The 57,671-nt window shown below is 42.5% G+C and carries 52 protein-coding genes (2 of these 52 cut by a window edge); 34 read left to right on the forward strand and 18 right to left on the reverse strand.

The window, feature by feature from the left end:
- The 5 genes from accC to K6V21_RS16245 form a co-directional block, all read left to right on the forward strand.
- Positions 1–451 carry the end of an acetyl-CoA carboxylase biotin carboxylase subunit gene (accC, locus tag K6V21_RS16225; RefSeq protein WP_007216216.1) on the forward strand. It extends 1,061 nt beyond the left edge of the window, so only the last 451 of its 1,512 coding nucleotides appear in the window; its start codon lies off the left edge, out of view; its stop codon occupies positions 449–451.
- An 18-nt stretch (positions 452–469) separates the two neighbouring features.
- A complete protein-coding gene (locus tag K6V21_RS16230) occupies positions 470–985 on the forward strand; it encodes a biotin/lipoyl-containing protein (RefSeq protein WP_007216217.1) in 516 nt (171 codons plus the stop codon).
- 2 nt (positions 986–987) lie between these two features.
- Positions 988–2,520: an acyl-CoA carboxylase subunit beta gene (locus tag K6V21_RS16235; RefSeq protein ID WP_007216218.1), complete on the forward strand. Its 1,533-nt coding sequence runs from the start codon at positions 988–990 to the stop codon at positions 2,518–2,520.
- 100 nt (positions 2,521–2,620) lie between these two features.
- Positions 2,621–4,306 carry a putative transporter gene (locus K6V21_RS16240; RefSeq protein ID WP_007216219.1) on the forward strand — a complete coding sequence of 562 codons (1,686 nt, stop codon included), beginning with the start codon at positions 2,621–2,623 and terminating at the stop codon, positions 4,304–4,306.
- Positions 4,307–4,416: 110 nt separating this feature from the next.
- Positions 4,417–5,289 carry a pyridoxamine kinase gene (locus K6V21_RS16245; RefSeq protein ID WP_060407723.1) on the forward strand — a complete coding sequence of 291 codons (873 nt, stop codon included), beginning with the start codon at positions 4,417–4,419 and terminating at the stop codon, positions 5,287–5,289.
- Positions 5,290–5,342: 53 nt separating this feature from the next.
- Here K6V21_RS16245 and sucD read toward each other — a convergent pair whose 3' ends face one another.
- Together sucD and sucC are read right to left on the reverse strand one after the other, a co-directional pair.
- Positions 5,343–6,218: a succinate--CoA ligase subunit alpha gene (gene sucD / locus K6V21_RS16250; RefSeq protein ID WP_060407724.1), complete on the reverse strand. Its 876-nt coding sequence runs from the start codon at positions 6,216–6,218 to the stop codon at positions 5,343–5,345.
- Positions 6,215–7,363: an ADP-forming succinate--CoA ligase subunit beta gene (gene sucC / locus K6V21_RS16255; protein WP_224319272.1), complete on the reverse strand. Its 1,149-nt coding sequence runs from the start codon at positions 7,361–7,363 to the stop codon at positions 6,215–6,217. The genes sucD and sucC overlap by 4 nt, the downstream gene beginning before the upstream one ends.
- 306 nt (positions 7,364–7,669) lie before the next feature.
- On the opposite strand from sucC, the gene K6V21_RS16260 reads away from it, so the two are divergent.
- Positions 7,670–11,656: a two-component regulator propeller domain-containing protein gene (locus K6V21_RS16260; RefSeq protein ID WP_224319273.1), complete on the forward strand. Its 3,987-nt coding sequence runs from the start codon at positions 7,670–7,672 to the stop codon at positions 11,654–11,656.
- Positions 11,657–11,697: 41 nt separating this feature from the next.
- On the opposite strand, the gene K6V21_RS16265 is transcribed toward K6V21_RS16260, so the two are convergent.
- Positions 11,698–11,793: a smalltalk protein gene (locus K6V21_RS16265; RefSeq protein WP_224319274.1), complete on the reverse strand. Its 96-nt coding sequence runs from the start codon at positions 11,791–11,793 to the stop codon at positions 11,698–11,700.
- A gap of 28 nt (positions 11,794–11,821) precedes the next feature.
- On the reverse strand, positions 11,822–12,307 hold the full coding sequence (locus K6V21_RS16270) for an HU family DNA-binding protein (RefSeq protein WP_224319275.1): 486 nt from the start codon (positions 12,305–12,307) through the stop codon (positions 11,822–11,824).
- Positions 12,308–12,618: 311 nt separating this feature from the next.
- Here K6V21_RS16270 and K6V21_RS16275 point away from each other — a divergent pair, with 311 nt between their 5' ends.
- Positions 12,619–12,855, forward strand: a complete 237-nt coding sequence (locus tag K6V21_RS16275) for a DUF4248 domain-containing protein (protein WP_224319276.1) — start codon at positions 12,619–12,621, stop codon at positions 12,853–12,855.
- Between the two features lie 161 nt (positions 12,856–13,016).
- Here K6V21_RS16275 and K6V21_RS16280 read toward each other — a convergent pair whose 3' ends face one another.
- Positions 13,017–15,287, reverse strand: a complete 2,271-nt coding sequence (locus K6V21_RS16280) for a VapE domain-containing protein (RefSeq protein ID WP_224319277.1) — start codon at positions 15,285–15,287, stop codon at positions 13,017–13,019.
- Positions 15,288–15,401: 114 nt separating this feature from the next.
- Entirely contained in the window at positions 15,402–15,761 is a 360-nt protein-coding gene (locus K6V21_RS16285) for a hypothetical protein (protein WP_224319278.1), read from the reverse strand.
- Positions 15,762–16,596: 835 nt separating this feature from the next.
- Between K6V21_RS16285 and K6V21_RS16290 the strand changes: the two genes are divergently transcribed.
- The 19 genes from K6V21_RS16290 to K6V21_RS16380 all read left to right on the forward strand — a co-directional run bounded on the left by K6V21_RS16290 (position 16,597) and on the right by K6V21_RS16380 (position 35,025).
- Complete coding sequence (locus K6V21_RS16290) at positions 16,597–17,133, forward strand: UpxY family transcription antiterminator (RefSeq protein ID WP_224322060.1); 537 nt, start codon at positions 16,597–16,599, stop codon at positions 17,131–17,133.
- Between the two features lie 68 nt (positions 17,134–17,201).
- Complete coding sequence (locus K6V21_RS16295; protein WP_224319279.1) at positions 17,202–17,690, forward strand: UpxZ family transcription anti-terminator antagonist; 489 nt, start codon at positions 17,202–17,204, stop codon at positions 17,688–17,690.
- A gap of 79 nt (positions 17,691–17,769) precedes the next feature.
- Complete coding sequence (wecB, locus tag K6V21_RS16300) at positions 17,770–18,945, forward strand: non-hydrolyzing UDP-N-acetylglucosamine 2-epimerase (protein WP_224319280.1); 1,176 nt, start codon at positions 17,770–17,772, stop codon at positions 18,943–18,945.
- 90 nt (positions 18,946–19,035) lie between these two features.
- The gene (gene rfbC / locus K6V21_RS16305; RefSeq protein ID WP_224319281.1) at positions 19,036–19,617 is read left to right on the forward strand and encodes a dTDP-4-dehydrorhamnose 3,5-epimerase; all 582 of its coding nucleotides are present in this window, start codon (positions 19,036–19,038) and stop codon (positions 19,615–19,617) included.
- A 636-nt stretch (positions 19,618–20,253) separates the two neighbouring features.
- Positions 20,254–21,693, forward strand: coding sequence for an oligosaccharide flippase family protein (locus K6V21_RS16310; protein WP_224319282.1), 1,440 nt, complete (start codon positions 20,254–20,256; stop codon positions 21,691–21,693).
- 8 nt (positions 21,694–21,701) lie between these two features.
- A complete protein-coding gene (locus tag K6V21_RS16315; RefSeq protein ID WP_224319283.1) occupies positions 21,702–22,565 on the forward strand; it encodes a glycosyltransferase family 2 protein in 864 nt (287 codons plus the stop codon).
- Positions 22,566–22,567: 2 nt separating this feature from the next.
- Complete coding sequence (locus K6V21_RS16320) at positions 22,568–23,653, forward strand: polysaccharide pyruvyl transferase family protein (RefSeq protein WP_224319284.1); 1,086 nt, start codon at positions 22,568–22,570, stop codon at positions 23,651–23,653.
- Positions 23,650–24,861, forward strand: a complete 1,212-nt coding sequence (locus K6V21_RS16325) for a Coenzyme F420 hydrogenase/dehydrogenase, beta subunit C-terminal domain (RefSeq protein ID WP_224319285.1) — start codon at positions 23,650–23,652, stop codon at positions 24,859–24,861. Before K6V21_RS16320 ends, K6V21_RS16325 begins: the two co-directional genes overlap by 4 nt.
- Positions 24,851–26,149, forward strand: coding sequence for a hypothetical protein (locus K6V21_RS16330; protein WP_224319286.1), 1,299 nt, complete (start codon positions 24,851–24,853; stop codon positions 26,147–26,149). The genes K6V21_RS16325 and K6V21_RS16330 overlap by 11 nt, the downstream gene beginning before the upstream one ends.
- Before the next feature lie 13 nt (positions 26,150–26,162).
- The gene (locus K6V21_RS16335; protein WP_224319287.1) at positions 26,163–27,284 is read left to right on the forward strand and encodes a hypothetical protein; all 1,122 of its coding nucleotides are present in this window, start codon (positions 26,163–26,165) and stop codon (positions 27,282–27,284) included.
- A gap of 9 nt (positions 27,285–27,293) precedes the next feature.
- Positions 27,294–28,454 carry a glycosyltransferase gene (locus K6V21_RS16340; protein WP_224319288.1) on the forward strand — a complete coding sequence of 387 codons (1,161 nt, stop codon included), beginning with the start codon at positions 27,294–27,296 and terminating at the stop codon, positions 28,452–28,454.
- Positions 28,451–29,530: a polysaccharide pyruvyl transferase family protein gene (locus K6V21_RS16345; protein WP_224319289.1), complete on the forward strand. Its 1,080-nt coding sequence runs from the start codon at positions 28,451–28,453 to the stop codon at positions 29,528–29,530. Before K6V21_RS16340 ends, K6V21_RS16345 begins: the two co-directional genes overlap by 4 nt.
- Positions 29,517–30,671: a Coenzyme F420 hydrogenase/dehydrogenase, beta subunit C-terminal domain gene (locus K6V21_RS16350; RefSeq protein ID WP_224319290.1), complete on the forward strand. Its 1,155-nt coding sequence runs from the start codon at positions 29,517–29,519 to the stop codon at positions 30,669–30,671. The genes K6V21_RS16345 and K6V21_RS16350 overlap by 14 nt, the downstream gene beginning before the upstream one ends.
- Positions 30,672–31,769: a glycosyltransferase family 1 protein gene (locus K6V21_RS16355; RefSeq protein WP_224319291.1), complete on the forward strand. Its 1,098-nt coding sequence runs from the start codon at positions 30,672–30,674 to the stop codon at positions 31,767–31,769.
- A gap of 93 nt (positions 31,770–31,862) precedes the next feature.
- Positions 31,863–32,453 (forward strand): sugar transferase, encoded by a 591-nt coding sequence (locus K6V21_RS16360; protein WP_224319292.1) that lies wholly within the window; start codon positions 31,863–31,865, stop codon positions 32,451–32,453.
- A 104-nt stretch (positions 32,454–32,557) separates the two neighbouring features.
- Entirely contained in the window at positions 32,558–33,724 is a 1,167-nt protein-coding gene (locus K6V21_RS16365; RefSeq protein WP_224319293.1) for a DegT/DnrJ/EryC1/StrS family aminotransferase, read from the forward strand.
- A gap of 194 nt (positions 33,725–33,918) precedes the next feature.
- Entirely contained in the window at positions 33,919–34,224 is a 306-nt protein-coding gene (locus tag K6V21_RS16370) for a hypothetical protein (RefSeq protein WP_007216256.1), read from the forward strand.
- 229 nt (positions 34,225–34,453) lie between these two features.
- On the forward strand, positions 34,454–34,624 hold the full coding sequence (locus K6V21_RS16375) for a hypothetical protein (RefSeq protein ID WP_224319294.1): 171 nt from the start codon (positions 34,454–34,456) through the stop codon (positions 34,622–34,624).
- A 218-nt stretch (positions 34,625–34,842) separates the two neighbouring features.
- The gene (locus K6V21_RS16380; RefSeq protein WP_224319295.1) at positions 34,843–35,025 is read left to right on the forward strand and encodes a hypothetical protein; all 183 of its coding nucleotides are present in this window, start codon (positions 34,843–34,845) and stop codon (positions 35,023–35,025) included.
- Positions 35,026–35,139: 114 nt separating this feature from the next.
- Here K6V21_RS16380 and eno read toward each other — a convergent pair whose 3' ends face one another.
- Positions 35,140–36,420, reverse strand: coding sequence for a phosphopyruvate hydratase (gene eno, locus K6V21_RS16385; protein ID WP_224319296.1), 1,281 nt, complete (start codon positions 36,418–36,420; stop codon positions 35,140–35,142).
- Positions 36,421–36,792: 372 nt separating this feature from the next.
- On the opposite strand from eno, the gene nuoF reads away from it, so the two are divergent.
- From nuoF to nuoE, 3 genes are read left to right on the forward strand one after another with little or no spacing between them, the layout of a single operon-like run.
- Complete coding sequence (nuoF, locus tag K6V21_RS16390; protein WP_224319297.1) at positions 36,793–38,700, forward strand: NADH-quinone oxidoreductase subunit NuoF; 1,908 nt, start codon at positions 36,793–36,795, stop codon at positions 38,698–38,700.
- A 20-nt stretch (positions 38,701–38,720) separates the two neighbouring features.
- A complete protein-coding gene (locus tag K6V21_RS16395; RefSeq protein WP_224319298.1) occupies positions 38,721–40,487 on the forward strand; it encodes an NADH-dependent [FeFe] hydrogenase, group A6 in 1,767 nt (588 codons plus the stop codon).
- Between the two features lie 20 nt (positions 40,488–40,507).
- Entirely contained in the window at positions 40,508–40,984 is a 477-nt protein-coding gene (gene nuoE / locus K6V21_RS16400; protein WP_007665079.1) for an NADH-quinone oxidoreductase subunit NuoE, read from the forward strand.
- Positions 40,985–41,283: 299 nt separating this feature from the next.
- Here the strand turns inward: nuoE and hydF are convergent, their stop codons facing one another.
- The 4 genes from hydF to K6V21_RS16420 all read right to left on the reverse strand — a co-directional run bounded on the left by hydF (position 41,284) and on the right by K6V21_RS16420 (position 46,481).
- A complete protein-coding gene (hydF, locus tag K6V21_RS16405) occupies positions 41,284–42,465 on the reverse strand; it encodes a [FeFe] hydrogenase H-cluster maturation GTPase HydF (RefSeq protein WP_224319299.1) in 1,182 nt (393 codons plus the stop codon).
- Positions 42,462–43,880, reverse strand: a complete 1,419-nt coding sequence (hydG, locus tag K6V21_RS16410) for a [FeFe] hydrogenase H-cluster radical SAM maturase HydG (RefSeq protein WP_224319300.1) — start codon at positions 43,878–43,880, stop codon at positions 42,462–42,464. Before hydG ends, hydF begins: the two co-directional genes overlap by 4 nt.
- A gap of 12 nt (positions 43,881–43,892) precedes the next feature.
- Entirely contained in the window at positions 43,893–44,945 is a 1,053-nt protein-coding gene (gene hydE / locus K6V21_RS16415; protein ID WP_217715595.1) for a [FeFe] hydrogenase H-cluster radical SAM maturase HydE, read from the reverse strand.
- Between the two features lie 75 nt (positions 44,946–45,020).
- Positions 45,021–46,481: a monomeric [FeFe] hydrogenase gene (locus K6V21_RS16420; protein ID WP_217715594.1), complete on the reverse strand. Its 1,461-nt coding sequence runs from the start codon at positions 46,479–46,481 to the stop codon at positions 45,021–45,023.
- A gap of 128 nt (positions 46,482–46,609) precedes the next feature.
- Between K6V21_RS16420 and K6V21_RS16425 the strand changes: the two genes are divergently transcribed.
- The 4 genes from K6V21_RS16425 (at position 46,610) to K6V21_RS16440 (ending at position 50,329) form a co-directional block, all read left to right on the forward strand.
- Entirely contained in the window at positions 46,610–47,794 is a 1,185-nt protein-coding gene (locus tag K6V21_RS16425; protein WP_217715593.1) for an iron-containing alcohol dehydrogenase, read from the forward strand.
- Positions 47,795–47,892: 98 nt separating this feature from the next.
- On the forward strand, positions 47,893–48,411 hold the full coding sequence (locus tag K6V21_RS16430) for a hypothetical protein (RefSeq protein WP_007209901.1): 519 nt from the start codon (positions 47,893–47,895) through the stop codon (positions 48,409–48,411).
- Between the two features lie 12 nt (positions 48,412–48,423).
- Positions 48,424–49,362: a DUF1848 domain-containing protein gene (locus K6V21_RS16435; RefSeq protein WP_224319301.1), complete on the forward strand. Its 939-nt coding sequence runs from the start codon at positions 48,424–48,426 to the stop codon at positions 49,360–49,362.
- 88 nt (positions 49,363–49,450) lie between these two features.
- The gene (locus tag K6V21_RS16440; RefSeq protein ID WP_217715590.1) at positions 49,451–50,329 is read left to right on the forward strand and encodes a VIT1/CCC1 transporter family protein; all 879 of its coding nucleotides are present in this window, start codon (positions 49,451–49,453) and stop codon (positions 50,327–50,329) included.
- A gap of 257 nt (positions 50,330–50,586) precedes the next feature.
- Here the strand turns inward: K6V21_RS16440 and K6V21_RS16445 are convergent, their stop codons facing one another.
- The 5 genes from K6V21_RS16445 to K6V21_RS16465 all read right to left on the reverse strand — a co-directional run bounded on the left by K6V21_RS16445 (position 50,587) and on the right by K6V21_RS16465 (position 54,086).
- Positions 50,587–50,787 carry a hypothetical protein gene (locus tag K6V21_RS16445; RefSeq protein WP_224319302.1) on the reverse strand — a complete coding sequence of 67 codons (201 nt, stop codon included), beginning with the start codon at positions 50,785–50,787 and terminating at the stop codon, positions 50,587–50,589.
- A gap of 12 nt (positions 50,788–50,799) precedes the next feature.
- Positions 50,800–51,891: an NAD(P)H-dependent flavin oxidoreductase gene (locus K6V21_RS16450; protein ID WP_224319303.1), complete on the reverse strand. Its 1,092-nt coding sequence runs from the start codon at positions 51,889–51,891 to the stop codon at positions 50,800–50,802.
- Positions 51,892–52,041: 150 nt separating this feature from the next.
- A complete protein-coding gene (locus K6V21_RS16455; protein ID WP_224319304.1) occupies positions 52,042–52,326 on the reverse strand; it encodes an RNA recognition motif domain-containing protein in 285 nt (94 codons plus the stop codon).
- A 209-nt stretch (positions 52,327–52,535) separates the two neighbouring features.
- The gene (locus K6V21_RS16460) at positions 52,536–53,066 is read right to left on the reverse strand and encodes a GNAT family N-acetyltransferase (protein WP_224319305.1); all 531 of its coding nucleotides are present in this window, start codon (positions 53,064–53,066) and stop codon (positions 52,536–52,538) included.
- Between the two features lie 12 nt (positions 53,067–53,078).
- The gene (locus K6V21_RS16465; RefSeq protein ID WP_224319306.1) at positions 53,079–54,086 is read right to left on the reverse strand and encodes an HPP family protein; all 1,008 of its coding nucleotides are present in this window, start codon (positions 54,084–54,086) and stop codon (positions 53,079–53,081) included.
- Positions 54,087–54,202: 116 nt separating this feature from the next.
- On the opposite strand from K6V21_RS16465, the gene K6V21_RS16470 reads away from it, so the two are divergent.
- Positions 54,203–55,396 carry a sugar MFS transporter gene (locus K6V21_RS16470; RefSeq protein WP_217715585.1) on the forward strand — a complete coding sequence of 398 codons (1,194 nt, stop codon included), beginning with the start codon at positions 54,203–54,205 and terminating at the stop codon, positions 55,394–55,396.
- Here the strand turns inward: K6V21_RS16470 and K6V21_RS16475 are convergent.
- Entirely contained in the window at positions 55,393–56,541 is a 1,149-nt protein-coding gene (locus tag K6V21_RS16475) for an aldo/keto reductase (protein WP_224319307.1), read from the reverse strand. The genes K6V21_RS16470 and K6V21_RS16475 overlap by 4 nt on opposite strands.
- 389 nt (positions 56,542–56,930) lie before the next feature.
- Positions 56,931–57,671 carry the 3' portion of an EamA family transporter gene (locus K6V21_RS16480; RefSeq protein WP_224319308.1) on the reverse strand. 204 nt of this gene lie beyond the right edge of the window, so 741 of the gene's 945 nt are visible here — the last part of the coding sequence; its start codon lies beyond the right edge, outside the window — the gene reads right to left on this strand; its stop codon occupies positions 56,931–56,933.

Below are 57,671 nucleotides of genomic sequence, written 5' to 3' on the forward strand. Positions count from 1 at the left end.
CATTAAGTTATTGGCTGAACCGAACGGTATCGGTGTCCGAATCGATAGCTATGTTTACGAAGGGTATGAGATTCCTATCTATTATGATCCCATGATCGGAAAACTGATCGTATGGGCCACCAATCGGCAGTATGCCATTGAGCGTATGCGCCGTGTGCTGTATGAGTATAAAATTACCGGATTGAAGACCAATCTTACTTATCTGAAGCGCATCATGCACAACCCCGATTTCGTAAAGGGAGAATACAACACGCTGTTTATCGAGAAAAACTCGCGTATGTTGCAGCGTCCTAACAGTAATAATGAAGAAATTGAGAATATTGCCATGATTGCCGCTTATATAGATTACCTGATGAACCTGGAAGAGAATTCTTCCACGCAATCGTCTGATGGTCGTCCTATCAGTCGCTGGCGTGAGTTCGGTTTGCAAAAAGGAGTTTTACGTATTTAAAGAGGGAGGAAGTAGTTAATGGAAATACATATTGGAAACCGCGTTGCCGATGTGACGTTGGTCAGTAAAGAAGATAATAAAGTCCGGTTGAATGTTGATGGAAGAATCTACGATGTGGATATTGCCATGGCAGAAAACGGTAGCTGCTCCATCTTACACGACGGAAATTCTTACAATACGGAAGTCATCCGCGGTGAAGGAGGAAAAAGCTATGATGTGAATTTGTTCTATCGCTCTTATCATGTGGATATAGCAGATACCCAGGTGAAATACTTGCGTATGCGAAAAGGAGGAGAAGAGAGACAGGACGATAAGATTATTGCTCCGATGCCGGGTAAAGTTATGAAGATTCCTGTACAGAAAGGTGACCGTTTGTCGGCGGGAAATATTGTAGTGGTGCTTGAAGCTATGAAAATGCAAAGCAACTATAAGGTCAATTCGGACTGTGTAGTGAGAGAAATCTTGGTGGCGGAAGGTGATTCAGTGAGCAGTAACCAGATTTTAATGACATTGGATATTATAAATGAAGAATAAGTATGGAAAGGACAGAAATATATAATCAGTTTGAAGAACTTAATAAGCGTGCCTCGCAGGGTGGAGGCATTGATAAGATAGAAAAACAACATGCTGCCGGGCGGATGACCGCACGCGAACGCATAGAAGCCTTGCTGGATAAAGGGACATTCAATGAGTTGGACAAGTTTGTAAATCACCGTTGCACCAATTTCGGAATGGAGAAAAAACAGATTCCGGGTGATGGCATGGTGACCGGTTATGGCAAGATTGACGGTCGTCCGGTATTTGTGTACGCCTATGACTTTACGGTGCATGGCGGTTCTTTGAGTGAAACTAATGCAGCGAAAATAGTGAAAGTACAGCAACTGGCACTCAAAAATGGCGCTCCGGTTATTGCTCTGAATGATTCGGGAGGTGCCCGTATTCAGGAAGGTGTCGGCAGTTTGTCAGGATATGCTTCTATTTTCTATCAGAATACGATTGCTTCCGGGGTGATTCCTCAAATCTCAGCTATTCTGGGCCCATGTGCCGGCGGTGCCTGTTATTCACCTGCATTGACGGATTTTATTTTTATGGTGAAAGAGAAAAGCCATATGTTCATCACAGGGCCGGATGTAGTGAAAACGGTTACGCATGAAGAAGTGGACAAGGAAGAGTTGGGTGGAGCCTATGCACATAGCAGTAAGAGTGGCGTTACTCACTTCATGTGTAACACTGAAGAAGAAACCATGCTGGCCATACGCGAATTGCTCAGCTTCCTGCCTTCCAATAATATGGAGGATGCTCCGCTTATTCCTTGTACGGATGATGCCAGACGTCAGGCAGAAGAGCTTCAAACTGTGATTCCGGAAGACCCGAACATTCCTTATGACATTAAGGATATTATAGAGCCGGTTATGGATAACCAATATTTCTTTGAAGTGATGCCCCATTTTGCAAAGAATATTGTGGTTGGCTTTGCCCGTCTGAATGGTCGTTCGGTAGGAGTTGTAGCCAACCAGCCGGCTTATCTGGCTGGTGTGCTGGATATAGACGCTTCCGATAAGGCTGCACGTTTCATCCGTTTTTGCGACTGCTTCAACATTCCGTTGATTACCTTCGAAGATGTACCGGGCTTCCTGCCTGGCGTGACGCAGGAGCATAATGGCATCATTCGTCACGGGGCAAAAATCGTCTATGCTTATGCAGAAGCTACTGTCCCTAAAATTACCCTGATAACCCGTAAGGCTTATGGCGGTGCGTACATTGTGATGTCCAGCAAACAGACAGGGGCAGACATCAATCTGGCCTATCCGCAGGCTGAAATAGCTGTGATGGGAGCCGAAGGTGCTGTGAATATATTATATAGAAATGTTACACCGGAAGAAAAATCCGGTCTGATCCAGGAATATGAATTTAAGTTTTCTAATCCGTATCGGGCTGCCGAGCGTGGTTTTATTGATGAGATTATCATGCCTCGTGATACCCGGTATAAGCTGATTCAGGCGTTAGAAATGACGCATAACAAGAGTCAGAGCAACCCACCTAAAAAGCACGGCAATATGCCACTATGATTTAGTTATGTTTCAATGTGTGCGTCTCCCCGTAGAAGTGATTTCTCCGGGGAGACTTTAAACGGATTATATGAAGATAAAATTATATATGCTTTAAATTATGGAACTATTGAAGAACCTTTTTGAAGGATACCCTGATCTTTGGGGTGGAGGAGTGGCTCATTCCGTACTGATCCTTTCACTTGTGATAGCATTTGGCATCATGCTGGCTAAAATCAAAGTGGCGGGAGTTTCATTAGGTATCACATGGATACTTTTTGTGGGTATTGTATTCGGGCATTTTGATATGACTCTGAATGAACACTTGCTTCATTTTATGAAAGAGTTCGGTCTGATCTTGTTTGTTTACTCCATAGGGTTGCAAGTGGGACCCGGTTTCTTTTCTGCTTTCAAAAAAGGCGGACTTACCTTGAATCTGTTGGCTATGCTGGTCGTTTTTCTGGGAGTAGTCATCACGATTATATTACATTTTGTCACGGGTACGCCTATCACTACTATGGTCGGTATCCTTTCCGGTGCGGTAACAAATACTCCGGGACTTGGAGCTGCCCAGCAGGCAAACAGTGATTTGAACGGAATAGATGCCCCTGAGATAGCATTGGGATATGCGGTTGCTTATCCGCTGGGTGTAGTCGGTATTATCTTGTCATTGATAGCCTTGAAATATATTTTGCGTATCAATACCAAGACAGAAGAGGCGGAAGCTGAACGTGGACTCGGACACATACAGGAACTCACTGTGCGTCCTATTTCGTTTGAAATCCGTAATGAAGCTATCGACGGGAAAAAGATAAAAGATATACGTCCGCTGATGAACCGTGATTTTGTGATTTCGCGTGTACGGTATCATGACGGGCAAGAAACGGAATTGGCTAATTCAGATACGGTATTGCATCTGAATGATAAAATTTTGGTTATCTCTACCCCTAAAGATATTGAAGCTATTAGCGTCTTCTTCGGTAAGCAGATTGATATGCAATGGGAGCAATTGGATAAGAAACTGATTTCCCGTCGTATCTTGATAACGAAACCTGAACTGAATGGAAAGATGCTTTCCCAATTGAAGATACGTAATAATTTCGGAGCCAGTATTACCCGTGTGAATCGTTCGGGAGTGGACTTGGTTGCTGCTCCGCAATTACAATTACAGATGGGCGACCGTGTTACTATTGTTGGTAGCGAGCTGGCGGTCAGTCATGCGGAAAAAGTATTGGGAAATTCAATGAAACGCTTGGATCATCCTAATCTGATACCTATATTCCTGGGGATAGCGTTAGGATGTATCCTGGGTAGTACGCCTTTCGTATTTCCGGGTATTCCCCAGCCGGTAAAGTTAGGATTGGCGGGTGGACCTCTTATTGTTTCCATTCTGATCAGTCGCTTCGGCCCTCAGTACAAAATGATTACTTATACTACCATGAGTGCCAATCTGATGCTGCGTGAGATAGGAATTTCCCTTTTCCTGGCTTGTGTGGGATTGGGTGCCGGTAAAGGATTTGTGGAAACGGTGATTTATGACGGTGGCTATGTCTGGGTAGGTTATGGTGTTATCATAACTATTGTTCCTTTGCTGATAGCCGGGCTTGTCGGACGATATGTCTTTAAATTGAACTATTATACGTTGATCGGAGTATTGGGTGGCTCAACCACGAATCCGCCCGCGTTGGCGTATTCCAATGATCTGACTTCGTGTGATGCTCCTGCGGTGGGATATGCCACTGTTTATCCGCTTACCATGTTTTTACGTGTGCTTACTGCACAAATGCTGATACTTGCATTAGCTTAATTCCTAAACTTTAATTGAATCAAACATTTTCTCTTTTGGCTTGTTGTTTACTCCCCGTAAGATTATCTTTGCGGGGAGTTTTTATGTGTAAGAAAAATGTAGTAACCAAAATGTATACAAATAAAGTAAAGAGAATAGCTGCCGTTCATGACCTGTCTGGTTTTGGGCGTGTATCCCTTACGGTTGTAATTCCGATTTTGTCTTCCATGGGCTTTCAGGTTTGCCCTTTACCTACGGCTGTGCTCTCCAGTCATACGCAATATCCGGAGTTCTCTATTCTTGACCTGACGGATGAAATGCCTAGAATTATTGCCGAATGGAAAAAGCTGGATGTACAGTTTGATGCTTTCTATACAGGATATCTCGGAGCTCCGCGTCAGGTACAGATTGTTTCGGATTTTATTGATGACTTCCGCCAGCCGGACAGCTTGGTGGTAGTTGACCCCGTATTGGGAGATAACGGACGGCTATACACAAACTTTGATGAATCAATGATTCGCGAAATGCGCCACCTGGCAACGAAGGCGGATGTGATCACCCCAAATCTCACTGAACTTTTTTATCTGATGGACAAGCCTTATAAAGCAGATAATACGGATGAAGAATTGAAATCTTACCTTCGTTTTTTATCTGATGCAGGTCCTCAGGTGGTTATTATAACAAGCGTCCCTGTTCATGAGGAGAGTCACAAGACCTCGGTATATGCTTATAATCGGGTAGGGGATCGATACTGGAAAATTACTTGCCCGTATTTGCCGGCTCATTATCCGGGAACCGGGGATACTTTTACAAGTGTCATAACCGGTGCTTTATTGCAAGGGGACAGTCTTCCTATTGCTTTGGACCGTGCCACGCAATTCATTCTTCAGGGCATTCGCGCTACTTTTGGGTATGAGTACGACAATCGGGAGGGTATTTTATTGGAAAAAGTACTGCACAATCTGGATATGCCTATCCAAAGTGCCAGCTACGAATTGATTTGAATAAAATAAGGGGGTGAACCATTCAAAAGGGACACCCCCTTATGGAAGTTATGTTATTTGTTTGGAAGTGACGCTTTTAATAAGATAGGTACTTCTGCCGGTTCATTTGCCACTTGTATTCCTGCTGCTGTCAGTGCTGCAATCTTTTCCTCGGCAGAACCGGAATTACCGGAAATAATGGCACCTGCATGTCCCATTTGCTTTCCCGGAGGTGCAGATTGTCCGGCAATAAAAGCTACGACAGGTTTTGTTACGTATTTCTTTATATATTCAGCCGCCAGTTCTTCTGCATTTCCACCAATCTCACCGATCATGACGATGGATTCCGTATCCTTATCATTTTGGAACATTTCCAATAGTTCACGGAAGTAAAGTCCTACTACGGGATCACCTCCCATGCCGATAGCGGTAGATTGGCCCATGCCGTTGGCTGTAAGATGGTAAACAATCTCGTAAGTCAATGTTCCGCTACGGCTGATCACTCCGACATTTCCCTTTTTAAAAACGTTGCCGGGTAAGATTCCGGCCAGGCTCTTTTCCGGAGAAATTAAACCGGGGCAGTTCGGTCCGATCAGCATGGCTCCTTTCAGTTGAGTGAAGCGATACGCTTTGATTACATCGAGGGTAGGGATACCTTCGGAGATACAGATAATCAGTTTGATTCCGGCATCTGCGGCTTCCATGATAGCATCTGCCGCATAGCTGGCGGGAACAAAAAGAATGGAGGCATTGGCCTGCGTCTTTTCCACTGCCTCGTACATGGTGTTGAAAACGGGAAGCCCGTCTACGGTGCTGCCTCCTTTTCCGGGAGACGTACCGCCTACTACATTCGTACCGTATTCTTTCATTTTTACGGCATGAAAATGTCCGTCTCTGCCCGTAATACCTTGTACCAACAGGCGGGTCGATTTATCAATAAGTATGCTCATAATGTTTCTCCTTTCACAGATTTTACTACCATCAGGGTGGCTTCATTCATGGTTTCCGCTACCTGAAAGCGGTTACTGTCTTTTAATAGTTTCCTGCCGATATTTTCATTGGTTCCCGTCAGTCTTACAATGACAGGAATTTCCGTTTGCAATTGGTCGAAAGCCTGTATCAATCCTATAGCTACATCGTCGCAACGAGTGATGCCGCCAAATATATTGATGAAGACCGCTTTTACTTTCGAATCATTCAGCAGTATCTTCATGGCTTCAATCACCTTCACGGGGTTTGAACTCCCACCGATATCCAGGAAATTGGCAGGTGAACCGCCATATAACTTAATCATGTCCATGGTAGTCATTGCCAGTCCGGCACCGTTTACCATGCAACCGATGTCTCCGTCCATACGTACATAACTGAACCCTCTTTCTTTGGCTGTAGCTTCGAGTTGTTCCTCCGGTGTAGGTTCGAAAAGGGCATGGATATCGGGGTGGCGGTAGAGAGCGTTATCGTCGAACACCATTTTAGCATCGATAGCCAGAAGTGTGCCTTTAGCCGTCAATACCAGCGGGTTGATTTCAGCAAGCGATGCATCGTTTTCCATGAAGGCTTTATAAAGATCCTGAAGGATGGAAGTCATACGCCTGGCTTGTTCCGCCTGGTCAAAAAGCATGAATGCAAAACGCTGTGCCAGATATTGGGGCAATCCTATCAACGGGTCGATATTATAGCGAATGATTTTCTCCGGAGTGTTGCGGGCTACTTCTTCAATATCCATTCCTCCTGCCGCACTCATGATAAGCACTACTGAACGCGTGTTGCGGTCAATGGTAAAACTGACATAATATTCAGCTGCGATATCTACAGCTTCGCTGATTAAAATTCGGGTTACAGGAAAACCTTTGATGGTCATTTGCAGAATTTCCCGGGCGTGCTGTCTTACCAGTTCTTCACTGTCAGCCAGTTTTACGCCTCCTGCCTTTCCTCGTCCACCGGTCAACACTTGTGCTTTCACAACTACTTTGTCCACTTCTAACTGCCGGAAAGCTTTTACGGCTTCATCGGGCGTATTGCATAACACATGTCGTTCTACCGGAATTCCATACTGGGAGAAGATTTCCTTTGCTTGATATTCATGTACTTTCATGGATCATGGATTATAGATTAGTATATGTCTCTAACAAATAAGATGGCTAAAAAGTTGTCAAATAAGTGATTAAGAACGAAAATAAGAAAAAGGATCGTTTCTTGTGCAATGTTATTTGTTATAAGAAAAATATGGTAATAGCGATAAAAAATGAAGTGTATTATGAAAAAAACTTGTCTTAGACTGTGAACTTTTCTGCATTTTTGGTTAATTTTGCATATTAATCTCATATTTTAATATTAAACCGTTGGGATTCCTGGTCAGATTCGGAGTCAGGAACCCTCGGATGATAACACACGAACTGTGATGAACAGGAGAAGATTTTATCAACAGAGAAAAACCTCCATGCTGTTTGCCATACTCGTATTTTTTACTCAGGTATGTGTAGCCCAGGCATATAAATATATAAGTATGGAGGATGGTCTGGGCAGTCAGAAAGTTTATCGTATCCTACAAGATTCTTTAGGATATATGTGGTTCCTTACTCAGGAAGGTCCGGACCGTTACAATGGCAAGGAAATCAGACACTATGAATTGACGGATAAGGGACAGAAGCTCAATATGCAGTTTAGCCTGAATTGGCTTTACATGGCTGACGACGGTGTGTTGTGGGGAATAGGACGGAAAGGCCGCATTTTCCGCTATGAGCAGGGGCGTGATCGGTTCGAACAGGTGTATATGCCTCCTTTGCCGGAAAAGGGAATCTCTTCGCCGAATATTACATATAGCTATATGGATCATTCCAGACGTATCTGGCTTTGCAGTAAGGAACAAATGGCATTGTTCGATACCCGTACAGGAAAGATATCGCAATTATCATCCAGTATAATCAGTAATGTCACTTCTATTGCCCAGATAGATAGGGAAAACTTCTTCATAGGTACGGAGTCCGGGTTGTATCGGGCGGTATTGGACGAATCTCGTACGTTACTTTCGTGTACGCCGGCATATAATCTTCATGCACCGGTGAGCGAGTTATTCTTTTCAGCTGCTTTGAAGAAACTGTTTGTCGGTACTTTTAAGCAGGGAGTGTGGATTTGTGATCTCAATACTTCTCAGGAAAATCGGTCGGATGAAACCCTTAGTGACGTGAATATCAAACGTATTATACCCTTTGGGGAAAGGGAAATTCTGATAGCTACTGACGGGAAAGGAATCTATCGTATGAATATTGATACATGTTATGCAGTTCCTTATATTGTAGCAGATTATAATATCCATAATGGAATGAATGGCAACAACATAAACGATGTGCATGTAGACCATGATGGTCGCATCTGGATTGCTAATTATCCCAGTGGAATAACCATCCGCGACAATCGTTACAGCGGCTACCGATGGACTCGTCATTCGGTTGGAAACCGCCAGTCACTTGTCAATAACCAGGTGCATGATGTCATTGAAGATAGTGACGGTGACCTTTGGTTCGGTACCAGCAATGGCATAAGTCTATATAGTTCCGCTACGGGGGAATGGCATTCCTTTTTCAGCACTTTTGATCATGAACTGGAAGATAAGAATCATATATTCCTGACGCTTTGTGAAATCTCGCCCGGAATTATTCTGGCAGGTGGTTTTACCTCCGGTCTTTACCAGATAGATAAACGTGCCCTTACGGTTGACTATATTGCTTCTTCTCTTTTCTTTCATTTAGACCTGCGTCCCGATCAGTACATTCGTGACATAAGGAAAGATTCGGAAGGTAATATCTGGTCAGGCGGTTTTTACAATCTGAAATGTTTTGATCTTAAAAGTGGCAAATCTCGCCTGTATTCCGGCTTGAATTCTATTACCTGCATTCGCGAAAAAGACGATTCTTCGATGTGGATTGGCACTTCGGCAGGGCTATATTTGCTAGACAAGTTTTCCGGAAAATACCGCAGCATCGATATGCCTGTGGAATCTATGCATATCCATGCCTTGTATCAGGGAGATGATGGTGTGTTGTATATAGGTACCAGTGGTTCCGGACTGGTGCTTTATAATCCCGAAGAAGAGGCCTTCGCTCAGTATTATACAGATAATAGTGCCCTTATATCCAACAATATCTATACAATTCTTCCTAAACCGGACGGGGATTTATTGCTTAGTACGGAAAATGGAATTGTTCATTTTTCACCTCGTAGAATGTCATTTAATAACTGGACGCGTGAACAGGGGCTTATGAGTGTCTGTTTCAATCCCGGTGCCGGTATTTTGCATAGCAGCGGTCGTTTTATCTTGGGAAGTAATGATGGGGTCATTGGCTTTCCTTCGGATATGCACATACCGGTCCCAACTTTTTCTCCGATGTTGCTTAGTGATTTGAATATATCCTATCAGCCTGTATATCCCGGTGATGAAGGATCGCCCTTGGAAACGGATATTAACGATACGAAAGTTTTGAAACTTAAATATGAACAGAATACTTTCTCACTGAGGGCTTCCTCCATTAATTATGACTATCCTTCTAATATTTTATACTCCTGGAGATTGGAAGGCTTTTATGATGAATGGACTACACCTTCTTCCAACGGCCTGATGCATTTCACTAATATTCCTTCGGGTAAATATATGCTTCATGTACGTTCCGTGTCTAACGAAGAAAAGTACAAGAGTTATGAACAGCGCAGTATGTTGATTACCATATCTCCTCCGTTGTGGGCTACTCCGTGGGCTATAGCCGGTTATATTATATTGGCTGTTCTGGTGTGCGTGATTCTGTTCCGTATCATTACGCTGAGGAAACAGAAGAGGATTTCGGAGGAAAAGACACGTTTTTTTATAAATACAGCTCACGACATCCGTACACCTCTGACCCTGATAAAGGCCCCGCTGGAAGAATTACGGAACAAAGATATGGTGAATGAGGAAGGTAAGGGACATGTGAGCATGGCTCTGAGAAATGTGGATGTTCTTTTACGGCTTATAACAAATCTTATTAATTTTGAACGTATCAACACCTATTCGTCACATATGTATATTGCTGAATATGAATTAGGTGCGTATATGTCAGGCATTTGTGACACATTTCATGCGTATGCAAACATCAAGCATATCAGGTTGACTTACGAAAGTAATTTCCAATACCTGAACGTGTGGTTTGACAGGGATAAGATGGATTCTATCATGAAAAATATCCTATCGAACGCCATGAAATATACACCGGAAAATGGGAACATATATGTCAGTGCATCAGAATATGAGGATGGGTGGGGCATTGAGGTGAAAGATACCGGAATCGGTATTCCCCGCAATGAACAGAAAGGACTTTTTCATACCTATTTTCGAGGTAGCAATGCCATCAACTTGAGGGTTAGCGGTAGTGGAATCGGCCTGGCATTGGTGCATAGGCTGGTGCGTTTACATGGTGGAAAAATAACTATAGAAAGTACGGCGGAACAAGGTACACTGGTAAGAATCATTTTTCCTAAGGGGAACAAACATTTTCGTAAAGCCAGTATCATATCTGCAACTCCGGAGCGATCTATCAGCATGCCGGAAGTTGTTACTCCGGCACTTTCTGCCGTTGAGCCCAAGCAGGGTGATGCTTCTTCCCGGCGTATCCTCATCGTGGAGGATAATGACGATTTGCGTATTTATCTGGTGAATACGCTTGGTGAGGATTATCTGGTGCAGTCCTGTCACAACGGAAAGGAGGCTCTTGAAATCCTATCCGAGTTTAAGCCGGATCTTGTGTTGTCAGATATTATGATGCCGGAAATGTCGGGAGATGAATTGTGTGCCGCCATTAAGGGTAATATTGAAACATCTCATATTCCGGTGCTTCTGTTGACTGCATTGGGTGATGAGAAAAACATGCTGGAAGGACTGAAGATAGGTGCGGATGATTACATGGCGAAACCTTTCAGCATCAGCATACTGAAGGCGAGTGTCAACCGTTTGATTACCAATCGGATCTTATTGCATAAGAAGTATGGCAGTTCGGACTTCGAAACTGAAAAATGGCCGAAAGGGTGTCGGGATACACTTGACTGGAAATTCATAGCTTCCGTCAGGGAAAATGTGGAGAAGAACATGGCCGATCCGGATTTTACGGTAGATATGCTTTGTTCGCTTCACCACATGAGCCGCAGCAGTTTCTATAATAAAGTGAAAGCATTGACTGATTGTTCTCCGGCAGATTATGTACGTCTCATCCGTATGCAGTATGCTGCCCGAATGTTGAAAGAAGGCGAACACTCTATTACGGAAATAGCGGATATGACCGGGTTCTGCGATGCAAAATATTTCAGAGAGGTATTCCGGAAGCATTTCGGGGTCAGTCCGAGCGAGTATAGGGGAAAAGTCTGAAATACGTGCCGGATGATTTTATTTTCCGGCACGTATTCTTTTTACACATTCATGGCATTGGCACTCAGTGCCCCTACTATAGCCGAAGCTACCGCAATCACAATTTTGAAAATTTTATCCCAGATAGACTTTTTCATATTCTTTGATTAAATGATTAGTGATATTTTAACCCAGTGGATTTTCATCCAGTCCTCCACCGCCGGAACCTCCCTGCCCATCTGACGAACTTCCGTCCTTGTTTACCAATGCTTCCAGATCGTAGAAGTCAATTTTCTGTCCGGCGCGTGTTGCCGTTACGTCCGGTCTGATGGTGGTCGAGGGTCGGAAATTGATTTTCACGGCCTTGATGTTCTTAGCCGTGCAATCCTCCTTTTTCTCCACTCCGAGGGTCCGTGCCGACAGGCTGAAAACCCCGAAGTCCTTTATGTTCACCGATTGTCCGCCATACAGCTTGTCAATCAGTGCTTCTACAAAGTTGGTAATTACACTTTTAATGTCTCCCAAGGTAAGTGAACTTTTCTCCTTCATCACGTACGCCACGTCTTCCAGGTCGGCATTGTCCCCTAACGTTACTAGTTGTGGATAAAACTTTGCCACCGCATCCTCCTTTCGCGGATCTTTCCGCGGAATCTTCTTGAATGGTACTCCCATAATCAATAATTTTTTAAAAGTTAAAAAACAAGGTTATTTAATGATCCTCGGGGGAAAGCTGTCCGTATCCTCTTCTCATGCTTTTCTTAATTTACTCTGCCATCATGGGCTTGCCGGAAGATTTTCGCTCTTTTCTCCTTTGGACACTGCAAATATACCCTGTTCTTTTTCCTTCCACTTTCCGCTTGACGTTATTTGAGTTTGTATGAAAAAAAGAGACTTTCAATGAGAGGTAATACCTCCTTTATTCCTTTCGGATATCGTTGCAAATGAGTACCTTTATACCATATAAATCACTAAAAAACAAACTTATGAAAGAAGAAAACTTAGATGAGAAAGTCCCTGTCCGTGCTTATACCAAAGCCGACCTTGCCATGCTTTACAATCCCGGTGTATGTATTACTACCGCCCTGCAGCTTCTCCGCCGGTGGATTTATGCTAACAAGCAACTGATGACGGAATTGCAGGAAGCGGGTTATAACAAGAACCGCCATTTCTATATGCCCCTTGAAGTAAAACTTATCTTCAAGTATCTGGGAGAGCCTTAGAATATCCGGCAGGGAGTGTGCCTCTCCTTTGTAAATAAAATGCCAATATATGTGGCGGGTGATAAGAATATATGTAATGCCACATTACAATACATCTAATCACCCGCTATATTATATGCTACCCGGTGGAATCTTCTTCCCGTGGATTCTATCCGAAATCCCTAAAACGGTAATCCCCCCTCGGCTTTATCGCCTTCTTCCGTCTTCCCGTCCTGTCCTTTTTTCCTGAATCCTTTTCTTACTTCATCTTCCGTCAAGTCCACCACCTGATATTCCGTGCTTCCCTGTTCGTTCTTTCTCGTCCTGAATCCGTATTTTTCCAGTGATAGCGCCAAGGTCTGTATGGTTTGCCTGTTCACCTGTATTTTGCCGTAGATCGCTATTTTGGTAAGTATGGCTGCGGCCGGTATCCACTTCACGCATAGATCCTCCGCTTCCGGCTTTCGGAAGTATATGAACAGGTTTTCTTCCACGGGGTCCTTCATCCTGTGCAGCTCATTGTGCCGGTTAAGCTCGTCAATTTCTTCTCCCTCGTACCAATACTGGTATCCTTCCTTCATCAATGCGTAAGCCTGCGCGTATATCCCCTCGTAATTGACCGGTGTTCTATAATCCAGCGTAATGACTGAAGAGGGCAGGAATCTCCTGTTTCCCCCTATGTCCTGCAGGCATTGGCGGCTGTTTGTGCTTGCAATGAACGATGCATGACGCGTGAAGTTATATGCCTGTAAGTCATAGGCCTTTCTCTCGGTGATGCTTTCCTGTGTGATGATCCGCTTGAGACCCGCCAGTTCTTCCATTCTGACGCCTTCAAATTCCTCCATGTTGATGATCAGATGCGTACTTAGCAGTATCTGGTGATCTGTTTTTTCCGATCCCACCATTCCGTTTCTGTAATACTCTTTCCATTCCGGTGGCAACAGTCTTCGTATCCATGTACTCTTTCCCTTTCCCTGCTCGGAGTATAGTATGATGACCAGATGGTTCACCGTGTCGTCCTGCAATGCTCCTGCCAGCATTCCCACGAACCACCTTCGGAAACTCTTCCTCCAGAATTCCTGGTCTTCGGTCTGCACCGTATCCGCCAGTTCCCCGATGTAGTCTTTCACTCCGTCCCATGGTCTCAACTTCTCTATGTAGGCTGTGAATGGATTGAACTCCCTTGCATACGATGAATCAATGATCGCCTGCAGATAATTTCTGAAGCATTTGATTCTTGTCAGTTGCAGGTCCAGGAATATTGAATTGTAGCTTCTTGTTCTCATGGGGCGGAACTTTCCTTTCCATTTCTCATCCTTTTCGTTTAGGTTTAGATATTCCAGCCGGTCCAGTATCACGTTTCTTCGTATGTCATAATGCGTCTTCAGGAATTCCAGCAGCTGGTCGATGGTATCTGTTTTCTCTTCCTTCCGCCCGAGTGCTTCGTAGGTCTTGTCCGTGTATACATAAGCGTTGTGCAGGGGCGTGGCCATATCAATTCCCTTTTCCTCCGGTCCGAATTTCTCCTGTACCAGTCTGACTACCACCTTTTCGTCCAGTCCTTTGGCATAGCATTTGTTTCCCAGTGCGAATAGGAAGTTGTCCCTGTTTCCGGATTCAAACCTCGATGTCCTCTTCACTGCGAGCACTGCCTTGCCGAACTCCATCCTTTCCCACGGCTCAGCTTCCACTTTGCCGGCCTCCGGCTTTTTATCACCCACCGCCTTATCACTTATCACCTTATCATTCAATATCTTATCACTTATCACCTTACCACTCATCACTCCATCACTCTTCCTTCTACCGGCTTGCGGCTTTTCCGGAGGAATGATGTCGGTCAGCGCCTCGTCCACCTCTTTCATCAGTTCCTCGTTCAGATACGCCTTCCCATCGAAAGAGGTGAAGAATCCCCTTGAGATGTCTTTTCCGCTTCCGTCTACTTCTACTTCCAATAGCTGCTCGTAGTATTCCTTGCAGGCGTCATACATCATCCTGTGATACTTCTCCAGGGTTGCGAAGTCCATTTTTCCAACAGAGAATATTTCCCTCAGGGTCCGTGCGTATTGTGTACGCAGGAATACGAAGACTTTGAATCCATGTCCCTTTGGAGTGAGGAAACTGCCCAATGTATTGGGATCTTTATTTATTTTCTCCCTCAACTCTTCCAGTTTCTCCCCGGGCTGGTCGTCGATGTCCAGTACAATGGCATGGGTGTGCCTTGTAATGCTGTATGCCTGCCTTTTCTCCCTGTACCCTGCCGTTACGGTATAGAATGGCAACTGCTTCTTCACATGGTTCGCCTCCTCTATCTTTCCCTGGCTGACGAGCAGCCTGATTTTGAGTACGAGCTTTGCATACAATCCTTTTGTAATGTCCTCAATCACTTTGCGGAGAGTAATTTCTCCCCTGACGTTGCTGAATCCGCTGTAAGCGGTAACCGGAATATTTTCCATTTCTATTTTAGTTGTTTAAACTTGCCTTATGGCGGTGCGAATTAGGGGATAATATCCGGAACGGCAAAAACGCCTTTTTAAGCAAAAAAGGCGTTTTTCCACAATTTTGATTGACTACTTCTTTTTCTCTTTTTTTCTCCTTTCCATCTCTTCTTCCCTGATTTTTTTTCTTAAGTTAATGATTTCAGTATTAATGCTTTCCAGGGACAGGAATCCTTCTTCGTGCTTCCCCTTTTCAAAAAGTGCGATACAGTCCAGCTTTCTTGCCAGGTGCATGGTTCCTTTCAATCCGGCCTCTTTTTTCCGGCTGATCAGCATGTTTATCCATGGCTTGAGAAATTCTTTTCTCTCTTCCGCCCGAACCCGTATGTGTTTGTCAAAAGCCTCATTTTCAACCAACAGGATCTCAATCCTGTTTTCCTTTCTCTCGATTTGGATGTCGAAACCATCCTTGTTGATGAGTTCAATACTCAAGATTGTGTTTTTTTATCCATAAAACCACAAAGTTAGAAGTTAGTAATTTATTTTAAGTTTACTATTCGAAAGCAAAATTAACGGTAATCTTTCTAATATCTACTATTTCCGTTTATAAAAATGAATGTTTTATTTGTTTTGTGTTACATACATAATGATAAATAGGTAGGGGGACCTACCACCTATTAACTATAAAATGTGTGTAACAAGATATAAAGAAAAAGTAGGGAAATACGCGCCTGTGAGTGCGTATGCGCAGGTACATTATTATAAAGAAAAGGTGAAGTTGAGAGGCTATACGGATCAGTTTGCAATGCTGATGAAATAGGTGGTAGAGTAGGTGATATGAATGTTATGTCAATAATGATTGAGGTAAATTAGGGGTGTTTTTTAATCGTTCGATTAATGTGCACAAAGATAATGTCAAGAAATGAAACAACAAAATATTCTGATAAATAAATGCGATTAAATTTTTCTTTCAGTCTATATATTACTAATCTATAGAGGGTTATACCAGAAATAAAATTGTGCGTTGGGGACTGTTTCTTATTGAAAGAATCTTAGGGTAAATATGGCTTAGAAAAGTGTCTTTTAATCGAACGATTAAAAGACACTTTTCTCTATTAATCCGTTCGTTTATAGCTTTTTACCTGCAATATAGCCACGGTAATGAACAGCTACAATAAGTCAATTGGCAAGATGAACACAAAGCTTGCCGTATCTACGATAAAGTGTTCGCAAGTGATTGAAACTCAAGTGTATGCAAGGGTGTCAAAACCCCGGAGGAACACCCTTTTCTGAACAAAAACATCGAATGGAGGAGCGAAAACATCAAATGGAACCGGAAAAAGAGCCTGAAATCTGGTATGCAATGCGTGCCACATACCGTAGGGAGCCTGATGCAATGCGTCTACTCGAAAAGGAGAAATTGGGCTGTTTCATTCCTATGCAATACAATACAATCATCAAGAAAGGGAAAAAGGTTCGCGCTTTAGTTCCTGTCATTCACAACTTGATCTTTGTCCATGCCCGTCCTTCGGAAGTGAAGCGTGTCAAGTCCCAGGTCACTTACCTGCAATACATCACCGACACCCGTAGCGGACAGAAGATAATCATCCCCGATAATGATATGCAACGTTTCATCGCTGTAGCCGGTACCTACAACGATCATCTGATATACTTCCAACCCGAAGAGTTGAACTTGTCAAAAGGTACAAAAGTCCGCATCACCGGTGGTGACTTCGAAGGTCAGGAAGGTGTTTTCCTGAAAGTGAAAGGTGCCCGCGACCGCCGTGTCATTATTGCAATACAAGGAGTCATTGCCGTTGCCATGGCTACCATCCATCCGGATCTTATAGAAGTAGTCAAATAGTTGGCAGTTGACAATCAATTATTGATAGTTGACAGTTGATAAATCATAAATCTGAAATCATAATAGTTATGTCTTTTTCTGAAGAAACAGTTGCTCTTCAGCGTGCCGCGCACGAGCTGATGTATTTGGGCATGGACGGTAGTCCCATTTATAGCGATGACCTTTCCCGTCGTAACGGTGAAGTTTACCGTTTGACTACGGATTTGTATAATTCCGGTGTCAAGGGGTCAACAATTGAAGAGCAGGCGAATGTCTGCCTTGCGCTGTTGATGGGCTATAGTGCCTCGTTTATCGATCACGGTGAAAAACAGAAGCATATTCAGGAAATTCTGGATCGTTGTTGGGATATCCTTGATGTCCTCCCTGTTTCATTGCTGAAGCTTCGTTTGCTCACCGCCTGCTATGGTGAAGTGTTTGATGAACCTTTGGCTGACGAAGGGCGTGCAATTATTGTTTCCTGGAATTCCGCGGAGATTACTCCCGAACAGCAAGAAGCTATTGAGGAGTTTCAAAATGTAATAGACAATCCCTATCCGTGGGAAGAAATAGAAGAGTAGAAAAAGCGATAAATAAAGCTTTCCTAAATAGGTTTTATGCTTTCTATAACAAATTATTACGTATTACGAAAACAATATAATGAAAAAGATAATGCTCGTGTTTGGTACTCGTCCAGAGGCCATCAAAATGTGTCCACTCGTCAAGAAGTTCCAGAAGCACACTAGTGAGTTCGAAACAATTGTTTGTGTTACCGGTCAGCATCGTGAAATGCTCGAGCAGGTACTCAAAATCTTTGAGGTTACTCCCGACTATGATCTCAACATTATGAAACAAGGTCAAGATTTGACCGATGTTACCACTCGCGTACTCACGGGTATGCGTGATGTTTTCCAACAGGTGCATCCAGATGTTGTGCTAGTACATGGCGACACCACAACCTCTACAGCAGCAGCTCTTGCAGCCTTCTATCAGCAGATTCCTGTTGGACACGTAGAGGCTGGCCTTCGCACCCACAATATTTACAGCCCATGGCCAGAGGAGATAAACCGTCAGATTACAAGTCGAATCGCCACATACAATTTCTCGCCAACCCCTCTTTCTGAGAGCAACCTGCGAGCAGAGAAGGTGCTTGGTCAGATCTTCGTCACTGGAAATACCGTCATTGATGCCCTTCACATGGTAGTCGATAAGCTGAAGAATGATGTAACCCTTGCCAAAGAGCAGGATGGTGTACTTGTTACTGCAGGTTATGACGTTACCCGTTTGAAGTATGGTAAGAAGCTCGTCCTCATTACTGGGCATCGTCGTGAGAATTTTGGCAATGGTTTCATCCACATGTGTACTGCTATCAAGAATCTCACTCAGAAGTACCCTGATGTAGATTTCGTGTATCCAATGCACCTCAATCCCAATGTCCGTAGGCCAATCCATGAGGTTTTTGGCGAGAACCTCGAAGGCTTTAGCAACATGTTCTTCATTGAACCACTCCAGTACCTTGAGTTTATTTACCTGATGGAGAAGTCAACCATCGTTCTCACTGATTCAGGTGGTATTCAAGAGGAGGCTCCTGGTCTTGGAAAACCAGTACTCGTTATGCGTGATACCACTGAACGACCTGAGGCACTTTTCAGCGGTACCGTTCATCTTGTAGGTACCGACTGTGACAAGATTGTTAGTGAGGTGAGCACTCTTCTCGATGATCCAGATGCTTACGCTAAGATGTCTCATGCTGTCAATCCTTATGGCGATGGAAAAGCATGTTCACGTATTATTGCAGCTCTCAATGGTGAGAATCCGAAGCCTTATGGAATGTAAATAATAATAAAAGCAGGCGCATAGGAAGAACTGTTAGATTTGCTGTTCGAAAAAGCTACTTGTTTTAATGAAAATATTAGCATTCAAGATATGGATGTAATTAAGACTGCCATTGAAGGTGTTGTTATTATAGAGCCCACGGTATTTAGGGACGCCAGAGGATATTTCTTTGAGAGTTTCTCTCAACAAGAATTCGAAGAGAAGGTACGTAAGATTAATTTTGTACAGGATAATGAATCAATGTCCTCTTATGGCGTGATGAGAGGTTTGCACTTTCAGCATCCTCCATTTACCCAGAGCAAACTAGTTCGCTGTGTCAAAGGAGTTGTTCTTGATGTAGCTGTAGATATCCGTAAGGGCTCATCTTCCTACGGGCAACATGTGGCGGTGGAACTAACTGAAGACAACCATCGTCAGTTCTTTGTACCAAGAGGTTTTGCACATGGTTTTGTAGTACTCAGCGAGACAGCTGTGTTCCAGTATAAGTGTGATAATTTCTATGTTCCTCAAGCAGATGGTGGTATCTCCATTAAGGATGATTCTCTGGGCATTGATTGGTACATTCCCATTGAAAATGCACTTCTGAGCAAAAAAGATACAAAACACGAATTATTTAAGGAGCTTGATAGTCCTTTTGATATTAATGTAGATCTTTATCCAGAATTCAAATAAAAATGAATATAAGAAATATTATTTGGAAAATTAAGTTTTATAGAGCTGGTGCATATGAAACTGCAGAAATGATGTCAGACAAGTTTTACCATCTCGGATCAAATGTTCAACTTCATACAAAATCTTTTGGCACGGAACCGTATCTTATTAGTATTGGCAATAATGTGACGTGTGCATCAGATGTAAGATTTATTAATCACGATGTTTCTTGTTTCAATATGGCTAGATTCCTCGGCTTGCCAGAAGGTTCACTAGACAAGCCCCATTACACTTCATGATAATGCTTATGCCAGAATGTTCTGTGGGCAAGAATTCTGTCATTGCAGCACGCAGTGTTGTAACAAAGTAAGTTCCTGCTAATGAAGTGTGGGGTGGAGTGCCAGCTCGCTATTTAATGAGTGTTGTGGAGTATGCAGAACGTATAAAAACAAAAGCTTGTGAGTACCCTTGGGTAAATAAGAAGACGGCTCATAAAAAAAATATGAGCGAGAGTGATCTTATAAGAGCAAGGCAAAAATTCTTCTTTGAAAGCACAGATTGAAGTATTTATGATAGAAAATACCTGAGGGTCTTTTGAAAGTCTTTAATGATCGCCTCTCTTTGTTGTCCTTGTAATATTTGATACAACAATCTTATATGGGTAGTATAAAAAAAAATATATTTTACAGCAGTATTCTTACTGTTTCTGGTTGTTTTTTCCCGCTCATCACATTTCCATATGTTAGCCGAGTATTGGGAGTAAATAATATAGGTATCTGTAATTTTGTAGATAGTATAGTACAGTACTTTATATATTTCTCAATGATGGGTGTGATGACTGTGGGTATTCGAGAAGTTGCAAGAACAAAGGGAGATAAAAAGCAGCTGTCAAAAACATACAGCGAACTGCTTACTTTGAACTTAATAGTAACAGCTATAATGATTGTAGTGTTACTTATGTGTACCATATTTATACCTCAGCTTCATGAGTATAAGCAAATGTTCTATGTGGGTGCGGCAAAAGTCTTGGCAAACACTTTGCTTATAGAATGGTTATTTAAAGGACTTGAGGATTTCAGATATATCACAGTACGTACTATCCTTGTTAGAAGTTTATATGTGGTTATCGTATTTGTTTTTGTAAAAGATGAAAGTGACTATTTTTTATACTTTGCATTAACCTCTTTCATGGTAGTTGCAAATGCTATTATCAATATTGTTTATAGTCGAAAGTTTATATGCTATAAGATTAAAGGAATCAATATGCAGCCCTATCTGAAATCATTTTTAATATTGGGCGTATATATGCTTTTGACTTCGATGTACACCACTTTCAATGTTGCCTATCTGGGGTTTGCTACTAACAGTGTAGAGGTTGGCTACTATACAACGGCAACAAAACTTTATCTCCTTATTATGTCTTTTTTTACGGCATATACAGGGGTGATGATGCCACGAATGAGTATATTATTGGCTGAGGGTAATGTTTCCGAGTTCAAGCGTCTTACTGACAAATCGATAGACGCTTTGTTTGCGTTTGCAACGCCATTGATAGTAATATCCGAAGTCTGTGCGCCACATATTATCCGTATTGTTGCGGGTGTGGGATATGAGGGTGCTGTTTTGCCGATGAGAATAGTGATGCCGTTGATGCTTGTCATCTGCTACGAACAGGTTCTTGTCTATCAAATCCTTTCTCCTATGAAGAAAGATGCTGCGATTCTTCGAAACTCAATTGTTGGCGCATTGGTTGCAGTTATATTTAATGTAGCGTTAGTATCACGCTTTGCATCAAGTGGAACTGCAATTGTTTGGATACTAAGCGAATTTGCGGTCCTGCTATCTGCTCAATATTATGTAAGCAAGTATATTCGTTTCAAGATGCCTATTGCTGCTTTCGGGAAGAGAATAACTTTAATGGCACCTGTATTGTTAATCGCTTTATATGTTGATCATAGAATTGAAAATACATGGCTTTCTCTTATTGTTGTTTCTTTTATTGCAGGCGCATATTGCCTATTTACAGAAATCGCAGTTTTAAAGAACGAATTAATTGAGAATAATTTAATTGCGGTATTTAAACGATTCCCCAAATAATAATGGATATGATAAAAGTATTATTTCTAATACTAAATTATAAGACGTACCCTGATACAATTCGAGTGACTAATGAGTTACTTGAAGCTAAAAGAACAGATTTAAAGATTATTATAGTGGACAATGCGTCACCCAATGAGTCTTTTCAAAAGATATCTGATGCTTTCTATGGAAACGATTTGGTTGATGTTATTCAATCACTGGAAAATGGGGGGTATGCGAAAGGTAATAATTACGGTTTACGTTATGCAAAAAGATATGCTCCGGAGTATGTATGTATCATTAATAATGATGTTCACTTCTCATGGGATACAGTGGATGCGTTACTTAAAATTTATGGTAAGCTTGATAAACCTGCTATTATATCACCTATACAAATGCTACCTAGTGGGAAAATTGCGAGTTTTCCCACTCTAAAGATTCCGGATTTCTGGTATGATCTTCGTGCTAATTCGATATTATTTAGAATAAAACAACACGTGTATAGACAGAATACAGAACTTAAAGATGTTCAAAAGGTAGGTATTATACCTGGAGCGTTTCTTTTTGCTAAATATGAAATTATAGAACGGATTGGCTTTTTTGATGAGAGTACATTTTTGTTTTGTGAAGAACGATTCCTTGGGAAAGCAGTCAGAAATGCTGGTTTAAATAACTATATCGTTTTAAACTTAACTTATCTTCATGAACATTCTAAAACCATAAATTCTGAAGCCTCTTTGAAAAGACAACGTGCTATGATACATGATGGTCGTATAAAGTTTATAAAAAGATACAGGAAACTTCCTTTTCTTCAGATATTGTTGATAAATATTGTTAGAATAATGCATGAGTTTGAGATAATGATTATAAATCGACTAAGGGCTAGTTGAATATGAGTAAAAAAATAGCTTTTCTAACAATTCATGTAGGCGAGAATTTTGGTTCAAATCTTCAAACAATAGCAACGGCTGAGGTAATAAAGAAAACAGGGAATGAGCCTATCTTAATAAATTATTGCCCACGGCGTGTCGCAAGAAAACATTATTGGCTTGATGCTATTTATAAGCCTTTAAAGCTATTGTGGCGCATGCTGTATGCACCTATACATTATAAGAATCTTCACATTTACGAGGGCTTCCTTGAAAAGAATTGTGTTTTAACAGCTCCAATATATGATGAAGATGATTTTGTAGCTAGATGTCCTCAGGCTGATGTTTATATTACAGGCAGTGATCAGGTTTGGAATAGTGTACACAATGGAGAGTTGAATAAAAGATACTATTTTGATGGGATGGATGTGCGTAAAGTTGCATTCGCATCATCGTTTGGTATCGAGACTCTTCCCGAAGATGAATATAATGAAGTTAAACATATGTTGGCTTCATATAGTGCTATATCTGTTCGTGAATCAAGTGCAAAAGATATCGTAAATCGCATGGGTTATAATGCCACACATCTGCTTGATCCTACATTAATGCTTGATAGTTTTGAATGGGATAAATATGCTTCTGCAAGGATTATTCCTGATTCGTACCTCTTGGTGTATGTGCCTTACAATATTGCCGACAAGCAGAAGTTGTATGCATCTGCCCGTCAGGTGGCAAATGCAAAACATCTGAAAGTTGTGACTTTTTCGTGGGGCATGTGTAGCGAGAAACTGGCTGATCGAACTATTAAGTTTGCAAGCCCTGGGGATTTTCTTTCATTAATGAAGTATGCAGAGTTTATTATTACTAACTCGTTTCATGGCACGGCCTTTTCTATTAATCTAAACAAACAGTTCCTTGTATATATGCCATCTGCTTTTTCAACACGTATTAGTAGTATTCTGTCTATGTGCCAATTGGAAGATAGGTTAATGACAGGCGATGAAGTAATATTGCCATATAATAAAATAATAGATTACGAATCTACCAATACCATACTTGAGCTTGAAAGACTTAAATCTCTCGAATTTCTGAAAAACGCATTACAATGATTAACTTTCTCCAGACAAATAATCCCTCGGAATGTTGTGGCTGTAATGCGTGCATATCAGTTTGTCCAAAGAAATGCATCAAGATGAACTCCAATGATGAGGGTTTTCTGTATCCAATCAAAGATACTGTCTCCTGTATTGATTGTGGTTTATGTGAAAAGGTATGCCCCTTCTCCGATAATTATGTTTTTGAAACAACTATTAATCCTAAAGTATATGCTGCCTACGATAGAGTAAATCGCTCAGGTAGTAGTAGTGGTGGTATCTTTTTTGCTCTTGCCAAATATGTTATAGAAGAGAAACGTGGATGGGTATTTGGTGCTGCGTTCGAGAATAAGTTTCAACTTAGGCATGTAGGTGTAAATACGATTAGTGGATTGCAAAAGCTTCGTGGATCTAAGTATTTGCAGAGTTACATGGGTGATACGTATATTAAGATAAAGAAATTATTAACTGAGGGGGTATTCATTTTTTTTGTGGGGACACCTTGCCAAGTTGCAGGTATTCGTGCTTTTCTTAGAAAGGATTATGAGAACTTGTTGTTAGTTGATCTGGTTTGTCATGGCGTTCCTTCACAATATTTATTTGATGAACATGTTAAGTTCCTAGAGGAGAAACATAAAGCAGAACTCGTATCCTACCAATTTAGAAAGGCAGATGGGTGGGGGGTTTGCGAAATCGCAGATTTCGCAAACCCAGAGAAACATAAAGTGCTGCCTTCTTACTATTTGAGTCCTTATCTCTATTCATTCATGTATGCAATGACTTATAGGGAGAGTTGTTATAAGTGTAAATTTGCCAAAGTTCCGAGACAAGGTGATATCACGCTTGCGGACTATTGGGGTGTTAAAGAGTTCTTTCCCAAGATGGATACCAGTAAGGGTATATCATTGGTGCTTCTCAATACAAAGAAAGGAGTTGAGTTATATGATGCAATCAATGATAATTCTGATACGATAATAAGTCAACCATCTAAGATAAGCGATGCTTCCAAGTATAATAGCAACATGATGTATAAAAGCGTACGGCCGGAAATAAGAGATTTGGTATATGAAGAGATAAAAAATAAAGGGTATAGTAATGTAGTTTATACTCGATTTAGAGCTAAAAATTATGCCCTTCTGAGATGTAAGACCTATATGCTACAATGTGATATATTAAAAAAGATCATGGTGAAACTATTAAAAGTCATTAGACATGGAAGGTAAAACAAATACGGATCTTTTACAAGAAAGTCATGGTAAGATCCCCTCACTATTTGCTAAAATAACCATGGTGGTACTTATAGTGTATCCTATTCTTCAGGTTTATGCGCTCTTTGGAATAAATTTGGCTAATTGTGCAACTGGATTTTTGGTTCTATACGGTTTGATCACTCATCAATATAAGATTAAGAAAACTATTATACCAAAGTTCCTGTGGATTTACTATGTGTATTTCATTGTCGTAACTATATTGTCTGGTATCTATAACATATCAGAGATGCCTAATAGAGTTGCAGGTGTTATATTTTCTTTATTACAATTTCTGATGTTCTTTGGGTGTGCAGATATTAAGTTTTTCTATAAAGCATATCGAACCATAGGTATAATAACGGTAATGTTCTTCTTTTTGCAAGAGTCCAGTTATCATGCTACTGGTTATCGTATTTCGGGTATTATCCCCTTTTTACCATTGGATCCAACATTTGCTGCTATGGATAGTTTTGGTTCGTTTCAAGAATATTTGTCTATTGTAGGACGGTCGACCGCATTTTTTAGTGAACCAGCTCATCTTGCTCAGTTCCTGTTACCATTTCTTGCAATGTCCATCTATTTCGAAAAAGGTATTAAAAGATGGGCATTAGGAGGGGTAACTTGTATAGCTTTATTTGTACTGCAGTCAGGGAATGGAGTTGTTGGGCTTGGTTGTATTGTATTTGCTTATATACTATCATATTTTACAAACATGAATAGTAAGTTACGTCCTGTTGTTTTGGTTATTATGATATGTATAGCAGTTTTTAGCTATCGTTATCTGGCAGATAACGAATCTGCGGAATACTATAGTGAACGGTCGGAAGAAATAACAATGGGTGCTGTTGATGGTGAGGTGCATTCTGGATTTTACCGTATATATAGGGGTTTTTTTGTCTATGCTGAATATAATTTTATAGAAAAGATTTTTGGTATCAATAATTTTGCAGAGATTCAAAATAAAATAAAACAATCTTCCGTCTCTTTCCTTTTTAAGGAAGAGGATATGTACTTTAATGTTATTCAGGCATTTTTAATCAAAACGGGCATGATAGGGCTTGTTCTATATGTACTGACGCTCATTGGACTATGGAAGAATAACACAATTTGTGGACGCTCATTACTGCTTACATTTATAGTATTTTCCTTTATGTCGGGATTGCATCTTACTTCCATTATGATTGTCTATCTCTTAGTGCCATATTTCTTTGTGAAAGATCGGATTCAAACAAGTAATCCAATTTTGATAAGCAAAAGCTAAACTACAAGTTCTTATGTACAAAAAAATAATTTTAATACAGGTGGATTCAATATTGTTGTATCCACCAACAATGGCATTGATTTATGAATTGGATAATGCTTGTTGTGATATAGTAGTACTTACTACTGTGGTTAACGATCAGCTGAAAGGAGTATTGCCTAAATCTGTGAATGTACATAAAATCGGCAAAGACTATATTTATAACAGACCATTACTAGCCAAATTAGAGAACCTATTTTTAGTTCGTAAAAACATCTGGGACTACATTGATGAGTGCTATGATGAAGATACTCTGCTTTGGGTAATGTCTAACATTACAGTGAAGCACATGGGTATGAAACTTTTGAATTATAGATATAACCTGCATTTGTTCGAACTGGTGGAGAGGGTATCGTATATAGGTAAGCATACATTCGGTCTAGATCTTGCAAAGCTGGCATATGCAGCTCATAAAGTTATAGTGTGTGAGTATAATCGTGCCCAGATTACACAAGCTTGGTTTAAACTGAAAGAATTGCCACTTGTAATCTCCAATAAGCCGATGCCAAATGATTTCAAACGTAACTCTGAAATTACACAATCTGAATTAACGAAGAAGATCATAGAAAAACTGAAAGACAAGAAGATTATACTGTATCAAGGAGTCGTTGATGCAGAACGTCCCATTGAACCTATTGCTAAAGCTGTCGAATCTCTTGACGATAGTTTTGTTTTCATGGTGATGACCGGTAGCAAGTGTGACCAACTGAAGCTATACAAAAAGACAATAGTGCTTCCATATATTACAGCACCATACCATCTGGAAGTAACCAGTCATGCTTTCGTCGGTATATTGATTTACACTCCAGTTTACAACATCTTTACTTCTCCTCTTAATTCCATTTATTGTGCTCCTAATAAAATTTATGAGTTCTCGCAGTTTGGAATTCCAATGATAGGGAACAACATCCCTGGACTAAAATATACCATCGATTACCACAAGATGGGAATATGTGTAGATAAGCTGGATATTGAATCTTTTGGCTATGCCATCAAGGATATTGTCGATAACTTTAACACATATTCAAAGAATGCACTCGATTTTAATGAGAGTGATGACAAATCGAAAATAATAAGACAAGCTATTAAAAAATAATCAGTGATTATGGAACAGAAAAAAGTGCTGATTGTAGCCTCTGTTGTATCTTTCATCGAATGGTTCAATAAGGAGAACGTTGACTACTTGAATAAGGAGTGTGAATGTGAGCTTCATATTGCATGTAACTTCGACTACATGGAAGATACGGACGAGGAGCGTACACGTGCTTACATAAAGAAAATTACAAACGAGGGAGTGATCTTACATAATATTCATTTTGTGCGTTCACCTTTCAGTTGTCAGAATATCGATTGCTATAAGCAGCTGAAAGCTATTATAAATGCTAATCATTTTGACCTCATTCATGTTCATACTCCAACAGTCGGTATCCTGACACGACTGGTTGCACGCAAAACGCGAAAACAAGGAACCATAGTGATGTACACTTGTCATGGTTTTCACTTTCACAGTGCTGCTCCTAAGAAATATTGGCTAATGTTCTACCCAATGGAGCGTATGATGTCACGTTTCTGTGACTATATTGTAACTATCAACAAAGAAGATTTCAAACGAGCAAAGACGTTCTATGCACCTAATGTATGTTACATTCCTGGTGTTGGTGTGAACATTAATCGCATTCGTGATTGTAAGATCGACAAGAAGGAATACAAGCGTAATATTGGTGTACCAGAAGATTGTATTCTTATACTTTCCATTGGTGAGATGATTGAGCGCAAGAATCATGAGGTCATCATTCGAGCACTTGCTAAGGTTGAGAACAAGAATGTCTATTATGCCATCTGTGGTAAAGGTCCTCTTCGTGAACATCTGGGGCAGTTAGCAAATGAGTTGGGTATTGGCGAGAGAGTGAGGTTCCTTGGGTTTCGTAAAGATATTCCAGAACTTTGTAATACAGCGGATATTAGTGCGTTTCCTTCGCGAATTGAAGGCCTTGGACTTGCTGGTATTGAAGCAATGGCGGCAGGGATACCTCTTATTTCGAGCAATGTACATGGCATTAAGGATTACGTGATTAATGGTAAGACTGGTTATGCTCTTGATCCGGAGGAGGTAGACGGATTTGCAAAGGCGATATCTGAGCTTGTTAATAATAGAAAATTACGTGAACGGATGGTAATGAATTGTTTGGATGCCGTCGCTCCATTTGAGATAGATAATGCTCTCCATGTAATGTGGGGAATTTATAATGAAATACTGAAAAAATGAAAACTGCTACAATAACATTTCAGAATACTAATAATTTTGGTGCAGCTCTCCAGTGTTTTGCTTTGCAACAAAGTATTAAGTCACTGGGGGCAGAAAATGAAGTACTTAATTATACTAGTCCTTATCTTAATCACCCTCATAAATTATCTGTATTGAAGGAGAAAGGTTTTGTACGTTATCTCCTTGGCGTTTTTTATTCCTTATTGCGAAGCCCTCGTAATAAGAAATTTCGTGAGTTCAGAAAAAATCTCAGAATGTCAAAACCGCTTCATGAAAATTCTATAAAAACCATTGAGAAGGACTATGATTTGTTTATCACAGGTAGCGATCAAGTGTGGAATGGCAGTCTTGTAGGATATGACGATTCTTACTTCCTTGGTTTTGTCAAGGATCAGAATAAAAAGGCCAGTTATGCTGCCAGTTTCGGTTTTCTGAAGATCCCTGAGAACTTGGAAGAAAAATACAAGAGTTTGTTAGCAGGTTATAAGTATTATAATGTCAGAGAAACGTCGGGTGTCTGCATTATCAAGAAGCTTTTTGATATTGATGCTAGCCTGACTGTTGATCCTACTCTGTTGCTTAGAAGAGAAAACTGGGAGAAGGTGATGAACCTTCCATCCGGCAAGAAACTTTATATTCTGGTTTATCAAATCTCACCATCTTCAAAGCTGATAGAGGTGGTGAAAAGGCTGAAAGCGGAAACTGGTTACGAGGTGATAGCAGTGCCGTTCATCATGGGAGGATATTTCGGTTACAAAAGCAAATTTTCTATAGGACCTGCTGAATGGCTCGGCTTGTTTTATAATGCCAGTTATGTGGTGACCGACTCATTCCATGGTACCGCATTCTCTATGATTTTCAACAAGAAAGTGTGGTGTTGTGTTCCTAAGACAGAATCCCGTATCACGAGCTTCCTTGATTTGCTTGGTTTGAGTAATCGTGTAATTTACAATGATGCGAACGTGCCAGAAGATCTGACGGCGGCAATCTCGTTTGATAACGTGAATACTGTTCTGACACAGATACGAAACAAGGGGATAGACACAATTAGACTAATGCTGGATGACAGAAAATAGTATTATTGACAGGCATAAATCCTCTTGCTGTGGATGCGGAAATTGTGCTATAGGATGCTCTAAGAATGCCATTACGATGATAACGGATGGTGAAGGTTTCGTGTATCCAACGATAGACAAAGGGTTGTGCATAAACTGTGGCATATGTCTTAAGTTGTGTCCTTTTGAGATCAAGACAGGCACACATACTAATAATGTTTTGGTTTGCTATTCTGGAGCATATTCTATAAGAGAGGAATTAAAGAAATCCTCATCGGGAGGTGCTGCGCATGCTATAGCGTGTGCATTTATCAAGAGGGGAGGAGTAGTATATGGTGCTATATACTCAGATGACTGCAGGAGTGTAAGAGTAGAGCGTATTGACAAACAAGATGATTTATACAAACTGAGAGGGTCAAAGTATGCCCAAACCATAAAAGGTGATACCTTCAAGTGCATTAAAGCTGAGGTTCAGTCACAGCAGAAAGTACTTTTTATTGGTCTGCCTTGTGAGATTGCTGCATTAAAAAGATTTGTAGGAAAGACCAACGATCTATTCACTGTAGAACTAATCTGTTCTGGAAATACATCCCAGAAAGTGCATAGTGAATTTATTGATTATTTGAACAATAAGAATCATTGCATCATAACAAACTTTACATACCGTAAAAAGGCAAAAGGGTGGCATTGGCCATATATAGAGGCCAAGGCTGGTTGTAAGGTTGTATATTCAGCTCCTTGGAGCGCATCGATGGCAGGATTCGCCTTTAAGACACTAATCCGCCCTTCATGTTATAACTGCCAGTATAAAGGCATAAATAATGTTGCAGATATTACAGTGGGAGATTTCTGGGGGGTAAAGAAAGCAGATACACGTCATAACAGTCTGGGAGTTTCTGCGATAGTTGTACATACAGAGAATGGAAAATACATGCTCGTTGGATTGGAAGACTTTGTTCTAAAGAATGCCTGTTACAATGACATACTTGCTGGCAATCCACGTATTACGCAATGTATAAAGGAAGCTTCTAACAGAAAGGCATTTGCCGATATCTTATCAAAGGAAGGACTTGTTAAGGCATACTCATCATGTTATACAACCAAAGATTATATCAAGGATATAGTGAAGGTGTTGTTCGCTAACTTAAATTATAAGCCATAAATGAAAAAAAAAGTGTTACATGTACTGGGCGGCATGGGAAGAGGTGGTGCACCCAGTTTCATCATAAACAATCTACGGGAAATAGATGGTCAAAAAGTTCAGTTTGACTTTTTGGTGAGAAAGGATAATTGCGCATTCAATGAAACTATCGAAAAACATGGAGGTCATGTTTTTGTAGTAGCAGGATTCCCAGGTCATCTGATAGCTAACTATAAGCAGACACTTAAGTTTTTTCAAGAGAGGGGGCATGAGTATGAGGCAGTACATGTACATGCTAATGCATTGTATTACATTTTACCTTTGATTTTAGGAAAACGATATGGTATCAAGAAACTGATACTCCATAGTCATAATACCCAATCAAATGTTTGCCTCCTTCAACCGTTACATTACATGAATAAACTGTTTGTTGATAAGTTAGCAAATGTCTTTTTGGCTTGTGGAGAAAGTGCTGGCAAATGGATGTATGGCAATCGTAGATTCGAAGTGATTAATAATGCCGTAGATGTTCAAAAATTTGCTTTTGATACTGCAAGTAGGAAAGAAATACGTTCTCATTTTGGTATAAGTGATGATACATTGGTTATAGGCAATGTAGGTAGATTTGAAGACGCAAAAAATCATAGATTTCTAATTGATCTTTTTTTCAAGTACCACAGTCAAAACTATAAATCAATATTATTACTTGTGGGCGATGGGTCTCTCAAAACTGAAATTGAATTAAAGGTCAAAGAGTTGGGTATTCAAGACTCGGTTTATTTTCTCGGTGTAAGATCTGACGTAGAAAAACTATATTCTAGTTTTGATTTATTCCTAATGCCATCAATATTTGAAGGTTTACCATTTGTACTTATAGAGGCTCAATGTTCTGGTGTAAAATGTCTTGTTTCAGAAAATGTCACAACGGAAGCACTTATAACTGATCTTGTTATCACCAAGAAACTTAATGATTCTATAGAGTCTTGGTGTGAAGAAATATCTAAAAGTAGTCAAGTTATAAATACAAAAAAAAGATTATTGTATAGTCAAGTAGTTAAGGAAAAATATTATGATATTCAATATACAGCAGAAAGACTAACTTCTATATATACAAGCTAATAGTGGGAGTGAAATTGGAACGTCGGTATTGTCTTTTTGTTGATGATTAATGAAGTTAAGGTAAATAAATTGTAAAAGTCAAAGTTTGTTTTAATGCTTTTCAAATTACTATTCGATCGTGGGGCTTCACTTTGTGGTCTAATTTTTTTGTCCCCTATTTTATTAACTGTCGGTGTTTTTATTCGTATAAAAATGTCGGGAGGTCCTGTTATCTTCAAACAGAATCGAGTGGGACAGCATGGACGGTTGTTTACAATGTACAAATTTCGTTCTATGACTGTAAGTCATTCGGGAAGTTCCGTTTCTGTAAGAGGAGAGAGTCGTATTACTCCTTTAGGAGCAAAATTGCGGAAATATAAATTGGATGAATTGCCTGAATTGTGGAACGTATTAATAGGCGATATGAGCTTTGTCGGTCCTCGTCCGGATGTACCAGGATATGCCGATAAACTGAAAGGAAATAATAGAAGAATTCTTCTTTTGAAACCGGGTATTACCGGTCCAGCCAGTCTGAAATATCGGAATGAAGAGGAGTTATTAGCAGGACAAGAAGACCCTCAGAGGTATAATGACGAAGTCTTGTTTCCTGATAAAGTGAGAATTAATATAGAATATCTGGATAATTGGTCTTTCTGGAATGACATCAAAATCATTATTTATACAATACTCGGAAAAGATTTGTAATATCATGAAATGGTTATTTGTACCTTATTATTTATGGCGTAAATAGCCTTTCTTTTTATACTCTTACTTTCCGATTTATCGTTTTCTTTTAATCATATAATTCAATGGACAAGAGAATTTACCTTTGCCTCGCTCACATGAGCGGCAAGGAGCAGGATTTTATTAAGGAAGCTTTCGATACAAACTGGGTTGTACCTTTGGGTCCTAACGTAAATGCCTTCGAAAAATCTTTAGAAGATTTTTTAATAGACAATGGACAATTGACAAATGACAATGGTAGGAAGCATGTGGTTGCTTTGTCGGCAGGTACGGCGGCCATTCATCTGGGATTAATTCAACTTGGAGTAGGAGCAGGTGACGAGGTAATCTGCCAATCTTTCACGTTTTGTGCATCGGCTAATCCGGTGGCTTATCAGGGGGCAACTCCTGTGTTTATAGATAGTGAAGAGGATACCTGGAATATGGATCCTGTTTTATTGGAAGAAGCTATCAAAGACAGAATATCAAAAACGGGTAAGAAACCGAAAGCTATACTTCCTGTTCACCTTTACGGTATGCCTGCCAGGATTGATGAGATTTGCGCGATAGCTGCTAAATATGATATTCCTGTTCTGGAAGATGCCGCAGAAGCTTTAGGTTCTGAGTTTAATGGTCAGAAATGTGGTACGTTTGGTACCTTTGGCGTATTGTCTTTCAATGGTAATAAGATGATCACTACTTCGGGCGGTGGTGCTTTGATTGTTCCTTATGAAAGCACAAAGAAGCAGACAATGTTTTATGCTACGCAGGCTCGTGAACCTTTCCCGCATTATCAGCATGAGAAGATCGGTTACAATTACCGTATGAGTAATATCTGTGCGGGTATCGGTCGTGGTCAGATGACTGTATTGGATGAGCATATTGCGCATCACCGCCATGTACATGCTCTTTACGAGAAGGCTTTTGAAGGTGTGGACGGTATTACTTTGAAATCTAATCCTGATGGTCGTTTCAACGCTAATTACTGGCTGTCTACTATTTTGATAGATCCTGTTAAGACTGGTACTAACTATGATGAGGTCCGCCGTAGCCTGGATGAACAGGGAATTGAGACCCGCCCCTTGTGGAAACCTATGCATTTGCAGCCTGTTTATGCAACTAATCCTTGTTATGTGAATGGAGTTTCTGAGCGTTTGTTTAATATGGGGTTATGTATTCCTGCCGGTCCTTGGGTGACGGATGAAGATGTGGCATATATTGTAGAGCAAATAAAAGGTTGTTGCATGAAGTAACTTGTAGTTTATTGTAGACAGATTTCCACATAATTGTGGAAAAAATACTCAAAACAGGAAAATACTTTTATACCATTGTTTGCTCAAATAATTGATATATAGCTAAATATGACTTTAGCAATAGCTTTGGCATACGTCTTGCATTATATTATGTGAGAGCTAACAAGAAATGTTTAACTTAAACAATTAGAATTATGAAAAAGTTATTTTTAGCAGTAGCATTGGTAATGGGATTGGGTACTTCAGTAGCATTTGCTAACAACATGGTATCAGATGTTGAAATCGCAACGATGATCAACGAGTTTAAACCGATTGATGTAAAAGAACTCCCGCAGGCTGTTCAGGATGCCATTAAAGAAAACTACTCGGAAGCAACCATCAAAGAGGCGGCCGTTGAAGTTGCTGAAGATGGGACTAAGACTTACAAGGTTACGTTGGTGGATGCAGCCGGTACAGAGAATCCTGTTCTTTTCAATGAAAAAGGGGAAGTTCAGAAATAAGTCATACACACAATGAGAAAGGTGCTCTGTACGGGCACCTTTCTCATTGAAACTAATGTAATTTCATTTAGGTAAAATAGAAGATGTTTTGTTGAAACTCTCTTTCATTCGTAAAAAATTAAATCTTTACTTTGATTTGATAATTATTAATAATCTGAAGAAAAAAACGGGAAAATAATTGTTTATAGATAAAGAATCTGTAATTTTGCAATAAATAAAGACAGAAAATATGGAGACTCAGAAAGAAGGTACTAAGCAGAAACGTAAACGTAGTTCGAAGTTTGTAACTCGAACAGTGAGCGGGAAGGTGAGCAAACCTCGTCGTTCATTACGGCTTGTGGAAGTGTCTGATGATGAACTAAATCGTCTCCGTATAGATGTGTATCCTTATTTAATGTGATAGTGGAGTTAAAGTGCTATCCATATCATTTTGTGCAACGGGTTGACGATCCTTCAATTTCTCAAAATTCTTTTCTGAAATATAAGTTACTTTATAGCTTTAAATCTCCAAAGTCTCATCAATGGTATTGGGTATGGGTAGAAGTTTATATGCATAATATGTATGCTGTAAAATTTCATTTAAAGTCTCATCGGGATAGTCGTAACAAGTATTCTATTATGACCGGATTGAATGAACCACGTGCCGTTGTGAATACTTGTGTGGCAATAGAGTTCCGGCATTTCGGGGATACTGAAAAAAGTACTTATATATTAATTCGTCATAAAGAATTGGCGGAGCATCCTACTTTGATAGAAGATATTGAACAAGGCTTTAAGGCTACTTTTGATTACTTTGACTAATTCTTATTGGGCAGGCAATAATTTGATGATGCATAATTATAATTATCTAAAAGCGAATGCGGGTACCTTCACAGGCACCCGCATTTGCTTTTATGACTTATTCACTACAAAGCATTATTTTATTCTTTTGTAGCCATATACTGGAAGTCCGTTTAGTTCTTCTTCGATGCGCAACAGTTGGTTGTACTTAGCCATGCGATCGGAGCGGCTTAACGAACCGGTCTTGATCTGCTCGCTGTTGGTTGCTACGGCGATGTCGGCAATAGTGGCGTCTTCCGTTTCGCCGGAGCGGTGGGAAGTAACCGTGGTATAGCCGTGGCGGTGAGCCATTTCAATGGCATCCAACGTTTCGCTGAGCGAGCCGATCTGGTTGACTTTAATGAGGATAGAATTGGCACAGCCCATAGCAATGCCTTTGGCAAGGAACTCTACGTTTGTTACAAACAAGTCGTCTCCTACCAGCTGGCAACGATCGCCGATACGTTCGGTCAGCTTCTTCCAGCCGTCCCAGTCGTTTTCGCTCATTCCGTCCTCAATAGAGTCAATCGGGTATTTATTAATCAAATATTCCATGTAATCAATCTGCTCATCTGCAGTACGCTTCTTACCTTTCTCGCCTTCGAAGATAGTGTAGTCGTACACTCCATTCTTATAGAATTCAGAGGATGCACAGTCCATACCGATTTTTACATCTTTACCCGGTTCGTAGCCTGCTGCTTTGATAGCTGCCATGATGGAATCCAGTGCATCTTCAGTACCGTTCAATGCAGGGGCAAAACCTCCTTCATCTCCTACGGCAGTGCTCAGACCGCGGTCGTGCAATACTTTCTTCAAGGCGTGGAATACTTCAGTACCCATGCGCAGGCCTTCACGGAAAGAAGGTGCACCTACAGGGCGGATCATGAATTCCTGGAAAGCAATGGGAGCGTCGCTATGTGAACCACCATTGATGATATTCATCATGGGGACAGGCATAACGTAAGTATTTACTCCGCCGATATATCTGTATAAAGGTATGTCGAGGTAATTCGCAGCAGCCTTGGCTACAGCCAAAGAAACGCCCAGAATGGCATTGGCACCCAATTTTGATTTAGTAGGAGTACCGTCCAGTTCCAGCATCTTCTTGTCAATGGCACGTTGTTCCAATGCCGACCAGCCGATGAGGGCCGGAGCGATGACAGTATTTACGTTTTCTACGGCTTTCAAGGTTCCTTTACCACCGTAGCGTTTCGGATCTTTATCGCGTAATTCCAGTGCTTCGTGTTCACCGGTTGAGGCGCCCGATGGTACGGCTGCACGTCCCATAACACCACATTCCAAAACTACGTCCACTTCTACCGTGGGGTTACCGCGTGAATCGAGTATCTCGCGGGCTACAATCTTTTCAATTTTCATAATTATCTTCTTAATTTAAACAATAGTTTTCCAGGGATAATGCGCTTTCAATGGCGTCGTCTGTCAGGGAGAAGTCGATCAGGCGTCTCAACTCTTTCAGTTCATCCGGATAGAGGGCGCAATAATGTCCGCTTCAGTATTTCTTCCATAAGCTGATTTTTGTTTGTTGCAAAGGTCGCACAAATGAGGAGATGGGGCAATACCTACAAATAGTGAATATCCTTTTCGTGAATACTTATATATTGTTATTTGTGAATTATATCATATTGTAATCTATAACCTCGTATTCTCCCACCTGCAATCTTTATTGCTTTCCTTTTGTAATCTCAAGTCTTTTCGTATCTTTGTTCCCGACCCCAAATCTATTACAAAATGAAAGTACTAACTATCCATGATCTGAAAACAATCAAGAAAAGGGCAGAAGGCACGCTCTTGCTACGCGAAGAAAGCAATGAGGCGATTACGGAACAATGCTGTGGGTTGGCATTGGGAACCGGGCATCTGCAAATTTTGATCTGTGGTGGTACGGGTTGCAAGGCATCCGACAGCCACATCATTGCTGAACGTCTTCAGCAAGCACTCGAGAAAAATAATATTGCCGACAAGGTGGACATTATCACTACCGGTTGTTTCGGCTTTTGTGAAAAGGGACCTATCGTAAAGATTATCCCTGATAACACATTCTATACCCAGGTGGTGCCTGATGATGCCGACGAGATAGTCGGCGAGCATATCATCGGGGGACGGAAAATAGAACGGCTGCTCTATATCGATCCGAAGACGGAGAAAGCTGTCAGTGACTCCAAGCACATGGATTTCTATCGGAAGCAGATGCGTATAGCACTGCGTAACTGCGGTTTCATCGATCCGGAAAACATTGAAGAATACATTGCTCTGGATGGGTATATGGCATTGGCAGATAGTCTGCTCCATAAGAAACCGGAGGAAGTGATTGACGTGATAAAACGTTCCGGACTTCGCGGACGTGGCGGCGGTGGTTTCCCCACAGGGAAGAAGTGGGAGTTTGCCCATAAGCAACAGGCTGATATGAAATATGTGGTGTGTAATGCCGATGAAGGGGACCCCGGTGCCTTTATGGACCGCTCCATCATGGAAGGTGATCCGCACTCTATTGTTGAGGCAATGGCAGTTTGCGGTTATTCCATTGGTTCTCCGAAAGGATTGGTATATATCCGGGCAGAATATCCGCTTGCCATACAAAGATTGAAAATAGCTATTGCCCAGGCGCGTGAATACGGGCTGCTGGGAAAGAATATATTCGGTACGGATTTCAGTTTTGATATTGAGATACGCTATGGCGCGGGAGCATTTGTATGCGGTGAGGAAACTGCCCTGATCCACTCTATGGAAGGGAAGCGCGGTGAACCTACTTTGAAGCCTCCTTTCCCTGCCGAAGCCGGTTATTTGGGCAAGCCGACCAATGTGAACAATGTGGAGACACTTGCCAATATTCCTATCATTCTGACGAAAGGTGCGGAGTGGTTCGCGTCTATCGGCACGGAACGTTCGAAAGGGACAAAAGTATTTGCCCTGGCCGGTAAGATTAACAACGTCGGCTTGATAGAAGTGCCAATGGGTACGACACTGCGTGAGGTGATTTATGAAATTGGCGGCGGTATTAAGGGAGGAAAGAAATTCAAGGCGGTGCAGACGGGCGGACCTTCGGGGGGATGCCTGACAGAAAAGCACCTGGATACACCAATTGACTTTGACAACTTGCTAGCGGAAGGCTCGATGATGGGATCCGGTGGTATGATTGTAATGGATGAAGATGATTGTATGGTTTCTGTGTCACGCTTCTATCTTGATTTTACGGTGGAAGAATCATGCGGAAAATGTACGCCCTGCCGTATTGGTAACAAGCGTCTGCTGGAACTGCTGAACAAGATAACCGAAGGACGAGGCACGATGAAAGATCTGGATGCACTCTCTACATTGGGAAAGGTGATAAAGGATACCGCCTTGTGCGGGCTGGGACAGACTTCACCCAATCCGGTACTGTCTACGCTCAATAACTTTTATGATGAATACGTAGAGCATGTGAGGGATAAAACCTGCCGTGCGAAGCAGTGCAAATCATTGCTGACTTATACCATTAATCCGGAACTATGTATCGGTTGCCATCTTTGCTTTAAACATTGTCCGGCGGATGCCATTCTGGGTGATGTGCGCAAACCGCATGTCATCAACCCGGACAAGTGCATCAAGTGCGGCATGTGCATGGCACGCTGTAAATTCAAAGCAATCAATGTAGTTTAAGGGAACTAAACTGAAAGAAAATGGAAGAGAAACAAATAACCCTGCAAATAGACCGCCATTATATTACCGTGCCCGAAGGCTCGACTATCCTGGAAGCCGCACGGAAAATCGGTATAGATATACCTACCCTTTGTCATATTGATTTGAAGGGCACTTGCGTTAAGAATAATCCGGCCTCGTGCCGCATCTGTGTCGTGGAGGTGGAAGGACGCCGTAATCTGGCTCCCGCCTGTGCTACCCGTTGTACAGAAGGAATGGTGGTGCGTACCAGTACCCTGCGCGTGATGAATGCCCGCAAGGTAGTAGCTGAGCTGATACTTTCGGATCATCCGAATGATTGCCTTACCTGTCCGAAGTGCGGCGACTGTGAGTTGCAGACTTTGGCGCTGCGTTTCAATATCCGGCGGATGCCTTATAATGGTGGGGAGCTTTCGCCTCGTAAGCGTGAAGTCACTTCGTCCATTGTGCGGAATATGGACAAGTGTATATTCTGCAGGCGTTGCGAGAGTGTATGCAATGAAGTGCAGACGGTAGGCGCCTTGGGAGCCATTCGCCGTGGTTTCAATACTACGATTGCTCCGGCTTTCGATAAGATGATGAGTGACAGTGAATGTACTTATTGCGGACAATGTGTAGCTGTTTGTCCGGTAGGGGCGTTGACGGAACGCGATCATACCAACCGCCTGTTGCTGGATCTGGAAAATCCGGATAAGGTAGTTATTGTACAGACAGCTCCGGCCGTCCGTGCCGCTCTAGGAGAAGAATTCGGGTTGCCTGCCGGGACGTTAGTAACGGGAAAGATGGTGTACGCCCTTCGTGAATTGGGGTTTGATTATGTATTTGATACAGACTTTGCCGCCGACCTTACCATCATGGAAGAAGGTGCCGAGATATTGAATCGCCTGACGCGTTATATGAATGGGGATAAATCTGTTCGCCTGCCTATCCTGACTTCCTGTTGTCCGGCATGGGTGAATTTCTTTGAACATCATTTCCCCGATATGCTTGATATTCCTTCTACGGCACGCTCGCCGCAGCAGATGTTCGGTAGCATTGCCAAAACATTCTGGGCGGAGAAGATGGGCATCCCGCGTGAAAAGCTGGTAGTGGTATCTATCATGCCTTGTCTGGCGAAGAAGTATGAGTGCGACCGCAATGAGTTTAAGACAGATGGCAGTCCGGACGTGGATTATTCCATCTCCACCCGTGAGCTGGCACGACTTATCAGACGTGCTAACGTAGGTTTTACGCTACTGACGGATAAGGAATTTGATCATCCGATGGGAGCTTCAACGGGTGCCGGTGTCATCTTCGGAACAACCGGTGGTGTGATGGAAGCGGCATTGCGTTCGGTTTATGAGATTTATACCGGGCGGACGTTGGAGAATGTAAACTTTGAGCAAGTACGTGGCCTGGCCGGTGTGCGCCGTGCAACGATTGATCTGGATGGTTTTGAACTGAAGGTGGGTATTGCCCATGGTCTGGGTAATGCACGCCATCTGCTGGAAGATATTCGCCACGGGCGGAATGAGTATCATGTGATTGAGATTATGGCATGCCCGGGTGGCTGTATCGGTGGTGGCGGACAACCGCTGCATCATGGCAACTCGGAAGTGCTGTATGCACGTGCCAATGCACTGTATCGGGAAGATGCACAGAAGCCTTTGCGCAAGTCGCACGAGAATCCGTACATCAAGACTCTGTACGAGGAATATCTGGGACGGCCGCTGAGTGAGACTGCGGAACGGTTGCTGCATACGCATTATTTCAATAAGGCGATTGACTAACTTATTAAAACGGAGAAACTATGTCAGATATCAAATTAGCCTGTGACGTTGCCGAACAAGTGCGTGCTATTTGTGACAAGCATGGCAACCAGCCAGGCGAACTTATCAATATACTTCATGAAGCGCAGCATCTGCACGGCTATCTGCCGGAAGAGATGCAGCGCCTGATTGCTGCAAAGCTGAATGTTCCGGTGTCGCGTGTGTATGGTGTGGTAACATTCTATACTTTCTTTACGATGACTCCTAAAGGTAAACATCCTATTTCGGTGTGTATGGGAACGGCGTGCTACGTACGTGGTTCGGAGAAATTGCTTGAGGAATTCAAGCGCGTGCTGGGCATCGAAGTCGGAGAAACGACACCGGACGGGAAGTTTTCACTCGATTGTCTGCGTTGCGTAGGAGCGTGCGGACTGGCACCCGTAGTGATGATTGGAGAGAAGGTGTACGGGAGGCTTCAGGCGGTGGATGTGAAGAAGGTGCTGGAGGAACTGGAGTAGCTTCCGTTATAAGGAAGCAGTTGCCGATAGCCTAAGGAGACAGTTGTCGGTAGCCTAAGGGGAGAGTTCATATATCGGGCAGTATAAGCAGTTATACCGCCCGATATTTTTATTTATACCGCTCGATATATTTATTTATACCGCCCGGTATATTTATTTATATCGCTCGGTATAAAAAGATATACCGCCCGGTATAATTTATTATATCAGACGGTATATAAACTCTTCCCTTAGGGGAATGAGAGGTCTTCCCTTAGGGAGCCGGGAGGTCTCTCCTTAGTAGGGTGGGAGGTCTTCCCTTAGTATACGATCTTGTTCAGTATGCCGTTGAGGTGGGCAATGGCTACTCCGTAGTTTGTCATGGGTACTTGTTGCGCACGTGCCTGTTCAATGCGACTCAGTACATACTTTCTATTGAACATACAGGCACCACAGTGGATAATCAAATTGTATGGGGATAAATCTTCAGGAAAATCATTTCCGGAGACAATATCTATCTGCAATCCTTCACCTGTTCGCTTACGCAGCAGGCGGGGGATTTTTACTCTGCCGATATCTTCTGTCAGTGGAGCATGCGTACAGGCCTCGGCTATCAGTACGCGGGATTGTTCCGTTAACCGGTCGATGGCGGATGCACTTTCTACATAATAGTGTATATCTCCCTTGTATCCGGCAAAGAGCATGGAGAAAGAAGTGAGCCGGCTTTCAGCCGGTTTTTGTTCGTATACGGTGTGGAATACTTGCGAATCTGTGATAATTAATTGGGGGGGATTGGCAAGTGCGCGTAGTGTATCTTTCAACTTATCTGTGGTACAACTCATAACCAGACATTTCTTGTCCAGAAGTTCGCGGATTGTCTGTACTTGCGGAAGGATAAGCCGTCCTTTAGGTGCCTGAAGGTCCTGGGGCATGACTAACACCACTACATCGCCTTCTGCTACCAGGTTCCCGGTGATGGTCTGTTCTCCGAAATCGGCAGGTAACTTTTCCAGAATGGCGTGGTGAATAGCTTCGATACCTGTGCCATCTTTGGCACTGACGGTGATGGGAGGTTGCCCGCAGCCCGCTTTTATCTGTTCTGCCAACTCTGTAGCATTGGGGCGTACATCAGCTTTGTTCAGAATCAATATGACAGGGATGCCTCGTTCCTTCAATCGTTGAAGCCATTCCTGTTCCTGTGCGTCTCCGGTTTCACAAAGCAACAGGGCGATGTCGGTTTTTCCAATTATTTTCAAGGTGCGTTCTACGCGCATTTCTCCCAGTTCGCCTTCGTCATCGAAGCCCGGAGTGTCAATAAGAAGGCATGGACCGAGTGGATGAATTTCCATTGCTTTTGTCACAGGATCGGTGGTAGTGCCGGGAGTGGGGGAGACTATAACGGTATCTTGCCCTGTCAAGGCGTTGACAAGACTGGATTTTCCACTGTTTCGCCGTCCGAAGAGGGCGATGTGTAGGCGGTTGGCATTAGGAGTCTGATTCATAATCTGAAATCTCTTTTCCCTTCCTCTATCTCATGCAGGTTTCGCAGAGCTATTTCCCGGATTTTCGGATTCGGGATGCGTTCCATCTCTTCATGAATGAGGCGGATACCTTTCTCCCGGGTTTCGGGTGAAGCGTAATCTTCCAGATATTCTTTCAGAGTCATCAAGGCATTGGGCTGACAGCAATTTGCTATCTGTCCCCGCTTGACAAGAGACATGAAACGGTCACCCGTCCGACCTTCACGATAACAAGCCGTACAGAAACTGGGGATATGTCCCAGATCGAGCAACCAGTTTACAACTTCATCCAGTGTGCGGCGGTCGCTGATATCGAATTGGGCCGAGTTCTCTTCTTTCGTTTCCGGTACGGCATATCCGCCTACGCTGGTACGTGAGCCGCCACTGATTTGTGAAATACCTAATTCCAATACCTTACGTCGTACAGCTTCCGATTCACGGGTGGAAATGATCATTCCGGTGTAAGGCACTGCAATGCGGATTACCGCAATGAGGCGGCAGAACATTTCATCAGAAATGGCATTGGGGAAATCTTTTGTTTCAATATCATCCGCTGGGCAGATACGGGGTACACTGATCGTATGCGGTCCGACACCGAATGCCGCTTCCAGATGTTCGGCATGCATCAATAATCCTACGAAATCGTATCGATAGGTATTCAACCCGAATAATACACCTATACCTACATCGTCAATACCACCTTCCATGGCACGGTCCATAGCTTCGGTGTGATAGGAATACTTGCTTTTAGGGCCTGTGGGATGCAAGACCTCATAATTCCCCTTGTGATAGGTTTCCTGGAAAAGAATGTAAGTACCGATACCTGCATCTCTCAGCCGGCGATAGTTCTCTACCGTTGTAGCGGCAATATTCACGTTTACCCGCCGGATAGCACCATTCTTATGATGAATACCGTAGATGGTTTGAATAGATTCCAGAATATAATCGATAGGGTTGCGTAGCGGGTCTTCGCCGGCTTCCAGTGCCAGACGTTTGTGTCCCATATCCTGCAAGGCAATCACTTCCCGGCGTATTTCTTCCTGTGACAGTTTCTTGCGGGCGATAGTGCGGTTCTTTGCATGATAGGGGCAGTAAACGCACCCGTTCACACAATAATTGGAAAGGTATAACGGGGCGAACATTACGATGCGGTTGCCATATAGTTTTTGTTTAATTTCTCGTGCCAGATGGAAGATACGTTCCGTCAGGTCGGGCTGGTCGCATTCTAACAGTAGAGCGGCTTCACGATGGGACAAACCTTTGCATGAGGCTGCCTTTTCGAGCAGACTCTCAATGAGGGCACGGTTGTCTTTATTGGTACGGGCATAGTCCAGCGTATCCAGTATCTCCTGGTGATCGATGAACTCTTCTGCCTGTTTTGAACTTACATTATACACGTTTTTTAGTGATTAGGGGTGAGTGATTAGTGATAAGTAGTCTCCTCTTTCTTTCGATATCCGGTATCCGATAACCGTCAGTTTTTCTTCTAATTGTTGTAAGCCTTCTGCAGCTTCGGCTCCCAAAGAGGCTTTGTTATCATAAAGTGAGTATTTGTTCCGTTGTTCCGGGGGAGAAAGGTTGGGCATTACTACATTGGCTCCTGCCAGTATTCCGCGTTCTCGTCCATCCGGTGCAAGCGTTGCTAATGCTGTGGTAGAGGGTAATAATACCTTCGGATGCATTAACCGGAAGATGGAAAGAAGTTTCAGAGTCATCTCCATGCTTCCCGGCGGGCATGCTGCGAACGGGGTATCGTGGTGCGGAATAAAAGGACCGATTCCTATCATTTCAGGATGAAATTGTTCTATAAAAAGGAGGTCTTCCACCAGATGGTCGGTGTTTTGTCCCGGACTACCTACCATAATACCTGTTCCTGTCTGATATCCTATTTCTTTCAGCCATGCCAAACATTGCAGGCGTTGCCTGATAGACATCTTATCGGGGTGCAGATGATGGTAATGTTTTTCATTATGCGTTTCGTGGCGGAGCAAATATCGATTGGCACCCGCCCGGAAGAAATGCTCGTAAGTCTCACGGGACTTTTCGCCTAATGATAGTGTGATGGCGCAATCCGGAAACTCACGACGTATAGCAGTAACAGTTTCAAGGATAAAACCATCTTTTACGGAGGATGTTTCACCGCCTTGCAAGACGAAAGTCCGGAAACCGAGAGTATATCCTTCGCGACAGCATTCCAGAATATCCTCCCGTGTCAACTCATAACGGAGAACAGATTGATTTCCTTTCCGTATACCGCAATAATAGCAATTGTTACGGCAATGGTTGGTTATCTCAATCAGTCCACGAATAAATACCCGATTGCCAAACTGCTCAAGTGACACCTCCCGTGCCTGCTCCTGCAAATACTTTAAAGTATCTGCGTCTTGGCAAAGGAGTAGTGCTTTATATTCTTCAGCACTTAGCGTCCGCTTGTTATGTAATTGATCAATCAAGTTCTTCATGCTATTTATTTTTCATCCGCAGATGACACGGATCACACGGATTTTTTCTCTCCGTGCTCCAGCGCTACGCTGGTTTCAATACGTCTTTTCTTGTTTTGCCAACTCTTGTACAAACTGACGTTTACCTGCGGCAATCTCATTGTGCGTACAAGGTCCGGTGATACAGCCACCTTCACATGCCATCACTTCTATAAATTGCCCCGGTGCCTTGCCCGATTTGGCATACGCCCGCAATGAACCGATGGTTTTCTTATCCAGATTAGCTACTTGGATGGCATTGATTTTGTCAGCTTCTTCTTTCAGATAGGCTTTTACTGCTCCCATTACGCCACCAGCCTGGGCAAATCCATGTGCCTCGCGCACGGATGCGAACGACATGGTATAAGGTTGCGATTGCTCCAACTGAATATCCAGTCCGTCCAATACAGATGCCACTTCTTCGAAAGTCATAACAAAATCTACAGCTTCATCACGCTGGGCCTCTTTACGTTTGGCTACACACGGACCGATGAAAACTACTTTAGCGTCCGGATGTTTCTCTTTAACAATGCGTGCTGCATAATACATCGGTGAACCTGTGCCTGAAACATAAGGTTTCATGCCCGGAATATGTTTGTTTACGAGTTCTATGTAGGAAGGGCAACAGGAAGTAGTCATAAACTTCTGTCCTTCTTCCAACTTCTCTATCAATTCATGTGCTTCGTTGCTGACCGTATCCATAGCTCCCTGAGCCACTTCGATGACATCAGTGAATCCTACAGCTTTGAGTGCGCCATATACCTGTTCAATAGTAGTCTTGAATTGTCCCAGGATAGACGGTGCTACAATGGCCACTATTTTTTCTCCTTTGCGTATCTTGTGCAGGATATCGAATACCTGTGACACTTCGAAAATTGCTCCGAATGGACAGGCGTTGAGACACTTTCCGCAATAGATACATTTGCTTTCGTCGATGTGTTCGATACCTTTCTTATCCTTGCTGATAGCTTTCACCGGACAAGCCTCTTCGCAAGGTACTGGGATATAGACAATAGCATGATAGGGGCAGCTCTTGTGGCAAATGCCACAACTGATGCATTCATCATGGTCTATCCATGCCTGTCCGCTTTCCTTTACATGGACAGCTTTCTTCGGACAGTTGGTCTGACAGCTACGGGCGGTACATCCGCGGCAAAGGTTGGTGATTTCGTAATTGATTTGTACGCAGGCGGAACATGCTTCATCAATCACACACATGATGTTATCTTTCGGCGTTCCGTTTTCTGCACGGTCCAGTGCATGTGCTGCATACTCTGATAATGGGGTTAATTCATCTTTTTCATCTTCCATATCCAGTCCCAGCAACGGCAGTGATTTGTATTTCCACACGGCGCGTTCTTTATGTACGCAGCAGCGTCCTGCATGTTTTGATCTTCTCGGACTCAATTCAATGGGAAGACGGTCTATTTTTTCTACAAGTTCGTTATCCCTCCACAGTTTTACCAGCTCTGTCAGCAATCTGTGGCGGACAATCATAATGTTGTTGGTAAATGCCATAATATTTATTCTCGGATTAGTTAGTCGGTAATTACGGTGCAAAGATAATGAAAAGTTATAGTTTCTATGAACCTTTCTACCCTCAATATGCTTATCTTTGTATCAGAATAAAAAAAACGAAATTGACGATGAAAGACTTTATTTACTATGCACCCACACAGGTTGTGTTTGGAGCATTATCGGAAGATAAAACAGGGAAATTGGTGAAGCAATATAGCGGCACTAAAGTTTTGGTACATTATGGCGGACAGAGTGCGGAGCGTTCCGGTTTACTGGATAAAATATGCCGGGCATTGGAGGCGGAAGGCATTGCTTACGTAAAACTGGGCGGGGTGGTTCCTAATCCACGTTTGTCGAAAGTGCACGAGGGTATTGAACTGTGCCGGAAAGAAAAGGTTGATTTCATTCTTGCTGTAGGTGGCGGTAGTGTGATTGACTCTGCGAAGGCGATTGCTTTCGGTGTACCTTATGAGGGGGAGGTATGGGACTTTTATATGGGACGAGCCCATGCGCAAGCTTGCCTTCCGATTGCTACCGTGCTGACAATTCCGGCTGCGGGGAGTGAAATGAGTAACAGTACCGTGATAACCAATGAGGACGGCGATTTGAAAAAAGGTTATTCCAATAACCTGTGCCGTTGCAAGTTTGCTGTGATGAATCCGGAATGGACTTATACATTGCCCAACTATCAGACAGCTTGTGGTGTAACGGATATTATGATGCATACCATGGAACGTTATTTCTCTCATGATGACGATATGACGGTGACTGATGCCATTGCTGAAAGTATTCTCCGTACGGTAAAAGATAGCGTTTTTGAAGTACTGAAAGAACCGAAGAATTATGTACATCGTGCCCAAATTATGTGGGCAGGTAGCTTGGCACACAATGATTTGACAGGATGCGGAACAACCGGTGACTGGGCAACACACCAGCTTGAACATGAACTGAGTGCACTATTCGATGTAGCACATGGTGCAGGTCTGGCAGCTCTTTGGGGAAGCTGGGCACGGTATGTCTACAAAGAGAATGTAACCCGTTTCGCTCAGTTTGCCGTGAATGTGATGGGTGTAACGAATGATTTCAAATCACCCGAACATACCGCTTTGGCAGGCATTGAAGCCATGGAAGATTTCTATCGCGCAATTGGGATGCCGGTTAGTATTTGCGAGCTGATAGGGCGGCAGGCCACTGACGAAGAAATCAAACTCATGGCAGATAAATGCAGTTCCGGTGGTAGTGCAACAACCGGAAATTTGAAGGTTTTACATCGCGATGATATGGAAAATATCTATCGCATGGCAAATAGATAACGGATTTTTTATTGTTTTTCTGGCAAATTCTCGTTATCTTTAGGGGCATATATCAAATTGGGGGGTAGTAAAAAAGTCCTGACCCACAGGCAAAGAATATGAGAATACATTTTGAAATTAGAGAAAAACTACCTGAAATTATCGAAGAGATCCTGAATTGTGAGAGATGGACAACTTTAGTAAAAGAGGATATTTCAGGCAGAAAGTTGGTTGTCATCCGTGATCCGAATTACAATTCGGAGGCAACAGTAGAAATCTATGCCCGCGAGATTACCATCAAGACGGCATGGTCAAACTACACGTATCGCTTGTTTGTTTTGGGCGATAATGTTTGGTGTGAGTACAATGGTGCTTATCGCGGACTGTTGGAACAAAATCTATTGCCTACCATCACTCCCAGGGAAGGTTTGTTGGAGTCTGAGGTGTTGGATAGCTCTTTGTACGGGAGTGAAAAGAGGAAACTCAGAGAGTATGCTGAAGACAATTTGAAACTGAAAAAATTCCGGCGCGAGAACTTTAATGAAGATCGTACAGGTGTGGCTCATTTTGACCATCCCAAGAGGGTATATGACGAATTCATTAAAGAAGATTACGTGGTCCCATCTTCCGACGAATAGCGAGGTAGGAAGATGATCATCAGTGCCAGTCGCAGGACGGATATACCTGCTTTTTATTCGGAGTGGTTTCTCAACCGGATAAAAGAAAGGTATGTTCTGGTACCTAATCCGTATAATCCTAATATGATCAGCAGGGTCAACCTGGACCCTGCTGTCATTGATTGCGTTGTCTTTTGGACGAAGAATCCTGCACCGATGATTGATAAACTGGACAGATTGCAGGACTATAAATACTATTTCCAGTTTACACTGAATTCGTACGGAACGGAACTTGAAAGTAAACTGCCACCACTTCAAAAACGTATAGATACATTCAAACGCCTTTCTGATAAGATAGGAAGGGAGAAAGTGGTGTGGCGATATGATCCTATTCTTACGAATGAACAATACACAGTTGCTTTTCATCAGGACAAATTTGCAGAAATGGCATTCGCTTTGCATGACTATACTGAAAAGTGTATGCTGGGTTTTATTGATCATTATCCGCATGTGCGTTCCTCTCTCCGTGAATTTCATATCGAGCCGTTGATAAAGGAAGATATCGATTCAATGGCCATTTCATTTAAGAAGGTTGCGGATGAATGTTCGATGAAGTTGGATACTTGTACAACAAAGGTCGACTTATCTCATTTGGGTATTTCGGGTGGAGTGTGCGTTGACAATAGGTTGATTGAACGAATTGTCGGATATCCTATTACTGCCCGTAAAGACAAGAATCAGCGGGACATTTGCCGTTGTGTGGAAAGTATTGACATCGGCACTTATGAAAGCTGCCTTAATGGCTGCATTTATTGCTATGCTATTAAAGGTAATTATAATACGGCGAAATTTAACCGGAGTAAACACGATAAGGATTCTCCGATGTTAATAGGAGAAGTGGATAAGGACGCAGTGATTAAAGAACGGGAAATGAAGAGTCTGCGTACCGATCAGCTTTCTATGTTTTATTAAAAAAACATTCTGACCGGAAACAATTATTGCTTGAATTGTTGTACCTGATAAATAACTTATAATTTAGTGTATCCTTAAAATAAAGAGCATGGAGAAAGAGACTGAACAAGAATTGATAAAAAGGATGATTGGTTTTCAGAAAGAGGAAATAACGTCGAGTATTATATACCGGAAGTTAGCGGCAAAGGAAAAGGATCTTCATAACCGGGAGATATTGCAACGTATTGCAGAGGATGAAAGTAGGCACTACACCACACTGCGAGGCTATACTCATCAGGATGTCAGTCCTAATCGTTTTGAAATCTGCTTTTATGTATGGTTAGTGCGTCTGCTGGGTGTTACGTTTGCCGTTCGTCGTCTGGAACTGGGAGAGAAAGAAACGAGTGGGGTATATTCCCAATACCCGAGTATGGAACACTTTGCCGAGATGGCGCGGGATGAGCAGCACCATGAAGAAAAGCTTATTGAAATGATAGATGAGGAGCGCTTGCAATATATGGGTTCGGTGGTTCTAGGGCTGAATGATGCCTTGGTGGAGTTTACCGGAGCATTGGCAGGTTTCACACTGGCACTGAATGATACGAAACTGATTGCGCTGACCGGCAGCATTACAGGGATTGCGGCGGCACTTTCTATGGCTTCTTCCGAATACCTTTCCACTAAATCAGAAAAGACTCATAATAAGCGTCCGGTTAAGGCAGCTATTTATACGGGGATAGCTTATATCATAACCGTAGTGGCTTTGGTAGGTCCGTTTATCTTATTGTCAAGTCCTGTTCTGGCTTTATGCATCATGCTGGTGATGGCGTTGCTGATTATAGCCTTTTTCAACTATTATTATGCCATTGCCCGTAATGAAAGCTTTAAGCACCGTTTCACGGAGATGGCGGTGTTGAGCTTCTCCGTGGCCGGAATCAGTTTTCTGATAGGTTATTTGCTGAAGACAGTGACAGGAGTAGGGGGATAGAGATATCCGGATACCAGACTCCCCCTTAGATATCCTCAGTGTACAACTGACTGCCCGAACGAAAATTACTTTTCATGAAACGTACCAGTGATGCCGGATGATGGATACTCTTGAAGCCTATGAGGCTTACACCAATGAATGGGCTATGAATAATGCTGCAGTAAGTAGACTGTTGATAGGCGAATGATTTAAAAAGCCCTGAAGTGCGAAACTTCAGGGCTTTTGTATTATTGTCAATCGATGAAAAATCAACTGAATTATATTTTGGAACTGTGCAGTTTTTTATAGAGTTCTACACGTTCGGCTATTTCAGCTTGAGATAGATTGGCCGGAAGCTTAATTGTTGTTCGTGGAGTAATTGCTACAAGAATAACTTCTCCAACTTTTTTCTTATGCTCTTTAAGAGCGTTTTCTGCTAACTGACTGGTCTCTGGTCGGACAATACTCTTTTTCATCATATTGAATTGTTTTTAAGTTTTCATTTTCGCTGGGGCTAATTGGCAGGTTGCTAAAAGAAACTCATTGTTCAATGTAGTTATCACTTCTTTTACGCTGCGTATTTTTTCGGAGAGAAAAGCATTACTGCCTGCAAATGCATATCCTCTTTTCATATTCCCTTTGGCCGCATTATACAGTGCTTTGATGATGCAGTAAGGACTCTTCTGATAGTCACACGTCTTGATACAATGGAATGAGCAACATTTGGGCTTTTCCTGTCCTTTCTCTACATTACGGATAAACTCCCCATCAATGGCTCGTCCGGGCATTCCTACGGGACTTTCGATAATGAGAACGTCTTCGGGCTTAGAGTGGATATAAACCTCTTTGAAGGTTTGTGAAGCATCGCACTCTTGGGTTGTTACAAAAATGCTTCCCATTTGTACGGCCGAAGCTCCCAATCGCATGAATCGTGCAATATCTTCGCCTGTAGAGATTCCACCTGCGGCAATTACAGGAATATCTTTTCTTTCCTTATAGCTCATTGCAATTGCTACAACTTCGGGTATCAAGGATTCCAAAGCATATTTCTCATCTTGTATCTGTTCTCTCTTAAAGCCCAAATGTCCTCCGGCTTTAGGACCTTCTACTACTATGGCATCGGGTAAATAATCAAAGTTCTTCTGCCATTTGTCGCATATAATCTTGGCCGCTCTTGAAGAAGATACAATGGGCACCAACTTCGTTTTGCTTTCCGGTGTCAGGTATAGGGGTAAGTCGAGCGGAAGTCCTGCACCGGCAAAGACTACGTCGATTTTTTCGCTTATGGCAGTGCGTACCATCTCTGCATAATTGGAGAGGGCCACCATGATATTCACTCCGATGATTCCTTTGGTCTTTTGGCGGGCTTTTCTGATTTCTTCTTTGAGTCCGCAAATGCACTTTTCGGTATAGTCGCCTTTGCCTTTAGGGTACAGCAGGCCTAAACCTGCACATGAAATAACACCAATGCCGCCTTCGTTAGCTACTGCTGATGCTAAGCCGGACAATGAAATTCCGACTCCCATTCCACCTTGTATGATAGGTGTTTTTATTTCTATATTTCCAATAAAAAATGGCTTCATAAAACTGATATTGTAATAAGACTGTAAGCGGATAAATATACTTCCGGGTATTCTATTCGTTTAGCGATGTTCTTTTCTTTGTATTGCTATTTTGGTTGAAAAAAGCAAGAGCAGAAGATCAGATCTCCTGTTCTTGTTGTAGGGTAGACATTAATAACGTCTGGAATTATAGCCGTTGTTGCGGGGTCTTTCTTCACGGGGACGTGCAACGCTTACTGAGATAGTTTTCTGATCGTATTCTGCTCCGTTAAGTTCGTCAATTGCCTTTTGTCCATCTGTATCGTTTGGCATTTCAACGAAGCCAAATCCTCTGGATCTTCCTGATTCTCTGTCCATGATAACTTTAGCTGAAGAGGTCTCTCCATACACTGAGAATAATTCGTTCAAGTCAGCATCATTTATGCCAAAGCTTAAACCTGAAATGTAAATGTTCATTTGAAATTTTGATTAAATAAATATTAAGTAAGAGTGAGGGGATAATTAAAGGAGAGGTCTGCTTAATAAGATATAAAAAGGAGAACTATACGATAACGATTCGTAACTCAAACCGTGACAAAGGTAATACAATAGTTGGGAATGGCAACTTCTTATTCATAATTTATTAATAAAAAAGCGATAATTGTTGTTTGTTAGCATTAGAGGATTTAAAACTCTATCTTATATAGGACATGGTGGAGCAGAGGGTGTCCGGATTCCACGAGCGGGTGATCGAATTCTTTAGTTTTTACCATACCTATCTTCTGCATCACACGCTCTGAACGTTTGTTGGGAAGCGAGGTGAAAGAGTATAATTCTTTGAGTTTCAATACGGTCTTTGCATACTCCAGACAGGCTGAAGCGGCTTCAGTTGCGTATCCCTTGTTCCAGACTTCGGGAATCAGTCGCCAGCCTATTTCTATGGCAGGAGCAAAATCTACATCGAATGTAACTGCATGCAGTCCTACGTAGCCGATAAAAGAATGATCTTCTTTCTTTTCTACTGCGTATAGCCCGTATCCTTTGGCTGCAAATTCTTGTTGGATACGGTGGTAGAAATCAAGAGTTTCCTGATAAGATAGCTTTTTGAGAAAGAATTCCATTGCCTGATCGTTGCTGTTTAATCCGGCAAAGACGGGGATGTCTTCTTCTCTCCAATCACGTAGGATCAGGCGCGGGGTTTCCATGTATGTATTCATCTTGTTCTTAATTTATTCGATTTGTTTTTTCCGCTTTTTACGGTTCATATATTCACGTAGTAGGGTTGGGGTGGCACAGAAGATGAGTTGTGCCCGATTCCATTTATAGCATTTTTGAAAGACAACCATGGCAATGGTTATAAATAAGGCGGCTCCGATAGAAGCCTCCAAAGGTAACCAGCCCAGCCCCTCTTGGGGTAATAGCATAGGAATGAATGCCAATGCTCCGGCAGGGGCAAAGTATTTCCCTGTCCACTCGAAGATGAGGAACAGGATAGCTGCAATGGTTAAAGCAATGATACTTTCCGGTAGATGAAGATGGTGGTGACCGACAATTTGAAGTACAGTGCCCAGAGTGGCTGCGGTAGCCAGAAAGAGAAATACTTGTGTTGGGCGATTTTTGAATCCTGCTTTGGAGTTTACCATTTCTACAAAAGTCACCATGAGTGGGGGCAATATGAGATAAGGGTAATCCATACTGACGGCCAATCCGGCCAAAGCACCTACAAAACAGAATAATATCAGCCACCTGATGATATCTTCCTTACCGGGTTTCCTGCAGACAGATTTAGGCATCCGGTTACGTATTCCGCATTTTTCCAGAATGATTTGTACAAGCACTACTGATACTGACATTGAAAATACGGCTATTGGATAAATAATGCTTTCCGTATGAAGCAAAACGGGCAATACGCAAGCTGATATTAAGGGAATCAGTGTAGCGCGACTGATCAGAAGGGAGGCGCCTGCAAAAACAAATGCGGCGCATAGATTAACTACATAGGGCAGGGGTGAATAACGGACAATGCAGATACCGGCTACTGCCCCAAGAGTCATAAGCAGGATAATTTGCCAACGTTTTACATTCCATACCCGCTTATCGATAATCAACAGGCCGATGATCAATGCTGTCATTTCCGGAAACAGAATCTCCTTTTCGTTGGTCCATTCGGCTAAACCTACCATTATCAGGATCATTATCAGCGATATCAGATATCTTGTCAGTTTTCTGTGTTCCATTATATAATTTTGAATTTTGGGCACAAAGTTAAGTGAAACTGTCGTATTATGAAACTTCTTGGCTATCTTTGCACGCTGAAAACCTTGAGTGGCTTTCTTTATAAAAGAAGTTCTGTATGCAAAATTTAGTAAAGAAGGAGTATAAGATTCCTTTTATTCTGGTAACTTCCCTATTCTTCTTATGGGGATTTGCACATGCGATATTAGATGTGCTGAACAAACACTTTCAAGATGTGCTGATTATTACACGTGCCCATTCGGCATGGGTACAGGTTATGTTTTACCTGGGTTATTTCGTGATGGCTATTCCTGCCGGACTGTTTATCAATAAGTACGGTTACCGGAAAGGAGTGGTTTTCGGTCTGTTGCTTTATGGCATAGGTTCCCTGCTTTTTATTCCTGGGGAATATTGGATGTCTTTCAATTTTTTTCTGTTCTCCTTGTTTGTCATAGCCTGTGGCCTGGTTTTTCTGGAAACAGCGGCTAATCCTTACATGACGGAATTAGGCGATCGGGAAACGGCTGCCAGTCGCCTGAATCTGGCGCAGTCATTCAATGGATTGGGTTGTATTTGCGGTCCGCTTATCGGGGGATTGTTATTGTTCTCGGAAGGGGGCGAAAGCAATATATCATTGCCTTACACACTGATGGGGATCATTGTATTGGGAGTTGCTCTGGCATTCTATAAGATACGCCTGCCGGAGATTGTTCATGAAGCTGATGAAGAAGAAGTCGGAGAAAACGGTGCACGCGGGCTTTGGTCGCACAAGCTGTTTATCTTCGGTATTATCAGCCTGTTTTGCTACGAGATTGCAGAAATATCAATCAACAGCTTCTTTATTAATTATGTGGTGGATGACGGCTGGATGAATGCCCGCGATGCATCTGTAGTACTTTCGTTCGGTGGTCTGGGACTGTTTATGTGCGGACGTTTTGCCGGTAGCTGGATTATGCGGTATATCCGGGCAGAAAAAGTGCTGTTTGTTTGTGCGATAGGAACGGTGGTCAGTACGTCTTTGGTGGTTCTTGATCTGGGCATTTTGTCGTTGATAGCCCTGTTTCTGGGATATGCGTTCGAAGCTATTATGTTCCCCACGATTTTCGCTCTTTCATTGAGGGGATTGGGTAACTATACGAAGCGTGCGTCTTCTTATCTGATGATGTCCCCCATCGGAGGAGCGGTAGGACCGCTCATGATGGGGTATGTGGCTGATCAGACCAATATGTCTTTCTCTTTCATCGTTCCGTTGCTTTCGTTTATCGTGGTGTTGCTTTATGCCTGGAAAGTAAAGCAACGTTCGCTCTGCTAATATCCGAATTTCTCCACAGCCTTTTCCATCTGTTCGATGATGGCGACTCCGAAGGGACAGTTCGTTTCGCATTGTCCGCACTGGATGCACTCTGAGGCGTGGTGTGTGAGGGCTTTGTAGTGTTCACGCACAGTCTCGGGTATCTCGTTCTGGGCAATGGTCAGGTTGTAGTACTTGTTCACGCTTGCTATGTCGATGCCTACGGAACAGGGAGCGCAATGTCCGCAATACATGCAATGGCCTTTCCAGGTGAACTTTTCCATGCCTGCCATGACGGTGGTGTAGTCTCTTTCTTCTTTGCTGGCGGTGCACCAGTCGATGGCTGCCTGCATCTCATCACAACTTCTGCACCCCACCATGATGGAGGCAACAGCCGGACGGGTCAGTGCATATTCGATGCATTGCACCGGAGTCATAGCTTTGCCAAAGGGTGAGTTGGTTTCACTTAGCAAATCTCCGCCGCCATATACCTTCATCACATCGAGCCCTACACCTTTCTCTTCGCACAGTTCGTAGAGCCTTTCCCGTTCCGGATCTATGTTCTGCAGGGAGTGGGCATAGTTTTCATCGGCCCATAAGTCATCTACGTTTTCAGTGGGCGGTTGCAGATCATAGCAAGGATTGATGGAGAACATCAGCACTTCAATCAGTCCGCTTTCCACAGCCATACGTGCAACGGTGGGGTTGTGGCTGCTCAGTCCGATGTGGCGGATTTTGCCTTCTTCCTTCAGGCGCAGGGCCAGCCGGATAACGGGACCGTTGAATACTTCATGAAAGTCTTCTTCGCTGTCCACATAGTGTATCATGCCGATATCCAGATAGTCGGTATCGAGGCGTGCCAACTGGTCTTCGAAGGAGGCGATTGCCTTGTCGATGTCGCGTGTACGCAGGTACTGGTCGTTTTCCCAGGTGGTGCACAGATGCCCTTGGATGATAAATTGCTCGCGGCGGCCTGTCAACGCTTTGCCGATGTTGCTGCGTAAATCGGGGTTGGAGGCATACATATCAATAAAGTTGATTCCTTTACTGATGGCGAAGTCCATTGCTACAGATGTCTGTTCTTCTGTTTTGCCAACGAAACCTTCGCACCCTAATGCGATGGTGCTGACTGACAAACCGGTATTTCCTAATGTTCTATATTCCATGATGTTTTTCTGTTTCTAAAATACGCTTTTGCGAAGTTACTAATTTATGCGAATCGGTAGTTTAATTTAGTTTATTATTATTAGGTTATGAACTAAAAAAACAGGGTAGTGGTGTATATTGTCTACAAATGATGTATGTTCCTAAAACAGTCGTATACTGAACCTAATTCAGTCGTATACTGAATGCCATTCAGTCGTATACTTAATAGGGTTCAGTCGTATACTGAATAGGGCGTGGTTTAATGATGTTGATAATCAGAAAGTTATAAAAATCTGTATTGCTGTTGATAAATTCTGACAAATCTCTGCGATATATAGCGCAGCTACTTTATCACCTTATCACCTTATCACTCTTTCTCTTCCTTTCTATCCAGAGAAAACGGAGACGTTTATATGGGTTCGGGTGGTTGTTTCTTCTTCTGTTTCCTGCTTATCAGCATGACTCCCAGTAGTATGATGAACAGTCCGCCCAATTGGATGAAGGTCACTTGTTCGTTTCCCACGATTACTCCTAAAAGTACGGCAATGAACGGATTGACATAGGCGTGGGTACCGACTTCTGCCGCAGGCCGCACTTTTAGCAGCCAGACGTAGGCAGAATAGGCAAGCAGGGAACCGAAGAATATCAGATAAGCCAGTGACAGCCAGCTTGCAGATGAAACATTCAACAGGTCGGTCCTTTGCATATCTCCATTCACAGCACTGCAAATCCAGAACATACCACTGGCGAAAAGCATCTGCCAGCCTGAACCGGCAAACGCATTTACTTCTTCCTCGCGGGAAGAGCGGTATTTGGCATACAAGGTACCCAGTGCCCAAGATATGCATCCGAAAACAAGAAGTAAGATTCCACGCTCGCTGTGCGGATGCAGGTTTGCTGCATTGAGTTGTTCCAAATAAAGCAAAATAACGCCCCCGAAACCGATGACTCCACCTGCGATTGTAAGAGGATTGCGGAGATTAGTTTTCCACATTGGGGCATCCAACAGCAGAATCCAGAGTGCGGTGGAAGAAGCGATGATAGCTACCAGGCTACTGGTTAAGTAGCGTTGTGCCAGCATCACTACAGCCATATCTATGAACAGCAATACAATTCCGCTGACGGCAGAGCGCTTTATCAGGCTTCTCCT

Origin of the sequence: Bacteroides cellulosilyticus, from assembly GCF_020091405.1 — a bacterium.
GTDB lineage: Bacteria > Bacteroidota > Bacteroidia > Bacteroidales > Bacteroidaceae > Bacteroides.

Bases quoted from the DNA above. Each gene is read 5' to 3' on its own strand.
- hydF (WP_224319299.1), bottom strand. From the start codon at position 42,465: ATGAATCAGACTCCTAATGCCAACCGCCTACACATCGCCCTCTTCGGA.
- K6V21_RS16440 (WP_217715590.1), top strand. From the start codon at position 49,451: ATGGAGAAAGAGACTGAACAAGAATTGATAAAAAGGATGATTGGTTTT.
- K6V21_RS16360 (WP_224319292.1), top strand. From the start codon at position 31,863: ATGCTTTTCAAATTACTATTCGATCGTGGGGCTTCACTTTGTGGTCTA.
- K6V21_RS16470 (WP_217715585.1), top strand. From the start codon at position 54,203: ATGCAAAATTTAGTAAAGAAGGAGTATAAGATTCCTTTTATTCTGGTA.
- eno (WP_224319296.1), bottom strand. From the start codon at position 36,420: ATGAAAATTGAAAAGATTGTAGCCCGCGAGATACTCGATTCACGCGGT.
- K6V21_RS16235 (WP_007216218.1), top strand. From the start codon at position 988: ATGGAAAGGACAGAAATATATAATCAGTTTGAAGAACTTAATAAGCGT.
- K6V21_RS16310 (WP_224319282.1), top strand. From the start codon at position 20,254: ATGGGTAGTATAAAAAAAAATATATTTTACAGCAGTATTCTTACTGTT.
- K6V21_RS16325 (WP_224319285.1), top strand. From the start codon at position 23,650: ATGATTAACTTTCTCCAGACAAATAATCCCTCGGAATGTTGTGGCTGT.
- nuoE (WP_007665079.1), top strand. From the start codon at position 40,508: ATGTCAGATATCAAATTAGCCTGTGACGTTGCCGAACAAGTGCGTGCT.
- K6V21_RS16240 (WP_007216219.1), top strand. From the start codon at position 2,621: ATGGAACTATTGAAGAACCTTTTTGAAGGATACCCTGATCTTTGGGGT.
- K6V21_RS16445 (WP_224319302.1), bottom strand. From the start codon at position 50,787: ATGATGAAAAAGAGTATTGTCCGACCAGAGACCAGTCAGTTAGCAGAA.
- K6V21_RS16230 (WP_007216217.1), top strand. From the start codon at position 470: ATGGAAATACATATTGGAAACCGCGTTGCCGATGTGACGTTGGTCAGT.
- K6V21_RS16260 (WP_224319273.1), top strand. From the start codon at position 7,670: ATGAACAGGAGAAGATTTTATCAACAGAGAAAAACCTCCATGCTGTTT.
- K6V21_RS16430 (WP_007209901.1), top strand. From the start codon at position 47,893: ATGAGAATACATTTTGAAATTAGAGAAAAACTACCTGAAATTATCGAA.
- K6V21_RS16295 (WP_224319279.1), top strand. From the start codon at position 17,202: ATGTCTTTTTCTGAAGAAACAGTTGCTCTTCAGCGTGCCGCGCACGAG.
- K6V21_RS16330 (WP_224319286.1), top strand. From the start codon at position 24,851: ATGGAAGGTAAAACAAATACGGATCTTTTACAAGAAAGTCATGGTAAG.
- K6V21_RS16270 (WP_224319275.1), bottom strand. From the start codon at position 12,307: ATGGGAGTACCATTCAAGAAGATTCCGCGGAAAGATCCGCGAAAGGAG.
- K6V21_RS16265 (WP_224319274.1), bottom strand. From the start codon at position 11,793: ATGAAAAAGTCTATCTGGGATAAAATTTTCAAAATTGTGATTGCGGTA.
- sucD (WP_060407724.1), bottom strand. From the start codon at position 6,218: ATGAGCATACTTATTGATAAATCGACCCGCCTGTTGGTACAAGGTATT.
- K6V21_RS16290 (WP_224322060.1), top strand. From the start codon at position 16,597: ATGGAACCGGAAAAAGAGCCTGAAATCTGGTATGCAATGCGTGCCACA.
- K6V21_RS16320 (WP_224319284.1), top strand. From the start codon at position 22,568: ATGAGTAAAAAAATAGCTTTTCTAACAATTCATGTAGGCGAGAATTTT.
- K6V21_RS16335 (WP_224319287.1), top strand. From the start codon at position 26,163: ATGTACAAAAAAATAATTTTAATACAGGTGGATTCAATATTGTTGTAT.
- K6V21_RS16370 (WP_007216256.1), top strand. From the start codon at position 33,919: ATGAAAAAGTTATTTTTAGCAGTAGCATTGGTAATGGGATTGGGTACT.
- wecB (WP_224319280.1), top strand. From the start codon at position 17,770: ATGAAAAAGATAATGCTCGTGTTTGGTACTCGTCCAGAGGCCATCAAA.
- nuoF (WP_224319297.1), top strand. From the start codon at position 36,793: ATGAAAGTACTAACTATCCATGATCTGAAAACAATCAAGAAAAGGGCA.
- K6V21_RS16450 (WP_224319303.1), bottom strand. From the start codon at position 51,891: ATGAAGCCATTTTTTATTGGAAATATAGAAATAAAAACACCTATCATA.
- sucC (WP_224319272.1), bottom strand. From the start codon at position 7,363: ATGAAAGTACATGAATATCAAGCAAAGGAAATCTTCTCCCAGTATGGA.
- K6V21_RS16280 (WP_224319277.1), bottom strand. From the start codon at position 15,287: ATGGAAAATATTCCGGTTACCGCTTACAGCGGATTCAGCAACGTCAGG.
- K6V21_RS16365 (WP_224319293.1), top strand. From the start codon at position 32,558: ATGGACAAGAGAATTTACCTTTGCCTCGCTCACATGAGCGGCAAGGAG.
- K6V21_RS16355 (WP_224319291.1), top strand. From the start codon at position 30,672: ATGAAAAAAAAAGTGTTACATGTACTGGGCGGCATGGGAAGAGGTGGT.
- K6V21_RS16345 (WP_224319289.1), top strand. From the start codon at position 28,451: ATGAAAACTGCTACAATAACATTTCAGAATACTAATAATTTTGGTGCA.
- K6V21_RS16475 (WP_224319307.1), bottom strand. From the start codon at position 56,541: ATGGAATATAGAACATTAGGAAATACCGGTTTGTCAGTCAGCACCATC.
- K6V21_RS16395 (WP_224319298.1), top strand. From the start codon at position 38,721: ATGGAAGAGAAACAAATAACCCTGCAAATAGACCGCCATTATATTACC.
- K6V21_RS16275 (WP_224319276.1), top strand. From the start codon at position 12,619: ATGAAAGAAGAAAACTTAGATGAGAAAGTCCCTGTCCGTGCTTATACC.
- K6V21_RS16380 (WP_224319295.1), top strand. From the start codon at position 34,843: ATGACCGGATTGAATGAACCACGTGCCGTTGTGAATACTTGTGTGGCA.
- K6V21_RS16460 (WP_224319305.1), bottom strand. From the start codon at position 53,066: ATGAATACATACATGGAAACCCCGCGCCTGATCCTACGTGATTGGAGA.
- K6V21_RS16315 (WP_224319283.1), top strand. From the start codon at position 21,702: ATGATAAAAGTATTATTTCTAATACTAAATTATAAGACGTACCCTGAT.
- rfbC (WP_224319281.1), top strand. From the start codon at position 19,036: ATGGATGTAATTAAGACTGCCATTGAAGGTGTTGTTATTATAGAGCCC.
- K6V21_RS16375 (WP_224319294.1), top strand. From the start codon at position 34,454: ATGGAGACTCAGAAAGAAGGTACTAAGCAGAAACGTAAACGTAGTTCG.
- K6V21_RS16435 (WP_224319301.1), top strand. From the start codon at position 48,424: ATGATCATCAGTGCCAGTCGCAGGACGGATATACCTGCTTTTTATTCG.
- K6V21_RS16340 (WP_224319288.1), top strand. From the start codon at position 27,294: ATGGAACAGAAAAAAGTGCTGATTGTAGCCTCTGTTGTATCTTTCATC.
- K6V21_RS16350 (WP_224319290.1), top strand. From the start codon at position 29,517: ATGACAGAAAATAGTATTATTGACAGGCATAAATCCTCTTGCTGTGGA.
- hydE (WP_217715595.1), bottom strand. From the start codon at position 44,945: ATGAAGAACTTGATTGATCAATTACATAACAAGCGGACGCTAAGTGCT.
- K6V21_RS16465 (WP_224319306.1), bottom strand. From the start codon at position 54,086: ATGGAACACAGAAAACTGACAAGATATCTGATATCGCTGATAATGATC.
- K6V21_RS16455 (WP_224319304.1), bottom strand. From the start codon at position 52,326: ATGAACATTTACATTTCAGGTTTAAGCTTTGGCATAAATGATGCTGAC.
- K6V21_RS16420 (WP_217715594.1), bottom strand. From the start codon at position 46,481: ATGGCATTTACCAACAACATTATGATTGTCCGCCACAGATTGCTGACA.
- K6V21_RS16425 (WP_217715593.1), top strand. From the start codon at position 46,610: ATGAAAGACTTTATTTACTATGCACCCACACAGGTTGTGTTTGGAGCA.
- K6V21_RS16245 (WP_060407723.1), top strand. From the start codon at position 4,417: ATGTATACAAATAAAGTAAAGAGAATAGCTGCCGTTCATGACCTGTCT.